General features: G+C 38.3%; 47 protein-coding genes (1 of these 47 running past the window's edge). 24 read left to right on the top strand and 23 right to left on the bottom strand.

Going from position 1 to position 57,671, the window contains the following annotated elements; genetic code table 11:
* The 9 genes from NF867_RS07270 to infB form a co-directional block, all read left to right on the top strand.
* On the top strand, nt 1–2,478 hold a 2,478-nt coding region (locus NF867_RS07270; RefSeq protein ID WP_252587151.1), incomplete at its 5' end, for an Ig-like domain-containing protein.
* A gap of 120 nt (nt 2,479–2,598) precedes the next feature.
* Nucleotides 2,599–2,949, top strand: coding sequence for an aspartate 1-decarboxylase (gene panD, locus NF867_RS07275; RefSeq protein WP_252587152.1), 351 nt, complete (start codon nt 2,599–2,601; stop codon nt 2,947–2,949).
* A 4-nt stretch (nt 2,950–2,953) separates the two neighbouring features.
* Nucleotides 2,954–3,976 carry a lysylphosphatidylglycerol synthase transmembrane domain-containing protein gene (locus NF867_RS07280; RefSeq protein ID WP_252587153.1) on the top strand — a complete coding sequence of 341 codons (1,023 nt, stop codon included), beginning with the start codon at nt 2,954–2,956 and terminating at the stop codon, nt 3,974–3,976.
* Between the two features lie 268 nt (nt 3,977–4,244).
* A complete protein-coding gene (locus tag NF867_RS07285) occupies nt 4,245–5,384 on the top strand; it encodes an acyl-CoA dehydrogenase (RefSeq protein ID WP_252587154.1) in 1,140 nt (379 codons plus the stop codon).
* A gap of 250 nt (nt 5,385–5,634) precedes the next feature.
* Nucleotides 5,635–6,885: a peroxiredoxin family protein gene (locus NF867_RS07290; RefSeq protein ID WP_252587155.1), complete on the top strand. Its 1,251-nt coding sequence runs from the start codon at nt 5,635–5,637 to the stop codon at nt 6,883–6,885.
* A 112-nt stretch (nt 6,886–6,997) separates the two neighbouring features.
* Nucleotides 6,998–9,151, top strand: coding sequence for a M1 family metallopeptidase (locus NF867_RS07295; RefSeq protein WP_252587156.1), 2,154 nt, complete (start codon nt 6,998–7,000; stop codon nt 9,149–9,151).
* Nucleotides 9,152–9,268: 117 nt separating this feature from the next.
* Nucleotides 9,269–9,733, top strand: a complete 465-nt coding sequence (locus tag NF867_RS07300; protein ID WP_252587157.1) for a ribosome maturation factor RimP — start codon at nt 9,269–9,271, stop codon at nt 9,731–9,733.
* A gap of 48 nt (nt 9,734–9,781) precedes the next feature.
* Nucleotides 9,782–11,020, top strand: coding sequence for a transcription termination factor NusA (gene nusA, locus NF867_RS07305; protein ID WP_252587158.1), 1,239 nt, complete (start codon nt 9,782–9,784; stop codon nt 11,018–11,020).
* Between the two features lie 211 nt (nt 11,021–11,231).
* Nucleotides 11,232–14,351 (top strand): translation initiation factor IF-2, encoded by a 3,120-nt coding sequence (gene infB / locus NF867_RS07310; protein WP_252587159.1) that lies wholly within the window; start codon nt 11,232–11,234, stop codon nt 14,349–14,351.
* A gap of 155 nt (nt 14,352–14,506) precedes the next feature.
* On the opposite strand, the gene NF867_RS07315 is transcribed toward infB, so the two are convergent.
* The gene (locus NF867_RS07315) at nt 14,507–16,339 is read right to left on the bottom strand and encodes an ABC transporter ATP-binding protein (protein WP_252587160.1); all 1,833 of its coding nucleotides are present in this window, start codon (nt 16,337–16,339) and stop codon (nt 14,507–14,509) included.
* Between the two features lie 204 nt (nt 16,340–16,543).
* Between NF867_RS07315 and meaB the strand changes: the two genes are divergently transcribed.
* A complete protein-coding gene (gene meaB, locus NF867_RS07320; protein ID WP_252587161.1) occupies nt 16,544–17,446 on the top strand; it encodes a methylmalonyl Co-A mutase-associated GTPase MeaB in 903 nt (300 codons plus the stop codon).
* A gap of 27 nt (nt 17,447–17,473) precedes the next feature.
* On the opposite strand, the gene NF867_RS07325 is transcribed toward meaB, so the two are convergent.
* A complete protein-coding gene (locus NF867_RS07325) occupies nt 17,474–18,766 on the bottom strand; it encodes an aminopeptidase P family protein (RefSeq protein ID WP_252587162.1) in 1,293 nt (430 codons plus the stop codon).
* Nucleotides 18,767–18,920: 154 nt separating this feature from the next.
* Here NF867_RS07325 and NF867_RS07330 point away from each other — a divergent pair, with 154 nt between their 5' ends.
* The 8 genes from NF867_RS07330 to NF867_RS07360 all read left to right on the top strand — a co-directional run bounded on the left by NF867_RS07330 (nt 18,921) and on the right by NF867_RS07360 (nt 27,260).
* Nucleotides 18,921–20,177 carry an OmpA family protein gene (locus NF867_RS07330; RefSeq protein ID WP_252587163.1) on the top strand — a complete coding sequence of 419 codons (1,257 nt, stop codon included), beginning with the start codon at nt 18,921–18,923 and terminating at the stop codon, nt 20,175–20,177.
* Between the two features lie 82 nt (nt 20,178–20,259).
* On the top strand, nt 20,260–20,400 hold the full coding sequence (locus NF867_RS18410) for a DUF6728 family protein (protein WP_341870034.1): 141 nt from the start codon (nt 20,260–20,262) through the stop codon (nt 20,398–20,400).
* A 60-nt stretch (nt 20,401–20,460) separates the two neighbouring features.
* Nucleotides 20,461–20,841, top strand: a complete 381-nt coding sequence (locus NF867_RS07335; protein ID WP_252587164.1) for a RidA family protein — start codon at nt 20,461–20,463, stop codon at nt 20,839–20,841.
* 6 nt (nt 20,842–20,847) lie between these two features.
* On the top strand, nt 20,848–21,759 hold the full coding sequence (locus NF867_RS07340) for an EamA family transporter (RefSeq protein WP_252587165.1): 912 nt from the start codon (nt 20,848–20,850) through the stop codon (nt 21,757–21,759).
* A 25-nt stretch (nt 21,760–21,784) separates the two neighbouring features.
* A complete protein-coding gene (gene recG, locus NF867_RS07345; RefSeq protein WP_252587166.1) occupies nt 21,785–23,896 on the top strand; it encodes an ATP-dependent DNA helicase RecG in 2,112 nt (703 codons plus the stop codon).
* 38 nt (nt 23,897–23,934) lie between these two features.
* Nucleotides 23,935–24,405, top strand: a complete 471-nt coding sequence (locus tag NF867_RS07350) for a hypothetical protein (protein ID WP_252587167.1) — start codon at nt 23,935–23,937, stop codon at nt 24,403–24,405.
* A gap of 125 nt (nt 24,406–24,530) precedes the next feature.
* A complete protein-coding gene (locus NF867_RS07355; protein WP_252587168.1) occupies nt 24,531–25,904 on the top strand; it encodes a M20/M25/M40 family metallo-hydrolase in 1,374 nt (457 codons plus the stop codon).
* Between the two features lie 78 nt (nt 25,905–25,982).
* Entirely contained in the window at nt 25,983–27,260 is a 1,278-nt protein-coding gene (locus NF867_RS07360) for an MFS transporter (RefSeq protein ID WP_380724722.1), read from the top strand.
* Nucleotides 27,261–27,279: 19 nt separating this feature from the next.
* On the opposite strand, the gene NF867_RS07365 is transcribed toward NF867_RS07360, so the two are convergent.
* From NF867_RS07365 to rplM, 21 genes are all read right to left on the bottom strand, one after another.
* On the bottom strand, nt 27,280–27,906 hold the full coding sequence (locus NF867_RS07365) for a DUF4136 domain-containing protein (protein WP_252587169.1): 627 nt from the start codon (nt 27,904–27,906) through the stop codon (nt 27,280–27,282).
* A gap of 343 nt (nt 27,907–28,249) precedes the next feature.
* On the bottom strand, nt 28,250–28,870 hold the full coding sequence (locus NF867_RS07370) for a response regulator (RefSeq protein ID WP_252587170.1): 621 nt from the start codon (nt 28,868–28,870) through the stop codon (nt 28,250–28,252).
* Between the two features lie 11 nt (nt 28,871–28,881).
* Complete coding sequence (locus NF867_RS07375; protein WP_252587171.1) at nt 28,882–31,776, bottom strand: sensor histidine kinase; 2,895 nt, start codon at nt 31,774–31,776, stop codon at nt 28,882–28,884.
* A 193-nt stretch (nt 31,777–31,969) separates the two neighbouring features.
* Nucleotides 31,970–33,724 carry an ABC transporter ATP-binding protein gene (locus tag NF867_RS07380; protein ID WP_252587172.1) on the bottom strand — a complete coding sequence of 585 codons (1,755 nt, stop codon included), beginning with the start codon at nt 33,722–33,724 and terminating at the stop codon, nt 31,970–31,972.
* A 142-nt stretch (nt 33,725–33,866) separates the two neighbouring features.
* A complete protein-coding gene (locus NF867_RS07385; protein WP_252587173.1) occupies nt 33,867–34,742 on the bottom strand; it encodes a helix-turn-helix domain-containing protein in 876 nt (291 codons plus the stop codon).
* A gap of 218 nt (nt 34,743–34,960) precedes the next feature.
* Nucleotides 34,961–35,467, bottom strand: a complete 507-nt coding sequence (locus tag NF867_RS07390) for a YeeE/YedE family protein (protein WP_252587174.1) — start codon at nt 35,465–35,467, stop codon at nt 34,961–34,963.
* Nucleotides 35,468–35,469: 2 nt separating this feature from the next.
* On the bottom strand, nt 35,470–36,045 hold the full coding sequence (locus tag NF867_RS07395) for a YeeE/YedE family protein (protein WP_252587175.1): 576 nt from the start codon (nt 36,043–36,045) through the stop codon (nt 35,470–35,472).
* A gap of 6 nt (nt 36,046–36,051) precedes the next feature.
* Nucleotides 36,052–36,678, bottom strand: coding sequence for a class I SAM-dependent methyltransferase (locus NF867_RS07400; RefSeq protein WP_252587176.1), 627 nt, complete (start codon nt 36,676–36,678; stop codon nt 36,052–36,054).
* A gap of 126 nt (nt 36,679–36,804) precedes the next feature.
* A complete protein-coding gene (locus NF867_RS07405) occupies nt 36,805–38,214 on the bottom strand; it encodes an MBL fold metallo-hydrolase (RefSeq protein WP_252587177.1) in 1,410 nt (469 codons plus the stop codon).
* A 68-nt stretch (nt 38,215–38,282) separates the two neighbouring features.
* The gene (locus NF867_RS07410; protein WP_252587178.1) at nt 38,283–38,915 is read right to left on the bottom strand and encodes a methyltransferase; all 633 of its coding nucleotides are present in this window, start codon (nt 38,913–38,915) and stop codon (nt 38,283–38,285) included.
* Nucleotides 38,916–38,917: 2 nt separating this feature from the next.
* A complete protein-coding gene (gene trxA / locus NF867_RS07415; RefSeq protein ID WP_252587179.1) occupies nt 38,918–39,214 on the bottom strand; it encodes a thioredoxin in 297 nt (98 codons plus the stop codon).
* A gap of 158 nt (nt 39,215–39,372) precedes the next feature.
* On the bottom strand, nt 39,373–40,170 hold the full coding sequence (locus NF867_RS07420; protein WP_252587180.1) for a sulfite exporter TauE/SafE family protein: 798 nt from the start codon (nt 40,168–40,170) through the stop codon (nt 39,373–39,375).
* A gap of 190 nt (nt 40,171–40,360) precedes the next feature.
* The gene (gene frr, locus NF867_RS07425) at nt 40,361–40,924 is read right to left on the bottom strand and encodes a ribosome recycling factor (protein ID WP_252587181.1); all 564 of its coding nucleotides are present in this window, start codon (nt 40,922–40,924) and stop codon (nt 40,361–40,363) included.
* Nucleotides 40,925–41,095: 171 nt separating this feature from the next.
* A complete protein-coding gene (gene pyrH, locus NF867_RS07430; RefSeq protein ID WP_252587182.1) occupies nt 41,096–41,803 on the bottom strand; it encodes a UMP kinase in 708 nt (235 codons plus the stop codon).
* A gap of 148 nt (nt 41,804–41,951) precedes the next feature.
* Entirely contained in the window at nt 41,952–42,206 is a 255-nt protein-coding gene (locus NF867_RS07435; RefSeq protein WP_252587183.1) for a Txe/YoeB family addiction module toxin, read from the bottom strand.
* Nucleotides 42,203–42,457 carry a type II toxin-antitoxin system Phd/YefM family antitoxin gene (locus NF867_RS07440; RefSeq protein WP_252587184.1) on the bottom strand — a complete coding sequence of 85 codons (255 nt, stop codon included), beginning with the start codon at nt 42,455–42,457 and terminating at the stop codon, nt 42,203–42,205. The genes NF867_RS07435 and NF867_RS07440 overlap by 4 nt, the downstream gene beginning before the upstream one ends.
* Before the next feature lie 228 nt (nt 42,458–42,685).
* A complete protein-coding gene (locus tag NF867_RS07445) occupies nt 42,686–43,846 on the bottom strand; it encodes a TlpA family protein disulfide reductase (RefSeq protein ID WP_252587185.1) in 1,161 nt (386 codons plus the stop codon).
* 241 nt (nt 43,847–44,087) lie between these two features.
* Nucleotides 44,088–44,930 carry a translation elongation factor Ts gene (tsf, locus tag NF867_RS07450; protein WP_252587186.1) on the bottom strand — a complete coding sequence of 281 codons (843 nt, stop codon included), beginning with the start codon at nt 44,928–44,930 and terminating at the stop codon, nt 44,088–44,090.
* Nucleotides 44,931–45,076: 146 nt separating this feature from the next.
* A complete protein-coding gene (gene rpsB, locus NF867_RS07455) occupies nt 45,077–45,889 on the bottom strand; it encodes a 30S ribosomal protein S2 (protein ID WP_252587187.1) in 813 nt (270 codons plus the stop codon).
* A 21-nt stretch (nt 45,890–45,910) separates the two neighbouring features.
* Nucleotides 45,911–46,297, bottom strand: a complete 387-nt coding sequence (gene rpsI, locus NF867_RS07460) for a 30S ribosomal protein S9 (protein WP_252587188.1) — start codon at nt 46,295–46,297, stop codon at nt 45,911–45,913.
* 11 nt (nt 46,298–46,308) lie between these two features.
* Complete coding sequence (gene rplM / locus NF867_RS07465; RefSeq protein ID WP_252587189.1) at nt 46,309–46,749, bottom strand: 50S ribosomal protein L13; 441 nt, start codon at nt 46,747–46,749, stop codon at nt 46,309–46,311.
* A gap of 626 nt (nt 46,750–47,375) precedes the next feature.
* Here rplM and NF867_RS07470 point away from each other — a divergent pair.
* From NF867_RS07470 to NF867_RS07495, 6 genes are all read left to right on the top strand, one after another.
* On the top strand, nt 47,376–47,936 hold the full coding sequence (locus NF867_RS07470; protein ID WP_341870035.1) for an RNA polymerase sigma-70 factor: 561 nt from the start codon (nt 47,376–47,378) through the stop codon (nt 47,934–47,936).
* A 67-nt stretch (nt 47,937–48,003) separates the two neighbouring features.
* Complete coding sequence (locus tag NF867_RS07475) at nt 48,004–48,915, top strand: FecR family protein (RefSeq protein WP_252587191.1); 912 nt, start codon at nt 48,004–48,006, stop codon at nt 48,913–48,915.
* Nucleotides 48,916–48,949: 34 nt separating this feature from the next.
* The gene (locus tag NF867_RS07480; RefSeq protein WP_252587192.1) at nt 48,950–52,309 is read left to right on the top strand and encodes a SusC/RagA family TonB-linked outer membrane protein; all 3,360 of its coding nucleotides are present in this window, start codon (nt 48,950–48,952) and stop codon (nt 52,307–52,309) included.
* A gap of 17 nt (nt 52,310–52,326) precedes the next feature.
* Nucleotides 52,327–53,907: a RagB/SusD family nutrient uptake outer membrane protein gene (locus tag NF867_RS07485; RefSeq protein ID WP_252587193.1), complete on the top strand. Its 1,581-nt coding sequence runs from the start codon at nt 52,327–52,329 to the stop codon at nt 53,905–53,907.
* 94 nt (nt 53,908–54,001) lie between these two features.
* Nucleotides 54,002–56,332: a beta-galactosidase gene (locus NF867_RS07490; protein WP_252587194.1), complete on the top strand. Its 2,331-nt coding sequence runs from the start codon at nt 54,002–54,004 to the stop codon at nt 56,330–56,332.
* A gap of 3 nt (nt 56,333–56,335) precedes the next feature.
* A protein-coding gene (locus tag NF867_RS07495) for a beta-galactosidase (protein ID WP_252587195.1) crosses the window boundary here: on the top strand, nt 56,336–57,671 show its start. The gene runs 2,615 nt beyond the window's last position; the window shows 1,336 of its 3,951 coding nt (coding positions 1–1,336); its start codon is at nt 56,336–56,338; its stop codon lies off the right edge, out of view.

A 57,671-nucleotide genomic window follows, 5' to 3' on the forward strand; every position in this document is an offset into this window, starting at 1 on the left:
ATCAGTGGCATGGTGCTGGGCACCAGCTATACAGTAACAGCGGATAATGGCAGCTGCACGTCATTGGCTTCAGCTTCGTTCAGCAATGCAGCGATGCTAGCGGCACCAGCGGTTCCGACCCTGGCCTCAACAGCAGCGACCTGCGCGGCCGACGGCAGCAGCTCGATCAGTAACTACAGTGCCTCGAACACCTATACCTTCACTCCGGCAGGTCCTTCAGTGGACGCTACGGGAGCGATCAGTGGTATGGTGCTGGGCACCAGCTATACGGTAACAGCGGATAATGGCAGCTGCACGTCATTGGCTTCAGCTTCGTTCAGCAATGCAGCGATGCTAGCGGCACCAGCGGTTCCGACCCTGGCCTCAACGGCAGCGACCTGCGCAGCCGACGGCAGCAGCTCGATCAGTAACTATAGTGCCTCGAACACCTATACCTTCACTCCGGCAGGTCCTTCAGTGGATGCTACGGGAGCGATCAGTGGTATGGTGCTGGGCACCAGCTATACGGTAACAGCGGATAATGGCAACTGCACGTCATTGGCTTCGGCTTCGTTCAGCAATGCAGCGATGCTAGCGGCACCAGCGGTTCCGACCCTGGCCTCAACGGCAGCGACCTGCGCGGCAGACGGCAGCAGCTCGATCAGTAACTACAGTGCCTCGAACACCTATACCTTCACTCCGGCAGGTCCTTCAGTGGACGCTACGGGAGCGATCAGTGGTATGGTGCTGGGCACCAGCTATACGGTAACAGCGGATAATGGCAGCTGCACGTCATTGGCTTCAGCTTCGTTCAGCAATGCAGCGATGCTAGCGGCACCAGCGGTTCCGACGCTGGCCTCAACAGCCGCCACCTGCGCAGCCGACTGCAGCAGCTCGATCAGTAACTACAGTGCCTCGAACACCTATACCTTCACTCCGGCAGGTCCAACCGTGGACGCTACGGGAGCGATCAGTGGCATGGTGCTGGGCACCAGCTATACGGTAACAGCGGATAATGGCAGCTGTACTTCGGTAGCTTCGGCTTCGTTCAGCAATGCAGCGATGCTAGCGGCACCAGCGGTATTATTCACCAAGACCAACGACGCTACCTGTTCGTCGGGTAATGATGGTAAGGCCGCTTTAACAATCACAGGAGGTTCTTCTCCAACTATCTCCTGGATAAAAGACGGTGCGACGATTGCCGCTCCTAATTTGAATGCATTAAAAGCTGGTGTTTATCAGGTAACTGTATCGAATGCTTGTGGTTCTATAATCCGTAGTATTACGATTAATACTATTAACCGCGCTCCACTTGCTTCAAATGATAATTTTACAGGGCAGTCGGGTGTGATAGTAAATGGTTCGGTTGCTACCAATGATTCTGATCCGGATGGGGATGCATTAACTTATACTGTACAGGCAAGTACGAATTCTGGCACGTTGGTTATGCAGCAGAATGGATCGTTTGCTTATACTCCAGCTGCAGGATTTAATGGAACAGTTGTTTATAACTATACGGTGTCTGATCCTTGCGGTTCAGTGGCAACAGCAAGTCTTACTATTGTTATCAATTCACCGACTGTTAATCGACCTCCGGTAGCAGTAAATGATAATTACAGTACAAGTGAAGGTGTTGCCTTGATAATTCAAGCTCCAGGAATTATGGTTAACGATACCGATTTGGATGGAAATAGCTTAACGGCTCAACTTGTTTCAACTACCACAAAAGGTACGTTAGTGTTAAATGCAGACGGTTCATTTACTTACACTCCAAATGCGGGCTTCTATGGTAATGATAGCTTTGCCTATAAAGTTTATGATGGTAGTTTAAGTAGCAATGTAGCAACTGTGGCAATTACAGTGAATCGTATTTCTACTGATCTGGCCATTACTAAGGTTTCAAAAGGAAATATGTTAAAACGTAATGATGTGTTTGATTATGAAATTAAGGTAATTAATAATGGTATTTACGATGGAACAGGAGTGATTGCAAGGGATATTTTGCCTTCGAGTCTTGAGTTTGTTAGTGCCTCAGCTACTACGGGGACTTATGACTTTAATGCTGATAACAGATCTTTAATCTGGAATATTGGAAACTTGAGCGTCGGTGCGAATCAGACCTTGCAATTAAAGGTTAAAGCACTTAGGGGTGGTTGGGTATTAAATACCGCCACAGTAACTGGTAATCAGTTTGACCCTATACCTGATAATAATAAGGCAACGGACAAACGTTTGATTTATGGGTTCATGATTCCGAACGTATTTACTCCAAATGGTGATGGAACGAATGATTTCTTCGAAATTGAGGGTATTACCGAATTTGAAACTGAGCTATATATTTATAACCGTTGGGGTAATGAAGTGTATAAAACTCGCAATTACCAAAACAACTGGGGTGGTTCAGATCTTCCTTCAGCCACTTATTATTATGCTTTAAAAGTGAAAAATCAAGAAGGCAAGTGGGAAAGTTATGCAGGATTTGTTGAGATTCTTAAATAGTTAAACGTATTAAAATAATAACAAAGGCTCCTCTTTCATGGAGCCTTTATTATTTTATCTACTGAACAATTGTTCATCCGTTTTATTCAACCAAATACATTTACTAATTTTGCCACCCTTATGTTGATCCAAGTATTAAAGTCTAAGATACACCGGGTTAAAGTAACCCAGGCCGAATTGCATTATGTTGGTAGCATTACAATCGATGAAGATTTGCTCGATGCTGCTAATATGATTGAAAATGAAAAGGTTCAAATTGTGAATATCAATAATGGTGAGCGATTTGAAACCTATATTATCAAAGGAGAGCGCGGTACCGGAACTGTTTGCTTAAATGGCCCTGCAGCCCGTAAAGTACAGGTGGGAGATATTGTGATTGTTATTTCATACGCCACTATGGACTTTGAAGAGGCCAAAAAATATAAACCAGCTGTTATTTTTCCTGACCAGCAAAATCGCTTAATTAAATAATCAATTGAGTAAACGTATTAAATCTGTTTTGCAATACTCGCTGTTTATAGGCTTGGGTGTTGCAATGCTCTACTTTGCATTTCGCGGGCAGAATATAGGTGAGATTGCTTCAAAGCTAAAGTCCGCTAATTTTTATTGGGTTGCAGTTGCTGCTGTAATTACAATGGTTTCACATTTGGTTCGTGCAGTACGTTGGAATATGCTGATTGAACCTTTAGGTTATCGGCCAAAAAACATCAATACTTTTTCAGCTGTGTTGATTGGTTATGTTGCCAATTTTGCCTTTCCTCGCTTGGGTGAAGTGGCCAGGTGTGGTACGTTAACCAAAACGGATAATGTTCCTATGGACAAGCTAATAGGAACTGTGATCCTTGAACGGGTTGTGGATCTCTTATCATTAGTGGTGATATTGGTGTTAACGGTTCTTTTTCAGTTTAACCGTATCAGCAGTTTTGTTTATGATAATTTACTCAAAGGAATTCTTCAAAAAATAACTGCTAATACACTTAATCTCGTAGTGTTTGCTGTTATTGTTATCGGTTTGATAGTTTTCGGGATAAAACTTTTTAATAAATACAAGCACACGATTTACGAATCAGCTATCGGTAAAAAAGTAATGAGTTTGCTTGAAGGTATTATTCACGGATTAACAAGTATCTCAAAACTTAGTAGCGTTGGAGGCTTTTTGTTTTATACTGTCCTGTTATGGACCTTATATTTACTTTCAACCTATTTCATGTTTTTTGCCTTGTCTTCAACCTCAAATCTTACGCTGCTTACCGCATTATTTGTATTAACTGTTGGAAGTTTAGGAATGGCGGCTCCAGTTCAGGGTGGTTTGGGAGCTTTTCACTGGATTGTTTCCAAAGGGTTAATTTTATATGGAATTGCCGAGCTCGATGGTTTAGCCTATGCTACCATTTCGCATGGCACCCAAACATTAATGGTAATTATTTTTGGAGGAATCTGCTTTTTATGGATGGTATTGAACCAAAGTAAGAAACCCAAAATGAGTGCAATACTCTAATCAGTAGTTAAAATACTAGATATGATCAATTAAAATAAGACCCGGTATTTCCACTATCGGGTTTTGTTTTTTATAAGCAGCGTTTTACCTCAATTGTTTAAACTATTGACTTGTTAAGCTTGTTTGCCTTTTATTTTAAAGTTTTCAAAGAAAATAGACCGTTTATTAAAATAGTATATTTTTTATGATTTTATTTTATAAACATTGTTTTTGTAATAGATTTGACAATCAATAACCTTATTTATAAACCTTTAACTGAGCAAGTATTATGCATTTTCAGCTTACTGAAGAACACTTGATGATACAAAAGGCTGCAAGAGATTTTGCACAGAATGAATTGAAACCTGGCGTCATCGAGCGTGATGAACATCAAAAATTTCCAGCCGAACAAATTAAGAAATTAGGAGAACTAGGCTTCTTAGGAATGATGGTGGATCCTAAGTACGGAGGTAGTGGTCTTGATGCCATTTCTTATGTATTGGTGATGGAAGAACTTTCAAAAGTTGATGCTTCAGCTTCGGTGGTGGTTTCGGTAAATAATTCATTGGTTTGCTACGGATTAGAGCAATATGGAACTGAGGAGCAAAAACAAAAATATCTTGTTCCTTTAGCCAAAGGCGAAGTAATTGGCGCTTTCTGCCTTTCAGAGCCTGAAGCAGGTTCAGATGCAACTTCACAGCATACTACTGCAATTGACATGGGTGACCATTATTTGTTAAACGGAACTAAAAACTGGATCACAAATGGTAATAGCGCTTCCACCTATTTGGTTATAGCACAAACTGATGCAGCAAAGGGCCATAAAGGTATTAATGCCTTTATTGTTGAAAAAGGCATGCCTGGTTTTACCGTAGGTCCTAAAGAAAATAAATTGGGTATTCGTGGTTCTGATACACACTCATTGATGTTTACTGATGTGAAGGTGCCGAAAGAAAACCGTATCGGTGAAGATGGTTTCGGGTTTAAGTTCGCTATGAAAACGCTTGAAGGCGGGCGTATTGGTATCGCTTCGCAAGCCTTGGGAATTGCTTCAGGTGCTTTTGAACTTGCGGTTCAGTATTCAAAGGAGCGTAAATCATTTGGTAAGCCAATTTCAGAACATCAGGCAATTCAGTTTAAACTGGCCGATATGGCCACGCAAATTGAAGCAGCCCGTATGCTGTGTTTAAAAGCGGCTTGGTTAAAAGATCAACACCAACCTTATGCACAGGCAAGTGCTATGGCTAAGCTTTTTGCATCAGAGGTTGCTATGAAAACCACTGTTGAAGCCGTGCAGGTACATGGTGGATATGGATACGTTAAAGAGTATCATGTTGAGCGCCTGATGCGTGATGCAAAGATCACACAGATCTATGAGGGAACTTCAGAGATTCAACGCATTGTAATTGGCAGAGAAGTATTGAAATAAGTATCAGCTTGCTTTAGGCTGATATACTCAATAAATTGGATAAGCGACAGGATAATACTTGTCGCTTTTTTCTTTTTAAGTTTTGAAACTTTTTAAATTTCATCAACGTTTTATAGTAAAATGATAGATTATGTAGATTCGGCTCTGTTTTATTGCGAATAATTTAAAAATTCAATTATTAATTACTTGTATCCCAGCGTTTTTTAGTTTTGGGCTTTTTTACGACGATTACTTTCATCAAATTACAACAATGAAATTTATAGGTTATTTACTTGCTTTAGGCACTTTAGTCAGTTCTTGTGTTAATAGCAATGTTTCCATGATGCAGGAAGGTGTTTGGAGAACGACCCTGCATACCGAATCAGGAAGAGAAATTCCATTTAACTTCAATTTTATCCATGATGCTAATGGCAAACCTGTTGCAGAAATAATTAATGGTGATGAGCGCTTACGAGTAGATGATATCAGCATTACCAATGACTCGGTGTTCATTAAAATGCCTTTTTTTGATTCGGAATTTAAAGGCCGTTTTGAAGGGGATCTTATTAAGGGTGAATGGGTAAAACATTTGGCGGATAAAGATGTCTCAATGAGATTCGTAGCTGAACCGGATACTTACTGGCGTTTTATCGAATCAAAAACTAAGGCTAAGGCTAATGTTTCTGGACGCTGGTCAACCACTTTTATTGCTGATAAGGATACTACCATTGCTGTAGGTGAATTTGTGCAACATGATAATAAGCTTACCGGGACATTCTTAACCACTACGGGCGACTACCGTTACCTGGAAGGAACAGTTGCGGGTGATGAATTTTATCTTTCTTGTTTTGACGGCGGTCATGCCTATTTGTTTACCGGTAAAATTGAAGGTAATAAAATTACTGACGGTAAGTTTTATTCGGGCTTGAGCCATGTTGAAAATTGGACTGCCTCTAAAAATGAAAAGGCGACACTTCCGGATGCATACACATTAGCTAAACTGAAAGAGGGGCAAAAAAGGCTGGATTTTGCTTATCCTGACCTTAATCATCAGATCGTTTCACTAAAAGATCCTAAGTTTAAAGATAAGGTGGTGATTGTTCAACTATTGGGCTCATGGTGTCCTAATTGTATGGACGAAACCAAATTCCTGGCTGATTTCTATAAACAAAATAAGACTAAAGGATTAGAAATTGTTGGTTTGGCTTTTGAACGTACTACTGATTTCGAGCGCTCCAAAAAATCGGTTTTGAAGTTTAAAGATCGGTTTAATGTTCAATATGATTTATTGATAACGAACAAAACCAGTGATTCAAAACAGCGAAATGAGGCGCTGCCTATGCTCGATCGGATCTTGGGCTTTCCTACCACTATTATTATCGGACGCGATGGTGAGGTTAGGAAGATTCATACAGGTTTTAGTGGACCTGGTACTGGCAAACATTATGATGATTTTGTAAAAGAATTTACACAATACATTAACGAACTTTTAGCCGAATCGGCCAAACCTCCGGTCGGATAAGTAACGATTTTATCCATTCCCATCATTTTTCAATTAAACAACTTATACTTGTTCTTTGAAAATGGTGGGATTTGTGTTTTTATTAACCCCCATTCAATAGTACCATACGAAAATGATCATAAAGAAAGTAATCCTTCTTACTGCTATAGCATTTATTTCCCTGACCGCCTGTTCGAGTACAAAGCCTATTCAACTGCCAGAACTTGTTATTAGTGCTAATTCTAATAAAACAATTGAGAACGCTGATTCCATCCATCGAAACAAACGATATTTTGCAACGTATTCCACTGTTAACGATTTGCTCAATACCAAATTGGATTTAAAGTTTAACTGGGATAGCGCTTTTGTAATGGGAAAGGCTACCTTAAAGTTTAAACCATATTTCTACCCAACAGATTCATTGAAATTAAGTGCAAAGGGGTTTAAGGTGAATGAAGTGGCCTTAGTGAAAGGCTCTACTAAACAAGCTCTCCAATTCACGTATGATGGCAAATCTATTTTCATCAAACTTGATAAAACCTATAACCGCGACGAAGAATATACGGTTGCGATTGATTACGTGGCGATGCCCAATAAACTGATTGTTAAAGGAAGTGATGCCATTACACAGGATAAAGGGCTCTATTTTATTAATAACAATGGAAAAGATCCAAATAAACCTAAACAAATCTGGAGTCAGGGTGAAACTGAAGCAAACTCATGCTGGTTTCCTACAATTGATGGGCCACAGGAAAAACATACCCAAGAAATAACATTAACAGTTGATAAGAAATATGTAACCCTGTCGAACGGTTTGATGGTAAGCTCGGTCAATAATGCTGATGGAACCAGAACTGATGTTTGGAAACAGGATAAAATGCACAGTACTTATCTTACTATGATTGCGGTGGGTGATTTTGCTATTACTAAAGATAAGTGGCGCAATATAGAAGTGAATTACTATGTTGAACCTGAATATGCAAAGTATGCTAAACTGATTTTTGGCAATACGCCCGAAATGATTGAGTTCTACTCCGAAAAATTAGGAGTTGATTATGCCTGGGATAAATATTCGCAAATAGTTGTTCGTGACTTTGTTTCGGGAGCAATGGAAAATACATCTGCAACGGTCCATTACGATAAACTGCAAATGACTGATCGCGAGCATTTGGATGAATCTCATGAGGATATCATTTGTCATGAATTGTTTCATCATTGGTTTGGTGACTTAGTAACTGCAGAGTCATGGCCAAATCTTCCATTAAATGAATCATTTGCCACCTATGGTGAATATTTATGGTATGAATATAAATACGGAAGAGCTGAGGCGGATATTAAAAGTCAAATGGATATGATGGCGTATTTAAGCTCGAAAGAGGATGCCGCAAAAGATCTTATCCGGTTTGATTTAGATGATCGCGAGAAAATGTTTGACCTTGTTTCATATCAGAAAGGTGGTCGGGTTTTGCACATGTTGCGAAAATATGTTGGTGATGATGCTTTTTTTGCTGCACTAAAATTGTACTTAACACAAAATCGTTTTTCAACAGCAGAGATTCATGATTTGCGTATAGCCTTTGAAAAAACTACCGGTCAGGATTTGAATTGGTTCTTTAATCAATGGTTCTTATCACCAGGCCATCCTGAACTTAGTATCGCTACTACTTACAATGAAACATTAAAGAAAGTGGAAATTAATGTTGCCCAGTTGCAAAATTTCGTTAATGCCCCTATTTATAAGCTTCCGATTGATGTTGATTTTTATAGTAATGGAAAAGTTGAACGTAAGCGTATTGTAATTGATAATGCATCGCAAAAATTCACTTTTAGTTATGATAAAAAGCCTGAACTTGTAAATTTTGATGCAGAAAAAATGCTGCTTGGTTTAAAACGTGAAACTAAAAGTCGGGAAGAGTGGGTAAATCAATTTAATATGGCTCCTCTATTTATGGATAAAGTGGAGGCTTTGTCGTATTTAGAGTATTACAGTTCGTATGCCGATGTTCAGGAAGTCTATAAAAATGCATTGTCGGATAAAATTTGGGGGATACGAATTTTTGCATTACAAAACCTTACTTCGGTACCAGTAACCGCTCGTGACCAATATTATCAAACGGTACTTAATATAGCCAAAACAGATGAAAAATCGTATGTAAGAGCATCAGCTCTGGCCACGTTGTCGGAACTTTACAAAGCAAAAGACAATAAAGCGGTTTATTCACAAATGTTAAAAGATCAATCGCCGATGGTTGAACAAATGGCTAAACAATTATTGGAGAGTAAATAGAAAATTGTGTAAACCATTGAATTTACAGCCTTTGCATGCGGAATAAATTTTATTATCTTTGCGGGGCAAACGAGAAAAGAGGGGACAGAGTCCCCTCTTTTGTTTATTATTAAGTAGATGAGTGCAGTAATAGACCGAGTAACTAGTCTGGTTGAAGAGAAAATTACCGGAACCGATTTGTTTATCGTTGATATCAAAATGTTGCCCAACAACAAATTAATGATTCTTGTCGACGGAGACAATGGTGTCGGAATTGAGAGTTGTATAGGTATAAGCAGGCATGTGGGTTATCATTTGGAAGAAGAAAATGTGATCGATCATGCGTATACACTAGAAGTTTCTTCTCCAGGATTAGATTATCCGTTAAAAATGCAACGGCAATTTGTAAAAAATACCGGCCGTACAGTTGTTGTAAAAATGAACGATGGTAGCAAACGAGAAGGCAAATTACTTTCTTCGAATGAAAAGGCAATCGTTATAGAAGAAGCCCTTAAAGAAAAGGGGAAGAAGGCACAGTTGGTTGAAAATGAAATAGGTTTTGATCAAATAGTTGAAGTTAAGGTAACAGTTAGTTTTAAATAAAGAAAAAGGTGCAAACCAAATTTGCACTGGAAATAATAAGGTTTAAAAATGAGCAATATCAATTTGATAGACTCCTTTTCGGAGTTTAAGCAATTCAAGAACATTGACAGACCAACCATGATGAGTGTGCTGGAAGACGTTTTCCGCAGCATGTTGCGTCGTAAATATGGAACAGATGAAAACTGTGACGTTATCTTAAATACTGAAAACGGTGACCTTGAGATTTGGCGCACACGTAAGGTAATGGAAGATGGTTTTTCTGAAGATGATGCTTTAGAGGTTGAACTTGCAGAAGCTAAATTGATTGATCCGGATTTGTCAGTAGGGGACGATGCTATTGAGCAAATTACCCTCGAAAGTTTTGGTCGTCGTGCTATTTTGGCTGCCCGCCAAACATTAGTATCGCGTATCATGGAGCTTGAGAAAGACGATATTTACAAGAAATATAAAGATCGTGTTGGCGAGATTGTGGTGGGTGAAGTGTACCAGGTATGGAAGAAAGAAATTTTGATATTGGATGAAGAAGGAAATGAACTTTTGCTTCCAAGAACGGAACAAATTCCTGCCGATTTCTATAAAAAAGGCGATAGCATTAGAGCAGTTGTTCTTAAAGTAGAGATGATCAATAATAATCCAAAAATCATCATTTCTCGTATTGCTCCTGCTTTCTTGCAACGTTTATTCGAACTGGAAGTGCCTGAAATATTTGATGGCCTGATCAGTATTAAGAAAATTGTTCGCGAGCCAGGAGAGCGCGCTAAAGTGGCTGTTGAGTCATTTGATGATCGTATTGACCCGGTTGGAGCCTGTGTGGGTATGAAGGGTTCTCGTATTCATGGTATTGTTCGTGAGTTACGCAATGAAAACATTGATGTAATAAACTATACTAATAACGCCTCGCTTTACATCACGCGAGCTTTAAGTCCGGCAAAAATTACATCCATTAAAATTAATGAGGATAAGAAACACGCTTCAGTGTTTTTAAAACCTGATCAAGTTTCACTTGCTATCGGTAAAGGCGGACACAATATTAAACTTGCCGGGAAGTTGACCGGTTATGATATTGATGTATTCCGCGATGTGGAAGAGTTGGATGAAGAGGATGTTGATTTAGAAGAATTCTCAGACGAAATTGACGGCTGGGTAATTGATGAGTTAAAAGCAATTGGCTGTGATAGCGCAAAGAGTGTTTTAGCTTTATCAGTAGATGAATTAGTAAAACGTACTGACCTTGAGGAGGAAACAATAAAAGAAGTTTTAAACGTCCTTCGCTCAGAGTTTGAATAAAATAATACATTGCAGCCTTTGCTAAACAGAGGCTGCATATTAAGATAATCGCTCATACGAGCACAGGTTGTTGTGACGATAACCATTTAAAGTTGCCTCTGCTACCATGTATGCAATGATTTTTATTAGTAAGAGCTCAGTTTAATTTAGCAGAATAGCGGTTAACTGATAACTTATAACTATTTTTACAGTCGAATTCTAAATATTAAGAATGTCAGAAGACAAACAATATCAATTATTTAAAGTTGCCAAGGAACTTAACATAGGATTAAATACAGCAGTTGAACACCTCAATAAAAAAGGGTATAAGGTGGATGGGAAACCAACCACTAAAATAAACGACGAGATGTATGATATCTTACAAAAAGAGTTTCATATAGGTAAAGTGATTAAAGAAGAAGCTAAGCATATTCATGTGGGAAAGGTGCGTCGTGATGAAGTATCGATTGATGAATCACTGCTTGAAAAGCCAAAAATGAAGGAGGAAGAGCCGGAAGAAATATTGATTAAAAATGTTTCAATAAATCATCCGATTTCTGAAAAGCCAAGAACTGAGATTAAAGAAGAATCTCACCCAGCTATAGAAACCGAATCGACAGGATCTGCGCCTGAAATTACACCTGTAAATGCAAATGAAGAGATTCCTGGTGTGAAGGTAATTGGTAAAATAGATTTGGATGCTTTAAATCCGAAGAAAAAGGCTCCAAGAGAAGAGCCAGTAGCTGAAAAAACACCTGAACCCATCCCTACAATAGAAGAGAAAAAGGTTGAACAAGTAAAAAGCGAACCGGTTCAGATTCAAAAAACAGCTGAAGAAAAGCCTGTTGAACAATTAAAGCCGGAACAGCCTTCTGTTCCTCAACCACCTGTGAAGGAAGAAAAGAAACACATAGAACCGTCAAAAGAGGAAGTAACACCTGTAAATGCTACTGAATCAGTAAGTGACACTGGAGATAAAGATGATGAGGTAATCAGAGCAAGGGCACAACGTCTTAGCGGACCAAACATCATTGGTAAAATTCAACTGCCGGTAGAACGTAAAAGCCAACCGGTGGCATCTTCGTCTGATAACGACCGCCATAAACGCAAACGCAAACGAAAAGAACAAGGGGGCAATCCTCCTACTCAGGGTAACCAGGGTGGACAAGGTCAAGCGGGAAATCAAGGTGGTCAGGGCCAGCATCAAGGAGGCCCTCGTCATGGTCAAGGACAAGGTCAAGGTCAAGGCGGTCCTCGTCATGGACAGGGTCAAGGACAAGGTGGACAACGCCATGGACAAGGACCTGGTCAAGGACAAGGACAAGGCGGACCACGTCATGGTCAAGGACAAGGACAAGGTGGCGATAGACGCTTCGATAACAGAGGCCCTCGTCATGATAACCGCGGTGCAGGTCATCAGAGACCAGAAAAAGAAGAGGTTGATGAGAAAAAAGTTCAGGAGCAAATCAAACAAACTCTTGCAAAATTAACGGGAGCCGGCAAGCACAATAAATTTGCCGCCGGACGTAAACACCGCCGTCAGAAACGCGATGATTATGCGCAATCGATGGAGGAAAAAATGATGCAAGACGAACTCGAATCGAAAGTATTAAAGGCTACCGAGTTCGTGACTGCTAATGAATTGGCAAACATGATGGATGTGCCAGTGACCAAAGTAATTGCTACTTGTATGTCATTAGGTATGTTCGTTTCAATTAATCAACGACTCGATGCTGAAACACTTTCAATTGTTGCTGATGAATTTGGCTATACTGTAGAGTTCGTTTCAGTTGATGTGCAGGAAGAAATTGAAGAGGAAGTAGATGATCCGGCAGATTTAGTTGACCGTTCGCCAATTGTGACGGTAATGGGTCACGTTGACCACGGTAAAACCTCATTGCTTGACTTTATCCGTAAAGCTAATGTAATTGCCGGTGAGGCTGGAGGTATTACTCAGCACATTGGTGCTTACGAGGTAAAATTAGAAAGCGGTAAAAAAATAACATTCTTAGATACACCAGGTCACGAAGCATTTACGGCTATGCGTGCCCGTGGTGCTCAAGTAACTGATATTGCAATTATTGTTATTGCAGCTGACGACGCGGTAATGCCTCAAACAAAAGAGGCGATTAACCATGCCATGGCAGCTAACGTTCCAATTGTATTTGCTTTCAATAAGATTGATAGAGAAGGTGCTAATTCGGACAGAATCCGTGAGCAATTATCGGCCATGAACATTCTGGTTGAAGAGTGGGGTGGTAAATACCAAACCCAGGAAATTTCTGCTAAAAAAGGTCTGAATATTGATTTATTACTTGAAAAAGTACTGCTTGAAGCAGAGATGCTTGAGTTGAAAGCTAATCCTGATCGTCGTGCTGTAGGTACAGTAATTGAAGCAGCTTTAGATAAAGGTAGAGGTATAGTTACTACCGTACTTATTCAAACAGGTACTCTTAACGTTGGTGATCCTATTTTAGCCGGATCTCATTACGGAAGGGTAAAAGCGATGTTCAATGAACGCGGTTCTAAGATCATCAAAGCAGGTCCTTCAACACCAGTTTTAGTTTTAGGTATGCAGGGAGCTCCTCAAGCTGGTGATAAATTTATAGAAGCCAAATCAGAACAAGAAGCTAAAGAAGTAGCTACTAAGCGTACACAGTTAATGCGTGAGCAAGGTTTGCGGACGCAGAAACATATTACCTTGGATGAGATCGGTCGTCGTTTGGCAATCGGTAACTTTAAAGAGCTTAATATCATCGTTAAAGGTGATGTGGATGGTTCTGTTGAGGCACTTTCGGATTCATTACTGAAACTTTCAACTGAAGAAATCCAGGTTAATATTATCCATAAATCGGTTGGTCAAATTTCAGATTCAGATGTGCTATTAGCCTCTGCTTCTGATGCGATCATTATCGGTTTCCAGGTTCGTCCATCAGCAAGTGCGCGTAAATTGGCTGAGCAAGAGCAGATCGATATCCGCATGTACTCAGTAATTTACAAAGCAATTGAGGAAATTAAACTAGCAATGGAAGGTATGCTTTCTCCTGAAATTGAAGAGAAAGTGGTTGCAAACGTTGAAATCCGTGAAACCTTCAAGATCAGCAAGGTCGGTACAATTGCCGGTTGTATGGTATTGGATGGAAAGATTAACCGCAATAGCAAAATCCGAATTGTTCGTGATGGTGTAGTTGTCCATAATGGTGTACTAGACTCGTTGAAACGCTTTAAAGATGATGTAAAAGAGGTGGCCGCTGGATATGAATGTGGTTTGAATATTAAAGGCTTCAATGAAATAAAAGAAGGTGACATTGTAGAAGCATACGAAGAAGTTGAAGTAAAACGTAAGTTGTAATTTCTATTTCTTACTACAAATAAAAAAACTGCCCGGCTGTTAAGTCGGGCAATTTTTTTAAGTAATAAATTGATGGATATAGTTAATTACTGTTAAGTTGGGCTAAAAGCTTTTCTGATAAAGGCTTGTTTGTTTGTTAGCTTTCGTGGATTAGGTTAGGCTTCAGCACCAAAGGACTGCATGTTAATTAGTTTATGATAAAGGCCTTCTTTTAATAAGAGTTCTTGATGTGAGCCTTGCTCAATCACTTTGCCTTTTTCCAATACAATAATTTTATCAGCATTCTGGATGGTGCTTAATCGGTGCGCAATTACTAAAGAAGTCCTATTTTGCATTAAACGATTCAAAGCATCCTGAACTAATTTTTCCGATTCAGTATCAAGGGCTGAGGTTGCTTCATCCAATAGCATAATCGGTGGATTGCCTAAAACTGCTCTGGCGATACACAATCGTTGACGCTGTCCGCCTGAAAGTTTAGCCCCGCGATCACCAATGTTTGTTTCATAGCCATTTTCTGTTTCCATGATAAAGTTGTGGGCGTTTGCAATTTTAGCTGCTTCGATCACCTCTTCCATTGTTGCATCAGGTATTCCAAAAGCAATATTGTTAAAGATGGAATCATTGAAAAGTATGGATTCCTGAGGTACCAAGCCTATTTGACCACGGATAGAATCTAGTTTTAAATCTCTAATATCAGTCCCGTCAAATAAAATGTTCCCTCCTTTGATGTCATAGAATCTAGGTAATAAATCGCAAATCGTTGTTTTTCCACTTCCAGAAGGTCCAACTAATGCAACGGTTTCGCCTTTGTTGATTTCAAAACTTACGTTATTTAATATCAGCTTTTCACTGTAGGCGAACTCAACGTTTTTAAGTTCAATTTTATTGTTGAATAAATTAGCTGTTGTTGCGGTTGGTTTATCTACAATTTGGGGCTTAGCATCAACCAATTCGAGTACTCGTTCGCCAGCAGCCAAGCCTTGATTAATATTTGTGAAAGCTTCCGAAATTGATTTTGCCGGACGAGTAACTTGTGAAAATATAGCCAGATAGGTTATAAATGCTTCTGGTGTTAAAGTACCCTCTCCTAAAAAGATCATGTGTCCCCCATACAATAATATTCCTCCAACAGTAGCAATTCCCAAAAATTCAGAAATAGGTGATGCTAATTGCTGACGACGAATCATTGAATAACTATATTTAGAGAAGGTTGCGTTTTCTTTTCTGAACTTTTCTTTCATAAAAGGAATGGCATTGAAGGCGTTGATAATTTTTATGCCTGACAATGACTCATCCAGAAAGCTGATCATATTGGCATAACTTTGCTGAGCGCTCCTTGCCTTCTTTTTCAGTTTCTTTACTAAAGTAGAAATGATTAATCCCGATACCGGAACCACTAAAATTGAAAATAAAGTGAGTTTGGTGGAAATGCTAAATAAAACAATGAAAAAAGCCGTGATTTGCAATGGGTCTCGGAAAATCACCTGTAAGGTACTAGTTACAGTGAATTGAACTACCTGAACATCTGAAGCAACTTTAGAAATTATATCGCCTTTACGCTCATTGTTAAAAAAGCCAATGTTCATATTCATCACATTGTTGAAAACCGTAGTTCGAAGGTTTTGCATTGTGTGAATACGCAATTCTTCCATAAACCGCTGTGAGAGATAACGGAATAGATTGCTCAAAAAAGCTGAACAAACAATAATTAAGGTTACAATTTTCAAAGCACCATATTTTCCATAAGTTATTATTGCTTCGTTAAAATAGTAATCGAATATTGAGACAAAGTATTTGCCGGAAAATACAAAGTCAGGTTTGGAAACTGCCTTAGCGGCTTCAGTTGAAAACAACGTTTTCAACAAAGGGATTAAAAGCGTAAAGTTGAGTGTGCCAAAAATGATAGCCAAAAGCGTAGTGAAGATATAGGGAATGGCAAATTTTCCTATCGGTTTAGCGAATGATAATAATCGGAAATAGGTCTTCATTCGAAGTAATTTTATTTAGAATTGGGTTTAATAGCCAGTTGAATATCAAATAGGAGTAATTAATATTCTGAATGTAAAGCTAACCTTCCCTTAGTTTTAATTATGGTTGCAAAGTTAGAAATTAAATACAATCTGAGGGTTGATATTAAAACAAGATGCTTAGCCATGATTATTATCTTTACTTTGATATATTATTCGATGTAGATGGAACAAACAAACCTTATGAATAAAATGCGTCAGGGTGATTTTAGAGCTCTTTCCAGAGTAATTAGCCTGGTCGAAAATGAAACCAGTTCTTCTGAACAGCTGTTGCTTCAGCTTGATCTATCACGCGCAGCGCCAGTTATCGGAATAACGGGCCCTCCAGGCGCCGGTAAAAGTACGTTGGTTAATATGCTTATTCGGTTGATAACAAATCAAGGCAAAAGGGTGGGGGTGGTGGCAATTGACCCAACATCGCCTTTTAATTATGGGTCGTTGTTAGGCGATCGTATACGTATGGTTGAGCATTTCAATAATGAAAATGTTTTTATTCGGTCACTGGCAACTCGTGGTTCTCTCGGCGGACTTTCAGCTAAAACCATAGAAATTGTAGATGTTATGAAAGCTGCTTCTTTTGATTATATTTTGGTGGAAACAGTTGGCGTTGGTCAGTCAGAAGTTGAAATAGTTGGATTGGCCGATACCACAATAGTTGTTTTGGTACCAGAAGCAGGTGATGAGATTCAAACCATAAAGTCGGGTTTAATGGAAATCGCTGATATCTTCGTGATTAACAAAGCCGATCATATAGGAGCTGATGAATTTGTTCGGAATATTCAAAAACTGCTTCATCAACGTCCACATAGTAATTGGAATGTTCCGGTCTTAAAAACAACGGCTGATAAAAACGAAGGAATCGGGGAGTTATTTGCCCGTATTGAGCAACATTATCCGATGACGGAAAACAAGAAAAAGCCTTTTTTGATGACCGAGAAGGCTATAAAGTTAATTCAGCAGTATAGGATGAAGGATATTAATCGGTTGGAGCTATTAAATGATATCACCTTTAAACTGAATGATAAGACGTTTAATCTTTATCGATATATCAAACAGCTAACGACTTAGTATGGTCGTTAGCTGTTTTGGTTTTGACTACTTCCTATTCATTATATCTTCTATTTCTTCAATTTCAATTGGAATTTTTTTCATTAAATCAATATTTCCGTCTTTAGTTATTAAAATGTCATTCTCCAATCGAATACCTAAGCCTTCTTCCGGAATGTATATTCCTGGTTCACAGGTTAAGATATTTCCAACCTGGAAAGGTGTAAAACGATTGCTGATATCATGAACATCTAGCCCCAAATGATGAGATGTGCCATGCATGAAGTATTTTTTATAAACTGGATTTTTTGGGTCCTGTTTATCTACTTCATGTTTATGCAATAAGCCGATATTAATTAATTCATAAGTCATCAATTTGCCTACCTCTTCATGGTATTCGTTCCATATTGTACCGGCAATAAGCATTTTTCGAGCTTCTTTAAATACATTTAAAACAGCACTATAAACGGCTTTTTGTCTATCTGAAAATCGTCCGTTTACAGGTATTGTTCGAGTTAGGTCTGCATTGTAATTTGCATAACAAGCTCCAAAATCCATTAAAATAACCTCTTCATCATTACACACTCTATTGTTTTCGTTGTAATGTAAACAACAGGCACTTTTTCCTGAGGCTATAATGGGGTTATATCCATGGCCGGTAGCTCTGTTTCGGATAAACTCATGAATGATCTCAGCTTCAATCTCATATTCAGTAACCCCTGGTTTTACAAAATCCAATACTCTTCGGAATGCCTTTTCTGTAATATCACATGCTACTTGTGTTAACTGAACCTCTATATCTGATTTCACCATCCGAAGTTGACACATGATGGGTGCGCTACGTTGATATGAAAAGTGAGGATATTTATTTTTCAGTTCAATTGCAAAGCGTAGGTCTCGGTAGGGGACCGTATGTACATATCGATCATTTTCATTCGTATTTAAATAAATGCTTTCCGCATGAAATATGATGGAAGGAAATATAGTTTCAAAGTCTTCAAGCCAGAATATTGATTTAATGCCTGATGTTTCTGTAGCCTCTTCTTTCGTGTATTTATGTCCTTCCCATATGGCAATATGCTCATTGGTTTTTCTTAAAAAGAGTACCTCCCTATAGATAGGGTTGGGGCAATCCGGGAAAATCAAGAGGATAGTTTGTTCCTGATCTATTCCACTTAAATAAAACAGGTCGGCGTTTTGCTTAAAAAGGAAGTTCTGATCCCCACTTTGAGGAAACTCATCATTTGCATTGAAAATTGCTAATGATTTTGGTCTTAAATGGGAGATAAACCTTTTTCGATTTCCTGCAAACAAACTATTGTTAATTTTTGTATATTTCATAATGTTTATTGTTGACCTGAGAAGTATAACTTAGAGTTAAAATTGGAATGATTTTTGGCTAAGTTATGTAATTAAGGAAAAAATTCTATATTTGCATAGCATTTACGCTTATTCAACAATAAGAACAATATATCTAACTAATATTTGATCGACTATGAACAAATCTACTTTTAAGAAGATAGCAGCTATGTCGCTGGTTGCAGCATTTAGCAGTCTATCGGCGTTTGCCCAAGACGGTGGCGCGAAAGTGTTTGGCGGGACCAAACAGTTCAGAACTTGGCAAATCGGAGTAAACGGCGGAGTGGCAGCACCTGTTGTTTTCTTAGGAGGCCATAATGACTACAACGAATGGGACGCTAACTTTGGTTACGGCGTTTACATTCAAAAACAATTAACCCATGCCTTTGGTTTAAAATTAGACTATCAAGGTGGTAAAGTAGCTGGAAGCTATAATGGGTCCACCAATGGACAAGGTTACCCTGGTTTTGATTCGTTCTCAACTACCATTAACTATGCAATTTCATTACAAGGTCAGGTTGATTTAACCAGCTTGTTATGGAAACGCGATAGCAAAGTTGCCTTGTATCTACAAGGAGGTTACGGTTTAACCGGTTACAAACCAGATGGCGACACCCGTACCGAGCAGTTCATTCCTGTTGGAGGTGGTTTGAAATTCAAATTGTCAGAAGGCATTGGTTTGGATTTAGGTTACACCATGAACTTTTTGGATGCTGACAACTTGGACAGAACCTGGTTCGGCCCAAGCAATGACAAATGGTCATACGGTTACGCAGGTTTAAACTTTGCCCTAGGAGCCAAAGAGAAGAAAAACCTGGACTGGGCTAATCCATATGCCTTGATGTATGATGAGTTGAAAGACAATCAATTACGTCAGGAAGTGGAAGCATTGAAATCACGTGTTGCAGCTAACGAAGGTGAGATTGCCAACGTGAAGAAAGATTCAGACGGTGATGGCGTATCAGACATCTTTGATAAAGAGCCAAACACTCCAGCTGGTAACGTGGTAGACGGAGCAGGTCGTACGATTGTATTCCCAACTCCAGCACCGGTAGCAGCTCCAGTTGAGCAAAGCAACACCATTCAGTTCGACTTCAACTCAGACAAATTACGTCCAGAGTCAGCAGGTGCAATTGAAAGCATGGCTAGCGAGTTAAAAGCATCAGGTGGTAAAATGTTGTTAGAAGGTCACGCTTCAGAAGAAGGTACTGAGAAATACAACATGGATCTATCAAAACGTCGTGCTGCTTCAGTGAAAAAAGCGTTGGTAAAAGCTGGTGTAAAATCAGGTAATATCACCACTAAAGGTTACGGCGAAACTCGTCCGGTAGCATCTAACGACACTGAAGAAGGTCGTCAGAAAAACCGTCGCGTTGAATTCAAAGTTCAATAATCGCAGGTAACGATAAAAGTTAACTAAAAAGGGAGTTCTGATGATTATCAGGACTCCCTTTTTGTTTATTTTTGTACCTCATATGTTATATTTCTTTCGCAAAAAAGACCCAAACCGTCCAACAAACTTTAATATTAAAGTGATGCATTGGATAAACCGAATAGCTATTATTGTTTTTTTAGCCGGGGTAATCTATAAGTTAATAGAAGTATTCTTGAAATAAAGAACCGGCTAGTTAGCTACAGAAGCTTAACTCATATTAACCTAAATAATCTCAATTTAAATGAAATCAATTGTAAAAACAGAAAATGCTCCGTCACCAATCGGTCCATATAATCAAGCTGTGTGGGCTGGAAATATGCTTTTTGTTTCTGGCCAGATAGCTATAAACCCAGTGACGAATGAAATAATAATACATGATATTTCCTTAGAAGCTCATCAGGTGATGAAAAACCTTGCAGCAATTTTAACAGAAGCAGGATTAACATTTGATAATGTAGTAAAGACGGGCATATTTTTAAAGAATATGAGTGATTTTGCTATTGTTAATGAAATTTATGGAAGTTATTTCTCAGGAAATTATCCAGCGCGTGAAACTGTTGAGGTTGCCAGTCTGCCTAAAAATGTGAATGTAGAAATTTCAGTTATTGCTGTTAAATTTTAAGACAGATTGGAGCAGAATCAATCCTTAAAATATTTTCTTGCCGGAATGGCTTCTCCTGCTATCTGGGGTTTCTTTGCAATAGCGCTTAGAAACCTTAAATTTTTTCCGGCTATGCAAATACTTGACTACCGAGTATTTACTTCATTGGTAATTCTTCTCGTAGTAATACTTTTGTTTAGAAAGAAAAGGATTAAGGCAGATTTGAACTATTATCAGTTTGCTGTTAAGAATAAGCGACGATTTTGGAAGCTTTTGATATGTTCCAGTATTTTACTTACGGGTAACTGGTTGTCATTCATATATGTTATTAATAGCGTAAGTATTCAATCAGGGGCATTTGCTTATATGGTTTGTCCATTGTTAACTGCAATTGGAGGCTTTTTGATCTTGGGTGAACAATTGAATAAATTGAAATGGATAGCTATAGGAATTAGTTTAATCAGTGCTGCAATTTTAGGTTGGGGGCATCTCAGTGATGTATTATGGTCCTTCTTCATTGCAATACTGTTTGCAGGATATTTAATTACTCAACGAAGTATTCAAGGTTTTGATAAATTAAATCTGTTGTCAATTCAGTTGTTTATAGCCTGTTTGTTTATTATTCCATTGGAGATAATTCAACCGCATCCCATACCTCAAAGCATTAGCTTTTGGAGTAATATCGTTGTAGTTGCAGTGGTATTTACCATAATTCCATTGTATTTGAGTTTATATTCCATGATACGCATACCTGCTTCTACGGCTGGAATTTTAATTTATATTAACCCCATTATTGCCTTTGCAGTTGCGTTTTTTTATTTCCATGAAGGGTTTACATTTCAGAAACTAGTATCTTATGGCTTACTTACTGCTGCTGTTATACTTTTCAATTGGGATTATATTAAAAAATTACTACCCCAAGTAGCATCAAGCAAATGAAGTAACCTAATGCATTTTTGTCTTTGTGGAAAGAAAAGGCTTTTTTGATACACCGATAGAATATTTAAAAGGCGTTGGCCCTTCTAAGGCCGCTGTGCTTAATAAGGAATTCGGCATTCTTACTTATAGTGACCTGATTCAGCATTACCCTTTTAGATATATTGATAGAACCAGATTCTATTTAATTAGCGAGATAGGTCCTGAATTACAGTATATTCAATTGAAAGGGCATATTGTTGATAAGCAATTAATTGGAGATGCCCGAAAGAAGCGATTGGTAGCTACCTTAAAAGATGAACGAGGTGGGCATTTGGAACTTGTTTGGTTTCAGGGTATTAAATTTATTGATAAGAACCTGCAAATAGGCAAAGAATACATCGCTTTTGGCAAGCCGCATTTTTTTAATTCAAAGCCAAATTTGCCACATCCTGAATTGGAACTTGTTTCAGAAGTGCGGAAAGAATTTCAAACTGCTTTACAGCCTGTTTATTCTTCGACAGAAAAGCTCAAATTATTTTTCCTAGATAGTAAGGGGTTCATGCGTCTTATCTATTCCATTTTGCAGCAGGGTTTTTCTTTGATTCAAGAAACATTACCTTATAATGTAATAAGTCATTATAAGCTGATGTCGAGGAAGGAAGCTTTAGTGCAGATTCACTTTCCCACCGATTCAAAATCATTGCAAAGAGCTCAGCTTCGGCTAAAGTTTGAAGAGCTTTTCTTTATTCAACTTCGATTACTTTTTAATAAACAGATAAAAAAACGGCTTCATAATGGCAGTACATTTAGTATAGTTGGGGACCTGTTTAATTCATTTTATAAGAATCATTTACCTTTTGAGTTAACGAATGCTCAGAAACGCGTCGTTAAAGAGATAAGACAGGATACTTATTCCGGCCTGCAAATGAACAGGCTATTGCAGGGTGATGTTGGAAGCGGCAAAACGGTTGTTGCCTTAATGTCAATGTTATTGGCCGCTGATAATGGGTTTCAGTCGTGTATGATGGCCCCAACAGAAATTTTGGCAACTCAGCATTATAATTCAATTAGTTCGCTATTGCAACCCATGGGAATAGCAGTGGGACTTTTAACCGGATCAACTCGCAAAAAGGAAAGAGACAAATTACATGAAGCACTTAAAAATGGCGAACTGAAATTGCTTGTTGGAACCCACGCTTTAATTGAAGACAAAGTTCAGTTTGAAAATTTGGGTTTGGTGATTATTGATGAGCAGCACCGTTTTGGCGTGGAGCAACGTGCAAAATTATGGCGCAAAAACTCGAATCCACCTCATATTCTAGTGATGACTGCAACTCCAATTCCTCGGACATTGGCAATGACTCTATACGGCGACTTAGATGTTTCTGTAATTGACGAATTGCCTGCAGGTAGAAAGCCGATCTCAACTATACATAAATATGAAAATAACAGATTACGTTTATTTGGGTTTCTAAAAGAGGAAATAGCGAAGGGGCGTCAGGTCTATATCGTGTATCCTTTGATTGAAGAATCTGAAAAGATGGATTATTTGGATTTGATGAATGGTTTCGAACATATTTCCAATGTATTTCCGACTCCTCAGTATAGGGTTAGCATCGTTCATGGTAAAATGAAAGCAGCTGAGAAAGATATGGAGATGGAGCGCTTTAAAAGGGGAGAAACGCATATAATGGTAGCCACAACAGTTATAGAGGTGGGGGTGAATGTGCCTAATGCTTCCGTTATGGTTATAGAGAACGCTGAACGATTTGGTCTTTCACAGCTGCATCAATTGAGAGGACGAGTAGGACGTGGTGCCGAGCAGTCTTATTGTGTTTTAATGACGAGTCACAAGCTGTCATCGGAAGCAAAAATCAGAATTGATACGATGGTTAGAACAAATGACGGCTTTGAAATCTCAGAGATGGATCTTAAGTTGAGAGGTCCTGGAGATATTGAAGGTACCCAACAAAGCGGGGTTTTAGATCTTAAACTAGCCGACCTGGCGAAAGATCAGCAACTTTTGATAGAAGCAAGGAAAGTTGTTGAAGAAATTTTAACAGAAGATCCATCGTTAATTCAAGAAAAAAATTTAAACTTACGTTTATATTTTCAAAAAAAGGGTTTGTCTGAAATTACTTGGGAAAAGATTTCGTAACTATTTATATATTTATCGCCTAATCGAACCAATTTATTATGAAGAAGTTTTTAGTTATTTTATCGCTGTTATTTATTGCTAAATCGGGTTTTTCACAAAATGCTTCACCTATTATACAACAAACCGAACATTGGTTTAGAGATCAAAATGCGTCTTTTGTGAAAAAACTAACTCCCGAAAATTATGAGAAAATTGATGTTATTTGGGATAAAGCTGAACAGGTTTATACCGAAGGCAAAGAATATGTTAGAGTACCAGTTGACGGAGTGTATAAAGTTGCTCCCAAGCCAGGTAAAGTAGCTCCACCGGCACCGCAAAATAATTTATATTTTGTAAAAACCGACAGCACATTTGATTGTCTCTTAGTAAGAGTTGAATCAAATCCTGCTAAGCACCAAAACATGTTAACAATTCGCGATGGTGTAAAAGGAGAGGTTTTAGTTAAACCTTTTGATGATATATTGCCATTACCTAAGGTTAATTGGTATTTTGAGCAACCAAGAGATTAGTCTGATCTTTAAGAGAAAGTACTATAAATACCCGGGAATTATTAATTTCCGGGTATTTATATTTTGAAACGATTAAAAGGTTGAAATATTAAATATGCTGTAACCACACTATTGAATAAAATTATATGAAGAAAAGAAGTTTATTGTTTGCAATTATTTGTTTCGCCTTAAATGTAAATGCATCAAACCCCGATTCAGCAGTTGTTAGCAAGATTTATGATGAAATACTCGAAAAGGGTAAGGTATATGAAAACTTACATTATTTATGTAAGAATATTGGCCCAAGATTAAGTGGCTCGGCAAATGCTCAAAAGGCAGTTGATTGGACCAAATCATTAATGGAGACCTACGGTTTTGATAGGGTTTATCTCCAAGAAGTAATGGTGCCACATTGGGATCGAGGAGTAAAGGAAACGGCTTACTTTAAAGTAAATAATAAAAAACAAACTGTTGCAGTTGCAGCATTGGGAGGCTCGGTAGCTACAATTGAAAAAGGTATTGAGGCTGGGATCATTGAGGTTTATAATTTTGATCAGTTAAAAGAATTGGGGGAGGCGAAGATAAAAGGCAAAATAGTTTTCTTTAATCGCCCCATGAATTCAAAAGCAATCAGAACATTTAATGCTTACAGAGATGCCGTGAATCAACGTTCCCAAGGAGCAACAGAAGCTGCTAAATATGGTGCCATTGGAGTAATTGTAAGATCGATGACTACACGTGTAGACGAATTCCCCCATACCGGATCTTTGCATTACGATGAAAATGTATTGAAGATCCCCGCCGTTGCAATTGCAACTAAGGATGCTAATCAGTTAAGCGAAGCTTTAAAATTACAGCCTTCAATTACATTTTTCATGAAACTTAACTGTAAAACTTTACCTGAAACTCTTTCTTATAATGTGATTGGTGAAATAAAAGGCTCTGAGTTTCCAAACCAAATTATTACCGTTGGAGGGCATCTTGATTCATGGGATTTAGCGGAAGGAGCTCAGGATGATGGAGCAGGTACAATGCAATCTGTGGAGGTATTAAGAACACTGAAATCATTAGGTGTTAAACCGAAACATACTATCCGGACTGTTTTATTTATGAATGAAGAGAATGGGTTAAGAGGAGGATTGAAGTACGCAGAAAATGCAAAACAAAACGGAGAGCAGCACCTCGCTGCGATTGAGTCTGATTCTGGAGGTTTTACTCCCAGAGGTTTTTCTGTTGATGCATCCACTGCTGTGGTAGATAAGATCTTGTCTTGGAAATCGATTTTTGATGGATTTGATTTGAATGAAATTGGAGGAGGAGGAGGTACCGGGTCTGATATCGGACCTTTAAAACCACTAGGAACCGCTTTGTTTGGTTTCCGTCCCGATTCTCAACGTTATTTCGATTTTCATCATGCTGCCAATGATGTTTTCGAAAATGTGAATGAACGGGAGCTAAAACTTGGAGCAGCTGCAATGACAGCCCTTGTTTACCTCATCGATCAAAACGGATTAAATTAGACTATTAAGTAGGTTGAAAGGATTGAATGGCTTAGATTTGCAGCACTCTTCAATCCTTTCAATTTTTAACTTAATATTTTGTCTACAGAAAACTTAACCCCACCTGTAAAACACGATGCGTTCGCATCGTTGCGTTTCCCCGAATTTCGATCTTACCTAGGCATGCGTTTTTTTCTAACGTTTGCGCTTCAAATGAAAGCTGTTATTGTAGGATGGTTTATTTATAGCGTAACGAAAGATCCTTTGTCATTAGGTATGGTAGGATTAGCAGAGGCAATACCAGCCCTTTCTGTTGCCTTATTTGGCGGATATGTAGCTGATCGATCTGATAAACGAAAGCTTTTATTAGGGGTGTTATTTACAGTTCTTTCGGCGGCTTCTATATTATTCCTGGTTACGTTGCCTTCCATGCATCAATCAATAGATGATAAATTGTTAGAAATCATCATCTACTTATTAGTGTTTGTTGATGGATTAGCACGTGGTTTTTTTGCTCCGGCAGCTTTCTCATTAATGGCTTCCCTTGTACCTAAAGAGTTATACCCAAATTCATCGTCATGGAACAGCTCGTGCTGGCAGTTAGCAGCTGTCGCAGGCCCAGCTGCAGGTGGATTGATTTATGGATTCTACGGTATTTCAGTAACCATGGCAATTGTACTGGTTCTTATGCTAAGTTCAATAGGCTGTACATTAATGTTAAATAGCAAACCTGTTGGATTAATTGAAAAGAAAGAATCGATATGGAGTAGCTTGACTGAGGGTGTAAGGTTTGTATTTGGCACTAAAATGATGCTAGGAGCAATGACATTGGATATGTTCTCTGTTTTTTTTGGAGGAGCTGTTGCCTTACTTCCGGTATTTGCAAATGATATTTTAAAGATAGGTGCCGAAGGATTAGGTATATTAAGAGCAGCTCCATCTGCGGGTGCAGTTATTACAATGCTAATCATGACTCGTTATACACCGGCTGTTCGTCCGTGGCGAAATTTGATTATTGCTGTGTCGGGTTTTGGTTTAGCAACTATAATGTTCGGTCTTTCCCGTAATTTTTATCTATCGATATTCTTTTTGTTTTTAATAGGTGCATTCGATAGCGTGAGTGTTATAGTTCGGTCTACGATTTTTCAACTATTAACACCTGATCATATGCGTGGCCGTGTTTCGGCGGTAAACACCATGTTTATTGGTTCGTCTAATGAAATTGGAGCCTTTGAGTCAGGGGTGACGGCCAAACTTATGGGAACAACTTTGGCTGTGGTTTTTGGTGGAAGTATGACGATGATTATTGTTTTAGGAACATTTCTTAAAACAAAAAATTTATTACCATTAAAACTGGTAGGGAAAGAGTTTAAGTAGCCAGTTCCACAATGTTGTGCTAATGTTTAGCTATTGTTTTCTTTTTTGTAGTTTTTACCGGCGAAGTTTTCTTTTTATAGTAACTGGCAGGGATAGATTGCCCTTTGTTAGGAAAATCAGTGAACGCCTCTTTAAACATAGCGTCAATAACCCGTTGAGAGTCGCGGGTGAAAAATCGGTCATAACCTATAGCAGCCCATACAAGTCGGTTTGTTATTGGATTGATTAACCCAAGAACCAAAACTCCCTCAGGACGGTCATCATCAAGCCATTCTTCACTTGAGCTTTCTACAATTCCTTTTGGGAGACGAAGTTGTGGCCCGTAACGGGCAAGGCTTGCCTGGGTTTGAATACCTCCTATAAAAGTAAAAATCAGCTGTCCTTTAGTCGCGTCAAAAGTTAAATGATGCTGATAAAAGTTTGCCTCAAAAACAGCCTGCATGTTGCTATTCGCGCTTTCACGATTTACAGTGTCTCTATTGACAAGTACTTTTCCGGGTTTAAACCGATAAGTTTTGATTATTGAAAAATTGAAGGATGAATCGCGGAATACTTTTACTGTTTGAGCATTTGAAGTTCCGAAGTAAAAGAAAATTAGAAGAAAAGAAAGGAAAGTGATTGGTTTAATCTTATACTGAAGAGTCATAGAGCCGTAAATTAGTTTCAATTTAAGATATTCAAAAAATAGGTACTTTCAAACAATTGATAAATGGAAGATTTCTGTCTTTCGATAATTTGGTAGAATGGGTAAGGAATATCAGTAGATTCTAATAAACCCTAACCCTGCATTGCAGGTTTAGGGCTATTAATCATAGGTAGATGCAGGTTAAGCTATTTCACTATAAACTAACCGAAAGAGCAAATTTAAATTCCCAATTGTTTTAGATAACCATCAACGTCTTTAATAAGTAGATATTCCCAACAGGGTCAAAGATAGATGTTGGCTTTGGGGTTGGAAATACTTATTATGGAGTATTTTGAGGAGTAGATTATAAAATTCGGCTTTTTTTAAGTGCCTCAATCTTATTTTGGACCTCTAGCTTGGTATAGATATTCCGCATGTGTTTTTTAACAGTTAAATTACTTAAGTGCAATTTATCAGCAATCTCTTTATAAGATAATCCAGTTGCCGTAAACTCCAGAATCTCTTTTTCTCTTTGCGTTAGCAATTGTTCAGGAGGTGAGGGTTTTTTGGTTTGGTGAAATGAACCAATCACTTTCCGTGCTATATAAGGGCTCATTGGGGCTCCTCCTGACACTAAATCCGTCAGAGCACTTAGTATGTCATCAATGTTACTATCTTTTAAAATATACCCGTCTGCACCGTTTTTAAGAGCAGAGAAAATGCTGTCGTCGTCATCATGAATGCTGCAAACCAAAAAACGAATATCCTTATACTGCTTCTTTAATTCCGGAATTAGTTCAATTCCGGTAATTCCGGGTAACGAAATATCTACAATTAAGATATCTGGCACATTCTGATTGATATTTTGAAGGGCTTCTTCGGCTGATCGATATGTATATTTCCAGGTGAATTTCTCACTTTGACTTATTACCTGACGTAATACTTCTGCATAAGTTTTATTGTCCTCTACTATTGAAATAATCATGTTCACTAAACTTAAATTGGTATCTCAATTGACACGTAAGTGCCGTTTTTATTTTTAATCTTTATTTTGCCGTCTAATGTTGCAACTCGTTTTTGCATGTTTTTAAGCCCGTTTCCGTCAATAATTTCGGATGGTATAAAACCGATGCCATCATCGTGTATTTGAATTATAAGCATATCACCAATAATTGATATATTCAATTTTATAGCGGTACATTGAGCGTGTTTTAAAGCATTATGAAGCGCTTCCTTTGTAATTAAGTAGATATGCCTTCTTTTCTCACCATTTAAAATGATATGAGGTATTATTTCTGGTAAGGAAGATCTAAAATGAATAGAGCCATCTGCGAAAAGTTCTATTCCTCGGCGATGCAGGTATCCCAAAAGATTCTCAAGTGTATCATTCTCACTATTCAAACTCCAGATCACCTCTCTCATTTTTTGTGAAAGCAAGCTTACATTGCTATGAATATCTTGAAGATCAGAAGAAACTTTTTCTTGTCGTTCATTTTTACGTTTGGCCATTTCAGCCATCATTCGTATACCTGATAAGCTTGCTCCTAAGTCGTCGTGAATATCAGCGCTGATACGTTGTCGCTCTTGCTGAATTGCAAGTTCCTTTTCAAAGAATGATTTCTGTTGCCTTAAACGATTTATAAAATACCTTCTGATCGATAAAGAAATAAGTATTAAAAGGGTAGTTATTTCAAGGATTAAATAGGGAGTTTTCAGCCACCAAGGCTTCTCAATTGTAAATGAATAGCTTTGGATTGGACTTTCGATGTTTTCGGCCGTATTAATGGCTTTAGCATCTAATGTATACACTCCAGGCTTTAAGGCAATAAAGCTAATTGGTTGATCGGTATTGGCGGTATATTGCCAACTGGTATCAGAACTGCCTAATAATCGATAAGCTATATGCATCGATTCGGAGTTGCTATACCATGGAACCTGATAGTAGAAACGAATACTAGATTGATTGTGTTGCAATGGAAGGGAGTCGTTGGTTAAGGTGTCCGATCCGTTTACAATAGTGTATTGAAGGTTAATATTTGGAAGTACTTTCCGTTGTCGAACTTTCGGCAACTCAAATATTCCATCAATAGTTGTCATCCAAACATGTCCATTAACTTCATCTATATCCAACACATTTCCCGGGTTAATATCAGGTAAAGAATACGATGCTATTACGTTTTCAGTTTCAGGATCGAAAAGCTGGATTCCGTTTGAGCCTAGAATACACAGTTTATCATTAAGGTTTTTTAAACGAAGTATTGGTCCTGGAAAAAGGAGTTCATTGTTCTTTGTGTTTCTAATACCGTTCTTGTCATAAACAAGCAAGCCTTTTGAAAGAGTCCCAATAAATATTTTAGAAGGATAGGTAAGTAGAGAGTTGCTGTTTACTACCTCACCGTTAAACAAAACAGACTCACAGCCCTTTTTAGTAAACCTGAATAACCCATCTTTAAATGAACAAAGTAGGGAGTTATTGAATTGAGCATAACTTACTGATTTGCAACGTTTCATTAATAAGGGGAACAGCCCTTCAGTTGAAGTCATCTGGTATAAACCAGGAAGCTTTTTTCGCAGTGTTGGATAATAACTTCGATCTAATTTCTGTAAGATATCAGAGGGAGAGATGAGTAAAGCCGTTGCAGTGGCTATTGCAATAAAATCTTTATTAACATCAATATCCTTTACTACACAATAGGCCGATAACTGTGTTAATTTGAAGGAATTGAAGTTAAATAAGAAAAGACCTACAGATGTGCAGATTAAAATATTGCTTTTATCATAATGGAATATAAGTTCAACAGCTCCAAAACCATTAGGTAATTCAATTTTACGTACTGCACCATTTTGCAGGTCTTTTGTAAAAATTCTGCCAGCATGTGTTCCTAAAACCAGTTTTTTATTATCGGTAAAAACTGTTTTTATATAGTCTCCTGTTGGTAAAGATAATGCAGGGTTAACTTTTTTGAACTCATCTGTATATTTTACCATAAGTCCATGCTTTAAACTACTATACCACTGGTTTCCTTCGCGGTCTTTTACAATATCAGTTAAATCATAGCCTGATATGGAATCTCTTTTGTCAATGTGTAAGCTTGTGATTTTTGAATGAATCCACTGCTCGTTATTAACAATACTGATAGTGTTTACAAAGTCGGGAACTTTAATTTCATCAATAACGTTTATTTTTTTGTCTTCTACTTTAAGTCGAACACATTTTGCATCTGGGTTTACCAAGACATATACTGTGTCGCCTTTACTTTGCGGGCTTATACTGATTACATTGTATGCTCTGCTTGTTAGTTCGGGAGTGAAATGAACTTTATAAAACCTATTCCCTCCTGAGTATAAGTACCAGTAATCACGACCGCCAATAATAACACCATTTTTTGTGGCAGCCAGTGAACCAAAGGTATTGGGGTAAATAATATACTTTGCCTTTTTCTTTTTGATATCATAGATAAACAATCCTCTGCTCGAAGTGGCTAAAAGCTGATTCTTCCAAATTACAATTCGCGGAAACGAGGTCTCCTTTTTGTAGTCAAACTGGGTTAAAAGGTTCATTCTTCCTCTTTCAATATAAAAAATCTGACCACTAAAGTTATGGCACCATATTTTTCCTTCACTATCTTCGACCAGATCACTAACCGCCAGAGAAGCCTGTTTATTATTGGAATAATGTTTAAACGTTTTGCCATCGAAGGAGCTTAGTCCATAATCATGGCCAATCCATAGAAGTCCTTGCCTGTCAACCAGTAAGTCATAGACTTCATTTGTTGGCAAGCCGGGAATTTTGCGAAGGGTGAATGACTGAGCACTTACCTCATAGCCCATCAACCCCACCAGGCAGGTTAAAGTAAAAAAGATAGCCTTTCGGCATAATAAATTGGTCATTCAATTGAGAGTAACGAGAGCAAAAGTTAGAATGGACTGCAATTAACTACATTTTAAGCAAAGAATAAATAGAAATTAGCTATCCTTTTGCTTTTGGGAAGATTATACATCTTGCCCTGAATCATCTCTATAATGGCTAACTAAAAAGCCCATGTTTTAAACACGGGCTCTCATTGATTTATACTTTTTAAAGTTAATCGAGAACTTCCTCTCTTTCACCAATTTGTTGACGCCACATGGCATAATACAACCCTTTTTGGTCTAATAAATCATGATGTCTGCCTGCTTCCGTTATTCTTCCTTTTTCGAGTACATAAATCTGATCTGCGTGCATAATGGTACTTAAGCGATGTGCAATCAGGATGGTAATGTGCTCTGCTTTGTTAGATACTTCCCTGATAGTTCTACCTATCTCTTCTTCAGTTAACGAATCAAGTGAGGATGTTGCTTCGTCAAAAACTAATAAATCAGGTTGGCGTAATAATGCACGGGCAATCGATAAGCGTTGTTTTTCTCCTCCAGAGACTTTTACTCCTCCTTCGCCGATCAATGTATCCAAACCGTTATCGGCACGGGCTAATAAGGTATGGCACGCCGCTTTCTGAAGAACTTCCATACATTCTTCGTCTGTTGCCTTTGGACGAACAAACTTTAAGTTTTCTCGGATGGTTCCAGCAAAAAGTTGTGTTTCCTGAGTTACAAAACCAATTCTTTCACGAAGTTCATCTAAGTCAATTTTATCGCTGTCGATACCGTTGTAAAGAATTCTTCCATCCTGTGGACGATATAACCCCACCAAAAGTTTAACCAAAGTTGACTTTCCTGCACCCGAAGGGCCTACAAATGCAATGGTATCTCCTTGTTCAGCACTAAATGAAATGTCCGTAATAGCGTTTCTGGTGGCCGACTGATGCTTAAAGCTCACCTCATCAAACTCCAAATGCTGAATCTTAGCTAATTGAGCAGGGTTAGAAGGTTTAATGTCTTTTGGTGTATTTAATATGGATTCAAAATTATTTAAAGAGACTTCAGCTTCACGATAAATGTTAATGATGTTGCCGAGCTCCTGTAACGGGCCAAAAATGAAAAACGAATAGAACATTAATGAAAAGAACTCTCCAAGCGTAATCTGATCTTTGAAGATCAAGTACATCATTAAAAAGATAATGCTTGTGCGCAATAAGTTCACAGTGGTTCCTTGAACAAAGCTTAAACTGCGAATGTATTTTACCTTTTTTAGTTCAAGTCCTAATATCTTAATGGTCGTACCGTTTAAACGATCTATTTCCTGGTTGGCCAATCCCAGAGATTTTACCAACTCAATGTTGCGTAAAGATTCGGTAGTTGACCCTGCCAATGCCGTTGTTTCCGCAACAATGGTTTTTTGCATTTTCTTAATGCGCTTGCTCAAAATCGAACTTAAAAAACCCAGTAGAGGAATGGTGATGATGAACATTGGGGCGATGACCCAATGTACTCTTATGGCATATATGGTTACGAAGATGATACCAATTATGGAAGTGAAAAGCGTGTTAATGAACGTTGTGATTAAACGCTCCACATCTGTACGTACTTTCTGAAGCTTTCCAAGAGTTTCTCCGCTGCGTTGATCCTCAAAAACCTGATAAGGTAACTCAAGTGAGTGGGCTAAACCATCTGAATACATCTGCGCTCCAACTTTCTGAATAATTACATTGGCAAAGTAATCCTGAAAGTTCTTAGCTACCCTCGAAACAAAGGCAACTCCAACAATGGCAAGTAAATAAAATCCGACCCCATTAAAAAACTGAGAGAAATTCCAATCTTTAAAATGTGGAACGCATTTATCCAGCAGTTTTCCAAAGAAATAGGGATCGAGCATGGAGAACCCTTGGTTAATACTGGCTAGTACCAAGGCCAACAATAATAGTTTCTTATAATTTTTGAGGTATGAATAGAGTATCTTCATTTTTATAATAGCAGGTGATAGTTAAACAAAACACTAAACCATAAAATAAATTATAGGCACAAAATGTTTTGATTTTCTTTAAATCGAAGATACAAAAGTAGAAAATTACCCGATTTGGATAACAGTAATTATACTTAATTGATTAAGACTGCTGTTTTCTGAATTCGTCGGGACTAACGCCAGTGTATTTTTTAAAAAAGCGGCTGAAATAAGCGTTGTCCTCAAAATTCAGATCCCAGGCAATTTCACTGATTGTTTGTCCTGAGTTAACCAACATACGTTTAGCTTCCAATAGAATTCGGTCGCGAATAATTTCCCCGGATGATTTTCCGGTTACACTGGCTACCACTGCATTTAAATGATTGGGTGTGATAAACAGCAACTCAGCATATTCTTTGGGCAATTTCTTTGATTTGAAATGGCCCTCAATCAATTTTTCAAAGTTTCGGAGTAAGGTATAGTTGTATTTGGTAGCCTCGGTTTGTTTTTCGGGCTGACAGGCTCTTGCCAAAACCACTAAGAGTTGTAATAGTAATGCTCTCAGATAATCATTCTTAAAATCACCATCACTTTCATGCTCTTGTTTTATATGGGCAAAAAGAGAGAGAATGGTGGGTTTAATTTCCTCTTTAGCCATGGTTGTTGAGCGTTGTGTCATGGAGTTGAAAAAAGGAAACTCATTTAAGAAATAAGGGTTGTAACAAACCGCTGTAAAAAAGCTCTCATCAAAGTTGATGATAAAGCCATCTGCATCGGCATTAAAGTTCCATGAGTGTATTTGTCCGGGAGATAGGAAAAACAATTGACCCGGTTGTGCATCATAGGTTTTAAAGTCGACTGTATATTTACCTGAACCTGCTGAAACGTACATTAACTGATAAAAGCTATGGCGGTGAGGCATAACCAGTGTAGCGTGGTGATTCAAAAAAGTACTCAGGCTGCAAGCCATAAAATCCTTAGTACAATTCTCTATTCCAAAGAAATTACAAATACTGTAGGTGGGAATTCTGGTCGACACGGATTAAAATTATTTATACACGAATTAGAGCTAATGTACACTAATTACACTAATTGAGTTGAATAAGATTTGTTCAATTCGTGGTATTAGTGTTTAATTGATTGGTTCAGAGCGCAAGTCATAATTCTTAAGTGTAGTTCTCCTTAAACACGAATTTGGACTAATGTACACTAATTGGATTTAGGGTACATTAGTTCAAATTCGTAGGGTTATTGAATTTAATGAGGAAGCTTATCCCTAAGTAGCCCATAAACCCAGGTTCCGGCAATGGCACTCAGTAGGGTGATGATAATAACCAAAAAGCCACTACCAATTTGAGCGAACAAAGGTCCCGGACAAGCACCCGTTAAAGCCCAGCCTAACCCAAATAGTAATCCACCTATAATTTGTCCTTTGTTAAAGGTTTTTGAGTGGAAGATCACGTTTTCGCCAGTTATTGTTTTAATATTAAAACGCTTGATCAACCAAACAGAAATAACACCCACAATTACCGCTGAACCAATTACGCCATACATATGGAATGATTGTAAACGGAACATCTCCTGAATGCGAAACCATGAAACAATTTCAGCCTTTACGAATACTATTCCGAATAATACACCAATAATCAAGTACTTTATGTTGGCTTTAAAACTTTCGCCGGAATGTTGCTCGTTTTGTGGTTCAAATTCAATTGCCTCCAGCTCAGCCTTGAATTCTTCTTGCTCTAAAATATCGTTCGTCATGATTAGAATAAGCTAAAAATTAAAGGTAAAAGAAACCAGGTCATGATAAACCCACCCAACATAAATGAGATCGTTGCCACTAATGAAGGCCATTGTAAATTAGAAAGACCCATAATAGCATGCCCGGAAGTACAACCGCCTGCGTAGCGTGTTCCAAAGCCCACCAAAAAACCTCCGATTACGAAAAAGAAAAGTCCTTTTAAACTCAGCAGATTTTCGAAACTGAAGATATCCTGCGGCAGAAAATGGCTGAAGTCTTTAACTCCTAATTGTTGTAAATCGGCAACCGTTTGCGGGTTAAGATTAATAGGCAGTGGGTTTGCTAACAAAAAACTAGCAATAAATCCACCCACTGTTATTCCTGCAACAAAGAATAAATTCCATGTTTCCTTTTTCCAGTTGTATTGAAAAAAAGGAATTTTAGCAGGCATACACGCCGCACAAATGTGGCGTAAAGAGGAACTGATACCAAATGACTTATTGCCAATTAATAAAAGTACCGGTACGGTAAGCCCTATTAATGGCCCGGCTATATACCAGGGCCAAGGTTGTTTTATGAAATTTAATATTGCATCCATTACTAATTATTTCTTTTTAAAACTACAGAAAACAAAGTTCTGTAATGTGTTGAAAGGAGTCGGGTGATCAATTGTAATACTATCAACCAGCTCAAACTCTGCATTAAACACTTCTGTTAATGAATCTTTACTGTACTGTTTAATTGCTATTCCGCTGCATTTAGTTGGCCCTTGTTCCGAAAAAGTTCCGATTATCAGGTACCCTCCTGATTTTACTGCCTTCGATACTGTTGTAACATACTTATCTATTTCAACATTTTCCGTAAGGAAATGAAACGCGGCCCTATCATGCCAAATATCATACTGTTCTACAGGAGTAAAATCAGAAATATCGGATACGATCCAGGTAATATTTTCAGAATTAACCCTAAAGCGATTTTTTGCTCTTTCAATCGCATGATTAGAAATATCCAGAACAGAGATATCTTTATAATTCTTGCTAAGAAGATGGTCCACTAAAAAGCTGTCACCTCCACCAATATCAATAATCTTGGCATTCAGAGGAAGATTAGTCGCTTCGATAAGGTTTAACGAAGTCTGGGGTGTTGGTTGATACCAACTAACCTCTTTCAGGCTTTTAGTTTGATAAATAGTGTCCCAATGCTTCTTTCTATTAAACTCAGCGTTATCCATAATTGTTTTAACACTAATTTCACGTATCAGACGAACTATAATAAGAGTGTTTTTGATAACACTAATTCCACAAATTGATCGAATTACACGAATTCCGTTTGTGAAATTCGTGTAATTCGTAATTATCTATTTTTGCAGTTTGCTCTGGCAAACAAAGTCTGTCTTAGGTGTTGAAGTCTTTGCAATTGCAGCAAAACCTCCAGCCACTTCAGTAAAGTTATTGAACCCACGGGCCTTTAAAATGGAAGCAGTAATCATTGAACGATAACCACCGGCACAGTGAATGTAATAGTGGGTCTTGTGATCCAATGTTGGCATCCATTCGTTTATACTGTCAAGAGGTTTGTTAAACGCTTCATCAACATGTTCAGCACGGTATTCACTTTCCTTGCGCACATCGAACACAACCGTTTCATCTTTTTTAAATCGAGTTGAAAACTCTTCTGCCGAGATGCTGTCAATTTTTTCAATATCCTTTCCGGCCTTTTTCCAAGCATCAAAGCCTCCAGCCAAATGACCAATGGTATTGTCGTAGCCTACGCGAGCTAAACGCGTTACCGCCTCTTCTTCACGGCCAATATCAGTGATTAATAGAATTGGGTGTTTAAGGTCAGTTATTAGCGCACCAACCCATGCCGCAAACTGGCCATCCAAACCTATGTTTATTGAGTTTGGAATAAAACCCTGGCCAAATTCAACTGGTTTACGTGTATCTAAAATAAGTGCTTCTTCGCCTTCGGCCGCGGCTTCAAACTCTGCAGGAGAAAATGCTTTAGCGCCCTGGCTTAAAACTTCATCAATACTTTCGTAGCCCTTCTTGTTCAAAAGAGCATTTTTAGGGAAATATTGCGGAGGAGGAGCAATGCCGTCTAAAACTTCTTTAACAAACTGCTCCTTGGTAAGGTCTCTTAGTGCATAATTCACTTCTTTTTGATGACCAAGTGTATCCCAGGTTTCTTTGCTCATGTTTTTGCCACATGCAGAGCCCGCACCATGCGCAGGGTAAATGATCAGATCGTCAGGTAAGGTCATCACCTTGTTGCGAAGTGAATCATAAAGTAAACCGGCGAGGTCTTCTTTCGTTAAGTCTGATTTAACAGCCAAATCAGGGCGACCAACATCTCCAATAAATAAGGTATCGCCGCTAAACAGACTGTAATATTTACCGTTTTCATCAATCAGTAAAAAACAGCTCGACTCTAGCGTATGACCAGGAGTATGTAAAACTTTGATCCTTACATCGCCAATTTTAAACTCTTCGTTATCTTTTGCAATATGGGATTCAAAACCTGTTTCGGCGGTAGGGCCGTATACAATGGTTGCTCCTGTTTTTTTAGCCAAATCAACGTGCCCTGAAACAAAGTCGGCGTGAAAATGGGTTTCAAAAACATACTTTATTTTAGCACCTTCTTTTTCGGCTTTTGCAATGTAAGGAGCAACTTCTCTTAACGGGTCAATAATAGCAGCTTCTCCGTTTGATTGTATATAATAAGCGCCTTGCGCCAAGCATCCTGTATAAATTTGTTCTACTTTCATGATACCCCCTATCCCCCTAAAAGGAGGAAATTTTTGATGGTTATTGATTTAATTATTATAGCATTGTCCTAAAAGTCTCCAAGAGAGGATTTAGGGCTTAAGTTTATAAATAATTCCGATCCGGCCCGAGGCTTTACAGAGTTATAACATTCATTGATGGTCTTTAGTTCGAAGTTTGCTTCAAACAGTGTTTTGTATTCTTCTTTCGTTCCTCCAAATGGTGGACCTTGTTGCTCGAAGTTTCGGTTAAATAAAACTCCTACAAGCTTACCATTGGGGTTCAATAGGTCATGAACCTTTTTTACGTACTTTTCTCTAAGCAAAGGATCCAATGCGCAAAAGAAGGTCTGTTCAAGTATTAAATCATAACTTCCTGATAATTCAAAAAAATCACCGGTTATAATGGTTAATCCATTGTCCAGCCAGTTCGAAAGTTTCTCTTTTATCTGTTTAGTTATGGTTTCAGATATATCAACTAAGGTGATTGCCGAAAAGCCCTGTTCCAATAAATACTCGGCTTCATAGGCGTTGCCACAGCCGGGTATTAAAATCGAGATCGACTTATTAGTTAACTGATCGATATACGCCTTTAATGGAGGTGAAACAGTTCCTAAATCCCAGCCAGTCTGCGCTGTTTGATAGCGATTGTTCCAAAAATCAGCATCAAGCGATAAGTCAGTAATTGAAACTTCTTTTTTCATCGCTATACATGAGATTTTAAAACATTTTCAAGTTGAACTGCAGGAACGATGCCTGATTGTCGCCATTTAACCTCGCCACCTTTGAAAAGAATAAGTGTTGGAACGCCCATAACGTTAAATGCAGATGCCGCTGAAGGGTTTTTATCCACATCAACCTTAATAATAGTTACCGATTCTCCCACTTTTCCTTTAACCTCATCTAAAATTGGCGACATCATTTTACATGGTCCGCACCAGGTTGCAAAAAAATCAACCAAAACTGGTGTGTTTGATTTAATGATTTCGGAGAACGTAGCCATATTGTTTTAGAATTTATGAATAGAGTTTAATTTATTAGTTAACTATCGTGTAATTACCTGTTTTTTAAACGAATGTTCCTCTTTTTTATGAAGGGTAAACATGGTAAACCAGAATAATATGTTTGCTAGTAAAAAGAATACAAGTGATTTTTTGTTTTTCATTTAATTAATAACTCTTTAATAATGATGAATGAACCCATAACTAATACAAACCAGCCAAAAGCAGGTTTTAGCTTCTCGTTGCTAACCTTTTTGGATAAAGTACTCCCAATTAAAATACCCACAGCAGCTATTCCGAAGAATTTTAACATAAAGCTCCAGTCAGATGCCTGTATACCTACGTGATTACTTAAAAAGCCAACTAATGAATTGAGCACAATGATTACCAATGAAGTTCCTATCGCTTTTTTGATCGGTAAGTTGGCCATTAGAACTAGCGCAGGAATGATCAGAAATCCTCCACCTGCACCAACCAGCCCGGTTAACTCTCCTACAAACAAGCCTTGCGCAATAAGTAAAATATTGTCGGGTGTAACTTTTGAGTTTATTGACTCCGTGTACTTCGGCTTCTTAATCATTGAGTAAGCTGCAAACAACATGACCACAGCAAAAAGGAGTAACAAGAACATTGATTTATCAATGGTAATTTCTCCAAATGAAACCACCGTTTCCGGAATAAACTTTACCAGGAAACTTCGGGTAATAAACACCGAAAAAACTGAGGGCAAGCCAAATAATAAAACACTTCGCCAGTCGATATTTCCCTGTTTAAAATGGCTAACAGAGCCAACAGCACTCGTTAATCCCACAATAAACAATGAATAGGCCGTAGCTTGTACGGTATTTACATTAAATAAGTATACCAGTATGGGTACGGTTAAAATTGAGCCGCCTCCTCCAATTAACCCAAGTGTGAGCCCCATTAAAATTGCTCCTGCATATCCTATTAACTCCATTTTGTATTTGTTGATTTAGGTAAGGCAAAGGTGGGTATTAATATCTTCGGAAGTCTTGACCATAAAAGCTCTTTTGTTGCACTTTTTACTGATGGACTTTATTCCCGAGAGGGTTAGTAGATTTTGGCCAAATAAAAAAGGATCTCCTTTTTTGGGAGATCCTTTAATGCTTATGTAGCAGACGTTTGTCTTAAACTGTTAAAATGTCTTTTTCTTTAATTTCAACAAGTTTATCGATTTTAATGATGTATGCATCAGTTAATTTCTGAACTTCAGCCTCGCCGCCTTTAATTTCATCTTCAGAAACACCGTCTTTTGATAATTTTTTGATCTTTTCGTTAGCATCTTTACGGATGTTACGAACAGTAACTTTACCTTGTTCAGCTTCTGCTTTCACCTTTTTAACCAGGTCTTTACGGCGTTCTTCAGTTAAAGGAGGTACGTTAATACGCACTACGATTCCATCATTCTGAGGATTAAAACCAAGGTTGGCTTCCATGATTGCTTTCTCAATAGGAGAGATCATGGTTTTTTCCCAGGGCTGAATAACAATTGTACGCGCATCAGGAGTGTTGATATTAGCAACCTGGCTAATAGGCACCATGCTTCCGTAATAATCTACATGTACACCATCAACCATAGTAGGCATTGCTTTGCCGGCACGAATTTTTAATAACTCACTATCAGTGTGCTCAACAGTTTTCTCCATGTGCTCTTTAGCATCGTCCAACTGTTTTTTTATTAAGTCGTTCATATATTTTTAAGATATGTGATTTGAGATATGCGTATTGAGATTACTCAATGCAATTCAATCTAAATTGACTATTTATTCTCAATAATTAATCGATTTGAAATAGTTTAAATGAGGGAAATAAATTTTGATATTCTGTCCCACATCTAATATCTCAAATCTAAAGTCTATTTCTTATCCCTCTACCAACGTACCAATTTGCTCACCTAAGGCAATTTTCATAAAGTTGCCTGGCTTGTTCATGTCAAACACAATAATTGGTAATTTATTTTCCTGACAAAGGGTAAATGCTGTCATGTCCATTACGTTCAGACTCTTCTCATAAACCTCACTGAAAGTAATTTTATCATAACGTACAGCAGCTGGATCTTTCTCCGGGTCGGCAGTGTAAATACCGTCAACACGAGTTCCTTTTAATACCACATCGGCTTCAATTTCAATAGCACGTAATGATGCAGCAGTATCAGTTGTAAAATAAGGGTTACCGGTTCCGGCTCCGAAAATCACTACACGGCCTTTTTCTAGGTGACGAACAGCACGGCGACGGATAAATGGCTCACAGATTTGTTCCATTTTAATGGCAGAAAGTAAACGGGTTTTCATGCCGTTTTTTTCAAGGGCATCTTGTAAGGCCATGCTGTTGATAACAGTAGCCAGCATGCCCATATAATCAGCTTGTACACGGTCCATACCGCCTTTTTCGGCGTCAAGGCCTCGGTGAATATTACCGCCACCAATAACTATGGCCACTTCTACGCCCTTTTCGGCTACCTCTTTAATATCTTTTGCATATTGATTAACACGCTCTGGGTCAATACCGAAAGGTTTGTTGCCCATTAGAGACTCTCCGCTAAGTTTAAGTAGGATTCTTTTATAGTTCATTGGATGCGATAAAAACTGCGCAAAAATAGGAAAATTGTTTTAATGATGGGATAAGCAGATGTGTTTAGGTGATAAAAAGATATACTTGAATTGTACATGGTTATACAAGATAATGTTGGATGTGACCGACAGGGTCATTATGGTATGGTTAATAATGATACCTACACTCAATTATTTTTATAACATTGTTTTCAACCCTGTAAACCAATCTGTGTTCTAAGGTTATTCTTCTCGACCACCAGCCGGAAAGATCATATTTTAGGGGTTCGGGGTTGCCTGTTCCTTCGTACGGGGTTCGACTAATTTCTTTAATAAGGTCATTTATTTTTTTGAGAATCTTTTTATCAGTGCCTTGCCAATAAATATAATCTTCCCAGGCCTCATCAGAGAACTCCTTATTCATTCTTCGATTAACACCCTTTCATTGCCCCTGCCTTGATTAAATTGTTCAATTCCTCTCAACAGACGCGCCGCATTTTTGGGGCTTTTCATTAAATAGAATGTTTCTTCCATACTCTCATAATCTGCTTTTGACATAACCACCATGTCTTCTCCGTTGGCGCGCTTTATAAAAAGTGGAGAACGAGATGTAAATACCCTATCTAAGTATGATTTTAAACTTCGCCTAAAGTCGGAATATGTTGTAACGTCCATTTTGTTAACTTATTTATTGGTAAATACAAATATAAGGGCTATAAATTAATTGTACAATAAGTGGTACATTTTTAAGACTGATCATAAAAAGCAAGATCTGCATTGCGCCTGCATTATATCCCAAAGTTAATTGTGCTATGATTGGGAGGGCTTAGAACAAAAAAGAGATGCTTCTTTATCAGAAACAGCTCTTTTTATATTTAGTGGTGTAGAATACTGAAACTTCTTCTAAAATCGTTTTACATCATAAAATAACTCAGGGCTTGAATGTATGGCTAAGAATTTCTTCAATTCTGCTGGTTTAATGTTCTTCATTATAATTCTTCCGGTGCTATCTAAAAGAACATTGGTTGGAAAGGCCTGGATAAATAATTTATTAGCTTCTTGTCCATCTATATCCCAGTACTGGGGCCATGGAAGGCTATACTTTTCAATAACTTCAAGCCAGTTTTGTTTATCTTTTTGCTTATCTGTTGAAATGCTTATTATTTCAAATCCATTGTATTTATATTTTTCGTAGATAATTTTCAGATCATTGAATTGTTCTCTACATGGACCGCAGTGACTATACCAGAAATCAACTAAAGTATATTTATGGTTAAAAAAACCAGTATCTAAATGCTCATTTTTATTATTTATAGCCATGATACCAGGAAAGCGCTTTCCAATGCTTAACAAGCTTGCCTTTTTTATTTTTTGAGCAAGAACTTTACCCGTGTACGTATTCTTTATCGAATCTGAGAATTGATCATAAATAGAGTCGAAAATATCCTCGTACCCAAAACTAAGAAGATGAGCAAGTTTCCAAAGTGAAACGTAAGAATCAGGATGCGCTTTTACATATCTTAACAGTGTAGTATCATTCTCCTTATAATAATTATTCAATTTGCTTTCCAGATTTAATTTAATGCTGTCTGGCAAATTGCCTTTATGTACAGTGCTAAGGCTGTCCCACTTTTCATCAAGTCGATTCCGTTTGGTAGTTATAAGTTTGAAGGCATCGGTATAGGCTCCAAAATATTCTTTCATTGAACGGTTATTCATCGGAGGGATTTCACGGTGAAGAGTGAAATCGCATTTTATTGACTGAGAACCTGGTTCTATAATACAAAAGTCACCTACATATTCACCTGAATTGTAAATAAGCCGAACTGGCTGCGGGTATGCAATGGTGCCTTCGAAGTAAAATTTTTTATTGACAACGTTAGTTCTCAAATTTATCTTTTGAGGATAAAAACACGAGTCAGCAAGCATTTGTAGTTCAATAATTCCACTATCAGCATTTATATCTCCAATTACTTTAAAAGGAAGTGGCTTTTGTTGAGCGGATAAAATAATAGATGAAAATAGAAGGATCGAAATTAAATAAAAGAAACGTCTTGTTAACATAGCAGATATAGATATATAGGTAGCAGCAAATAAAGTGAATTTTAAATAAATAACCTATTTGTTCAGCTTAAAGCGTTAACCATTAGTTAAATGTTATAATTTTTGGTCCTTAAAAGTATTTAATGGAGAAGAATTAGGAGTTGTGAAAATCTAATTGTGGTGGGGTGCTAAATAGTCACTAACAAAAAAACGGCTACTTCTTTATCAGAAGCAGCCGTTTTTATATTGTTTAAAAGGTTAATTAACCAATAACAATGCGTTTGAAAGCAGTTACAGTTAAGCCTTTTTTAACACCGTCTAACATTTGAGCGATGGTTTTAGAACTATCTTTAACGAATTCTTGGTTCAATAAAGTAGATTCTTTGTAGAATTTGTTCAATTTACCTTGAGCAATTTTCTCAACCATTTCTTCAGGTTTACCTTCAGCACGGATTTGATCTTTAGCGATCTCTAATTCACGCTCGATTGTAGAAGCATCAACGCCATCTTTATCAACTGCGATAGGGCTCATAGCTGCAATTTGCATTGCAACATCTTTACCAGCTTCAGTGATATCAGCACCAGCAGCACCAGCAAATACTACTAATACACCCATTTTACCGTTTGAGTGAATGTATGAAGTAACCGCTTCACCAGATACGTTTTCGTAGCTAGCAATAACGATTTTCTCACCAATTTTACCGGTTAATTCAGTAATGGTTTCAGCAACAGTACGGCCATCAGCCAATTTAATTTGCTCTAATTCTTCGGTAGAAGCAGGATTGTTAGCAACTGCGGCAGCAATGATTGCTTCGCCTAAGTTACGGAAGTCTTCTACTTTAGAAACCGGCTCAGTTTCACAAGCTAAAGCAACTAATTTACCGTTAGTACCATCGGCTGATAGGTTAACTAAAACGATACCTTCAGCAGTAGTGTTACCTGAACGGGCTGCAGAAACTTTTTGGCCTTTTTTACGTAACAAGTCGATGGCAGCTTCAAAATCACCGTTAGCTTCAGTTAAAGCTTTTTTGCAATCCATCATACCTGCGCCTGTTTGTAAACGTAATTTGTTTACGTCAGCAGCGCTAATTTGTACAGTTGACATATTTTTTTAATTTGAAAATTTGAAAATGAGGGAATTTGAAAATGAATCAAACTCGTTTTAACTAAATAATTACGGGTTACGAATTACGGATTACCAGATTTAACAACCTGTAACTCGTAATCCGTAACCCGATAACTCAAAGAATATTATTCTGCAGATTCAGCAGCTTCTTCGCTCTTCTCAGCTTTTTTAGCTTTAGGAGCAGCGCCTTCAGCTTTTTCAGCTTTAGCAGCAGCGATAGCTTCTTTATCTGATTCTTCTTCTTTTTCGCGTTTACGCTCTTCTAAACCTTCTTCAATTGCTTTGCAGATAATGCCGGTAATCAATGAAATTGATTTAGTAGCATCATCATTCGCAGGAATAGGGAAGTCGATACTAGTAGGGTCAGAGTTGGTATCAACCATTGCGAAAGTTGGGATGTTCAATTTCAACGATTCAGCAACAGCGATGTGTTCCTTTTTAACGTCGATTAAGAACAATGCAGCAGGAAGACGATTTAGGTCAGCAATACCACCTAAAACTCTTTCTAACTTAACGCGATCACGGCTGATCATTAACTTCTCTTTCTTCGACAAGTTGTCGTAAGTACCGTCTTTAGTCAATTTATCGATGTTAGTCATCTTCTTAATTGATTTACGAACAGTAGTGAAGTTAGTTAACATACCACCTAACCAACGCTCGGTTACGAAAGGCATGTTTACGCTCTGCGCTTGTGCAGCTACGATATCTTTTGCTTGTTTTTTAGTAGCTACGAATAATACTTTACGACCTGACTTAACAATTTGTTTGATCGCTGAAGCAGCTTCTTCAACTTTAACTAAAGTTTTGTTCAAATCGATGATGTGGATACCGTTTTTCTCCATGAAAATGTAAGGAGCCATTTTCGGATTCCACTTGCGGGTAAGGTGACCAAAATGTACACCTGCGTCCAACAATTCGTTATATGAAGTTCTTGCCATGTTAGTGTTCCTCCGAAAATATTAACGTTTACTAAACTGGAATCTACGACGAGCTTTTCTGCGTCCTGGTTTCTTACGCTCAACCATACGTGAGTCGCGAGTCATTAAACCTTTAGCACGTAATGCTGGTTTAACTTCAGGATCAAGCTCAACTAACGCTTTTGCAATAGCTAAACGAGTTGCTTCTGCTTGGCCAGTAATACCACCACCTTTAACATTTACTAAAATATCGAATTTACCAGCTTGGTTCGAAGTTTCGATCGCTTGGTTAACGATATATTGTAAAGGCAAAGTAGGGAAGTATACTTTGTAATCTTTGTCATTTACGGTAATGTTACCACTACCTTCTTTTAAGTAGATACGCGCAATAGCGGTCTTTCTTCTACCTGAGGTGTTTGTAGTTGCCATTCTCCTTGAAATTATTTAATGGTTTTTGGGTTTTGCGCTGCATGCGGATGCTCATTGCCAGCATATACATGCAAATTCTTAATTAACGCATTTCCTAATTTGTTTTTAGGAAGCATACCGCGTACTGCTTTTTCGATAACGGCAGTAGGGTGTTTAGCCATCAGATCTCTTGGAGAAATAAAGCGTTGACCACCTGGATAACCAGTGTAACGTACGTACTGTTTTTCAGTAAATTTGTTACCGGTCAATTTAACTTTGTCTGCATTGATAACAATTACGTTATCTCCACAGTCTACGTGCGGGGTGAAATCAGGCTTGTTTTTACCACGGATGATCATTGCGATCTTCGTTGACAAGCGCCCCAGGATCTCTGCGTTGGCGTCAATTACGACCCACTCCTTTTTAACAGTTTTACTGTTGGCAGAGACAGTTTTGTAACTTAACGTATTCACTTGTGAATAATTAATTGATTAATAATGATTTAATACTCTTTTCCCAAAATTTGGGACTGCAAAGATAGATCTTTATTTCTAACTACCAAAGCATTAGGAGATTATTTTAGGATAAGAACAAAACTTGTGGATGTGAGGAGTAGTTAAAAGTACAAAGTTTACGATATGGGTATTCTGTACTCTTTTGGCTTTGCGCTGTTATAGATACAAAATTCCCGACTAAATAATTTTCGAATTTTAAAATTGAAGGAGCAGTGGCTGGTTGTGGCATTTCTTTTATCCGGTTTCACATAATTGGATAAATTATACCATTACAGCAACCTTATTGATTGATTATCCATTTGTTTAACAGTGATTTAAGGATTTTAAAATTGTGCTGAAACAGGTAAAAACTGCGATTTTGAATAGTCTGACATAATTTTACCATCTCTACCTTAATGAAAGAAATACCTACCTAAATGAGTCAAGGATAAACTGGCGTTGTTCCAATCGCAAGTTTCTTAACTAAAAATTACGCAATCGGTTGCATAGCGGATTTAAGGGATTTTTTGTCTTTTATTGATTGGTAACAAATTGAAACTCATTCAATTTTTCTTTTTTTGCCCCAAACTTCGAAAAAGAACAGGGTGAAATTGCTCGATGACATAGCGCTAATTTACTTATTAAAATGCGACGATATGGCCGCATTTGATGAGCTCTATCATCGATATTGGGAAGTACTTTATGATATTGCCTGTAAGAAACTGAATGATAAAGAGGATGCTAAAGACATTGTGCATGATCTTTTCCTTCAGATTTGGAATAGCCGTACCACGCTGAATATTTATAAATCAGTATCAGGCCTTCTTTTCGTTTCTTTAAAAAATAAGATCATCGATAAGCAACGTCTTACATTAAGTCATGCACGGAAAAATGCCGACATAGGTAAGGCCCAGCAAGAAGGTTATAACTCCATTTATGATCAGGTTTTTTATAACGATCTCAATTCGTTTGTAAACCGACAAGTAGACCAGCTTCCTGAGAAGATGAAGGAGATTTATCGACTTAGCCGTGAAGAAAATTTATCGATAAATGAAATTGCAGACCGATTGACAATTTCTCCGCAAACGGTTAAAAATCAAATAACTACAGCGTTGAAGCACTTGCGTAAAAAGGTAAGCCAGCACCTGACCACTATTTTATTCTAAAAAGATTAATATTCCCTTAGTACTAAGTTAACACTTGCTCGTCTTTAGGCTATTAGTTCAAAAAATAATGGCTTATAGGAAAAAACTTTACAAAGACTTTGATGTGCCGGAATATCCCTTATCATTTGAGAACGAGCAAGAGCGGGAGCAAATAAAACGGGAGATTCATGAACGATTGCATCGTAGTATTGCTGAGCAACAGCCAATAGAGCGGAAAGGGTTATTCAAGTTTTTAACTTCTTACTATAGCATTGCGGCAGTAGTTGTTACTTTAATTAGCGTTCTCCTGATCGCATACAATTATTATTTCGCTACCGAAAGTGTAAAGTACATTACGCTTAGAACGCACAAAGGAAAGATCCTGGAAATCCATCTTCCCGATAGCAGTAAAGTAATTCTGAATGCTGCTAGTACCTTAAGATACCCTGTTGAATTTACAGATACACGAGACGTGTACCTGGATGAAGGTGAAGCTTATTTTGATGTGGCTCACGATAAATCTAAACCGTTTATTGTGCATTCAGGAGCGGTTAATACAAAGGTATTGGGAACAGCCTTCAACGTAAAATCATACAAAACTTTACCAACCATTACTGTTACGGTTGCCCGTGGGAAAGTTCGTGTGGATGATAAAGACCGAAACCTTGGAATTCTTACACCTGAGCAGCAGTTAATAGTTGATAAAACTAACCTGACAGTGGTTAATAAATCGATACGATCCGCTGATGCAATTTGTTGGATGAGCGGAAAGTTTGTGATGAAAGACGCTTATTTCAATGAAATAATGCTGGCAATAAGCAACCGCTTCAATGTAGAGATGGAGTATGATTCGATAAAGTTTAAAAATTGTCAGAACAGTATTGAGTTCACCCCGAAGCAAACCCTTGTTGACGTGTTAAAGGTGTTGAAAGACATACAAGGGATCAAAAGTGTAATTAAGAAAAACAAGGTTTTCATACTCGGAGAGCCTTGTGAGTAATAAACAAGATTAATTTATAACCTAATTAGTAAACATGAAGCAAAATTTACAAAAATCAGTTAAGCATCGTATTGCTCAACTTGGTATGTTGGCCATGCTTTCTGCGCTTTCGCTAAATGCCTGGGCGGCTACTTTCTTGCGTGATATTCGGCAAGTGAAAGTAACCATCAGCTTTCAAGGTGAAACGCTCGAGCAGGCATTTATGCGATTAAGTGAAGTTTCTAATGTGTCATTTAATTATAACCACAACGAGCTTCGCAAGATTACAACCAAACAGCTCACCTTTAAGAATGAGTCTTTACCACAAGTATTAAGTGCAGTACTTAAGGAGACCAACTTTAAGTATAAAGAAGAAGAGAATGGGGTAATTATTTACCAGGTAAATTCGGTACAGGAAAAGAATCTTGCAAGCAGCGTAAATCAAGCCGCTGATAAGATTACCGTAAAAGGTACTGTTTCAGATAAATTCGGGCCATTGGCTGGTGTTTCGATAAGTGTTAAGCAGTCATCAAACGGTACAAGCACTGATGCTGACGGTGCTTACTCAATTGTTGTAAACAAGGGAGAAACGCTGATTTTTAGCATGATTGGGTATAGAACCCAAGAGGTGACCATCGGCTCACAAACGGCAGTAAACATAACCCTTGAAAGCGAAGTTACTCAACTGGAAGAAGTTGTTGCCGTTGGTTATGGAACCCAAAAGAAAGTTAATCTAACAGGCGCAATTGCCACGGTTTCTGCCAAGGATTTTGAAAACAGACCGATTACCAATGTTTCTACTGCTATTCAGGGAAAAATGTCTGGTGTTACTGTATTGCAGCGTTCTGGACAGCCGGGTAGAGATAATGGAACAATTCGCATCAGAGGTATTGGAACATTAAACGACTCAAGTCCATTGGTACTTATTGACGGCCTGCAAGGCGACATGAATACGCTTGACCCGAATGACATTGAAAGTGTTTCAGTGTTAAAGGATGCCGCTTCGGCAGCAATTTACGGCTCACGCGCGGCTAACGGTGTAATTTTAATTACCACCAAGAAAGGTAAGAAGAATTCACCGGCTCAATTGACCTACAGTGCTTATTCAGGTTGGCAGAATCCTACCCGATTGCCACAGTTCCTTAATTCGGCAGATTACGCCAGTTTGTATAACGAGGCATTGCAAAATGAAGGAAAACCTAAAAAATATACTGATGAAGAAATTGCAAAATTTGCATCAGGTGTTGATCCGGATAAATATCCAAATACCGATTGGTTAGGCTTATTCTTCACTGAAAAAGGCTATCAGCAAAATCATTATTTAGGATTATCAGGAGGTTCTGATAAAACCACTTATTCAATTTCGTTAGGTTATTTTGATCAACAGGGCTTAATCAAGAATTCGTTTTCTAAACGCTATAACCTTAAAACCAATGTTGAAAGCCAGGTATATGACCGCTTAAAGGTTGGTTTAGACTTAAACCTTAACCGTAAGAATATTACCGAGCCAACCAATCCGTATACAGGTGATATGAGCCAAATCTTTAGGCAGGTAATCAAACTATCACCAACTATTCCGTATAAATATTCAAACGGACAGTACGGTTATGGGCAAGATGGTAACCCAATTGCCTGGATGGATTTAGATGCTACCAATGCATCTAACTATAATGATGCTTTTGGAAATGTTCATGCTGAACTAACAATTCTTAAGGGGCTTACCGCTTCAGGAATGTTAGGAGCTAGAACGTTTGCTGATATGGGTAGTCGTTTCATTAAGGACATTCAGTTCTATGATCCAAACACTGGTAACCCTACCAAATATCAGGGTCCAAATTCCCAAAGAGATTATAATGCAAATTCGCTAAACATTACTTCTCAAGCTTTATTAAACTATAACGGCAGCTTCGGTAAGCATGATATTAAAGGATTGGCGGGTTTCTCTCGTGAATCGTACCGAAATGATTGGTCTCAAGGCGAAAGAAAAAATTTCCCTAATAATGAATTAACAGAATTAAATCCAGGCTCAACAGATGGGCAGGAAGCTACCGGTTCTGCTTATGAATGGGCATTACAATCATACTTTGGCCGTTTGGGTTATACTTATAACAATCGTTACATGTTTGAAGCGAATGCCAGATACGATGGGTCTTCGCGATTTGCTAATGGAAATCGTTATGGTTTATTTCCGTCATTTTCAGCAGGTTGGAGAGTTTCAGAGGAGGAATTTCTTAAATCACTAAACTGGTTGTCAAATCTGAAATTAAGAGCTTCTTGGGGAAAATTGGGTAATCAGTTAGTAACTGATGCAAGTGGTAATCAATTATATTACCCTACAGTATCAACTATTTCTCTTGGTAAAGATGTTGATTACAATTTTAATGATGCAGTAGCTTCTGGAGGTATTGTAACAAAAGGGGTAAATCCTGAATTGACTTGGGAAACATCAACCAATACCGATTTAGGTGTTGATATATCTTTCTTTAATTCTAAACTTTCATTCACTGCTGATTATTTCAGCAGAGCAACAAAAGACATCCTTCTTGATTTTCCGGCGCCGGTTACTTACGGATTATCAGCTCCTGCTCGTAATGCGGGATCGATGACGAACAAGGGATTTGAGTTTGAGTTAAGCCATAATAATCAATTCGGGCAGGTAGCCTTTAATGCTTCAACCAATTTTACCATCGTAAATAACGAGGTGACAGACCTTAAAGGAAAAGGCGATATATTTTATTCGAGCAACGCTCAAATTGCTCGTGTAGGGGTTCCATATAAGGCGTTTTATGGGTATGAGGTAGAAGGTATTTTCAAAACACAAGAAGAAGTAGCCGCGCATGCAACTCAAAGCGGGGTTACAAAAGCAGGGGATTTAATATACAAAGATCAGAATAACGATCACAAAATTGACGCTGGTGACCGTGTTATAATTGGCAACAGCATTCCTAAATATATCTACGGATTAAATCTTGGGGCAAACTATAAAGGTTTCGATGTAAGTGTATTCATGCAAGGAGCAGCAGGTCATAAAGGCTTGTTAAACAACGAAGCGATAGGTGGATTTGGTGATCGTAAGCCACTTGAGTATCAATTGGGCCGTTGGACACCTGAAAATCCTAATGCAGAATTTCCTCGGGTATTGGCTACTCAAAAGCAAAATGAGCAGGTTTCATCATTCTGGGTGAGGGATGCATCGTATCTACGTCTTAAAAATCTGCAGTTGGGTTACAGTTTCCCTAAATCGATCACTGAGAAGATGAGAATTAACGCATTGAAGCTATACCTAAGCGGACAAAACCTGTTTACCATTACTAAATATCCTGATGGGTACGATCCGGAGTTACCGGAAGTAAGCCGTGGAGCAAATTATCCTCAGGTAAAGGTGTACACATTAGGGTTAGATGTTAAATTTTAATTAAAGAAGACAATCAGATGAAAAAAACATACATATTGGCAGGAGCGCTTTTTTTGACTCTAAGCTTTACTGCCTGTAAAGAAGATTTTTTGGACAAAGCTCCTTTAGATGAGCTTTCTGATCAAACCTTTTGGAAGAGTGAAAAAGATGCACAAATGGCGCTAAACTCTTGCTATCGTAATGGTTTATACGGCTTTTGGGAGGTGTTGTATTTAGATGCTATGGCCGACAATGCTTATTCGCAGTTTGCGTGGGATGGTTTCCAAAAGCTTGGTAATGGAACTATGGATGCAGGCTATGTTGATCAGAATAACTTTTTTACGTTTAAAGATATTAGAAGTTGTAATGAGTTTTTAGCAGGGGTTGAAAAAATACAATTTGCGGATCCGGCTAAAAAAGAGGCCATGAAGGCTGAAGCACGCTTTATAAGAGCAATGGCTTATTTCTATAAAGTCCAGTTTTTTGGTGATGTGCCTTTAATGACTACTCCACTTAGTTTGCAAGAGTCAAATATTCCTAGAACACCAAAGGCAGAAGTCGTAAAGTTCATTTTAGATGAATTGGGAGCAATTGCCAATGCTTTGCCTAATAAAGCTTCATCAAGTGGTAAGGTATCGAAAGCAGCTGTTCTTGCTTTAAAGGCCCGTGTTGAACTGTCTGAAGGTAAGTTTGCGGAGGCTGCTGCATCATCACAGCAGGTAATAAGTATGGGCAATTACAATCTCTTCCCTAATTACGAGTCGATGTTTTGGATGGCTAACCAGGGAAATAATGAGGTGATCTTTGATCGTCAATACATGGCTAATGCAGGGGATAATACAATGTGGGATATGGGTGCACATTTGCCAAACAGTGAAGGTGGCTGGTCATCGATAGATCCTACTCAAAGTTTGGTAGATGAATATGAGTGTACAGATGGAAAAGTGAAGGAATTGTCATCGTTGTATAATCCACAAAATCCATACGTAAACAGAGATCCTCGCATGAGCGCAACTATTATTTATCCGGGGGCAGATTGGAGAGGTAGCTTGTTTAATTCATTAGATAAAAACAGTGCCGATTATTACAACAACAGTGATAACGCTTCAGAAACAGGTTATAATTTGCGTAAATACATGGATCCAGCAGCTACCGGTGATGATGTGTGGAACTGGGGTACCAATGCTATTCTCATTCGTTACGCTGAAGTGTTGTTAACCTATGCTGAGGCTAAAATTGAGCAAAACCAAATTGATGCGAGTGTTTACAACGCGATTGACGCAGTAAGACAACGCGCAGGAATGCCTGTGGTAGATAGAACAGTTTATAGTAATCAGGATAAACTAAGAGAACTTATCAGAAGAGAGAGAAGGGTAGAGTTCGCTATGGAAGGGTTTCGATGGTTTGATTTAAAACGTTGGAATCAATTAGAAAAGATCGGAACTCCTGTTTATGGAGTACGCGATGGAGTTGTGAATGCAGATGGTTCTGTTACCTTGTCTGGATCAAATCGATTGGTGGAAGAACGCATTTTTGCAACTAAAAATTACTTGCTTCCAATTCCTCAGGCAGCAATTGATATTTCTAAAGGAGTACTCAAACAAAATAAAGATTACTAAGGGTAATTTTTTAAAAACTAAAAAGTTAAAAAGCGGCCCAAAGGCCGCTTTTTTTACACAAGATTGCTAAGCACACCTAGAAATAAATGAAGATATGTTAAAAAGAAATGGCTTAATCCTGCTTTTTGTCCTGCTGATGGCAGGCTCTTCAAATGCTCAAACAAAAGGCACCTTTGCTATTGGTGATCAAAGCTTTTTGCTGAACGGAAAAGACTTTGTGATTCGTTGTGGAGAGATGCATTTTGCCCGGGTGCCGGAGCCGTATTGGCGCCATCGTTTAAAAATGGCAAAGGCAATGGGACTGAATACTGTTTGTGCCTATTTGTTTTGGAATATGCATGAAAAAACACCGGGACAATTTACCTGGACGGATCAGTCGGATGCTGTAAAGTTTTGCAAGATCGCGCAGGAAGAAGGTTTGTATGTCATACTTCGACCGGGGCCTTATGCCTGTGCCGAATGGGAATTTGGTGGCTTCCCTTGGTGGTTGCTGAAAGATAAAAGTATGCAGCTGCGCACAACACATCCTTATTACCTTGAACGTTGCCGCAATTACCTGTTAGAAGTTGGAAAACAATTAGCTCCCCTGCAAATCAATAAAGGTGGAAATATTATTATGGTGCAGGTGGAGAATGAATACGGCAGTTACGGCAGTGATAAAGAGTACATGGGTAAAGTGCGTGATTATTTAGTGGAAGCCGGTTTTTCGGTTCCTTTGTTTCATTGCGACGGCCCTTCGCAGTTAATAGAAGATCATCGTGATGACATTTTTGCGGTGGTAAACTTTGGCAGTAATCCTGAAAGTAGTTTTAAAGCTTTACGCAAAGTGCAGTCTAAAGGACCGCTGATGTGTGGTGAGTATTATCCGGGATGGTTCGACAGTTGGGGACGACCTCATCATAATGGTAGCAGTGAACGGGTGGTGAAGGAGCTAGCCTATATGCTAGATCATAAGGCTTCATTTAGTATTTATATGGTGCATGGTGGCACTACGTTTGGCCTTAATTCAGGAGCCAATTGTCCGCCATTTTTACCGCAAACCACTAGTTATGATTATGATGCGCCTATTAATGAGGCGGGTCAGGTAACTGATAAATATTTTGCGCTTAGGAAATTGTTTTCGGGCTATTTGCAGGCCGGAGAAAGCTTGCCGGAAGTTCCTGAAGCAATGCCGATGCAAGCAATTAGTAATTTTAAATTCGATGCGTTTGCTTCCGTTTGGTCCAACTTGCCGGCTCCCATAAAAGCCGATAGTACAATGACCATGGAAGACCTGAACCAGGGATTTGGCTGTGTTCTATATGAAACAGTTGTGCCTGCTGGGCCTGCATCAACCCTCTCTTTTAATGAAGTCCATGATTTCGCGCTTATTTACCTTAACAAAACGTTTCTTGGCGTAATTGACCGGCGAAAAAATAAATTCTCTATTCAATTGCCTGCCAGGGCAAAAGCTGAAAATTTAAAGGTATTTGTTGAAGCGATGGGAAGAGTGAATTATGGCGGCTACATGCATGATCGCAAGGGGATCATTGGGCAAGCAGTGTTAAAAGATCAGCAAAACAATGTCATTAAAACCTTAAAAGGCTGGAAGCATTATTCGATTAAATTGGGTGATGAAAATCCTCCTGTAAAATATTCTGCAGCAAATTATATTGAAAAAAACACTCCGGGGTTTTATAAAGGCCGGTTTCAAGTTCAGAACCTTGCCGATACTTATCTCGATTTAAGTAATTGGAACAAAGGTGTTGTATGGGTGAATGGCCGTTGCTTAGGTCGTTTTTGGAATGTTGGTCCTACACAAACCATGTTTTTGCCAGGTTGCTGGCTGAAAAAGGGGATGAATGAAGTAGTGGTCTTTGATTTATTTGGAGTTGCCAAGCCTGCCATGCGTAGTTTGGAGAAACCCATTTTAGATGTATTAAATGAACCTCAGGCAAAACCACACCGTACGGCTTCTCAACAATGGACCTTACCTGCATCTGCAGCTTATGCAACCGGCAGTTTTGAAAATAAGGCCGAATGGCAGACTGTTAATTTTAAACCAACGAATGCACGCTATTTCTGTTTGGAAGCGCTGAACTCTCACAAGGATAATGAACCTTACGCTACCGTTGCTGAATTGTACCTGATCGACAGTCATGGTAAGGAAATCCCACGGAATAAATGGAAAGTTATTTATTCCGATAGTGAGGAAATTCAAGCGGAAGATGGAAAGGCTGATAATGTATTCGACTTGCAAAGCACTTCTATTTGGCATACGCAGTGGGAAGACGCTTCTCCTAAATACCCGCATCAACTGGTAATTGATTTAGGAGCTATGCAAAATGTTAGTGGTTTTAAATATTTGCCACGTCAGGATTCGCCTAACGGACGGATAAAAGATTATAGAATATTCCTAAGCAATACAGTTTTTAAAGATTTGTAAGTGATGATTAAGAAGGTATTACTGCTAGTGCAGATTGTTCTTTTTGTACAAATTCAGCTTTTTTCACAAACACTTGCCCCTAAGGTATGGACTCCTGATAATGGGAATGGAACGTTTAAAAACCCATTTTTATGGGGCGACTGGCCCGATCCGGATATCGTCAGGGTCGGTGATGAATTTTATTTTGTTTCTACCAGTATGCATTATGTGCCTGGCTGTCCCATCCTAAAATCTAAGGATTTAGTGAACTGGGAGATGGTAGGTTACGCGGTAGATAAATATGACGAAGATCCAAGGTATAACTTGCAGGGAGGCAACATGTACCTGCGTGGTTCATGGGCGTCAACTATCAAACATCACAACGGGTTGTTTTACGTAGGCTTTTGTACCCCGAAGTGGGATAATGAAAAGGGCCAGTTTTCCATCTGTACTGCAAAAAATATTAATGGTCCATGGACAAGAACCATTTTCCCGGAGTACTTATATGATCCGGGGTTGTTTTTTGATGATGATGGGAAAGTGTATGTGGCTCATGGACAGCAAAAGCTCTTTATAACTGAATTAAATGCGGATGCTAAGTCGGTAAAAACACCTCAAAAGGAGATATACGACAATAGGGCTTATCCTTATTTGGAGGGATCTCATTTATACAAGGTTAAGGGTAAGTATTACATTTTAGGATCTACAGGAGGGACAACGGGAAGACAGGTTTGTTTGAGGTCGGATAATATATATGGACCGTATGAATCCAAGGTTGTTATCAACGACGACCATACTTATCCAGGCAATGGTTTGCACCAAGGTGGAATGGTACAATTAAAAGACGGTTCCTGGTGGTTTATCATCATGCAGGATCGTGGAGCGATAGGCAGAACCCCTAATTTGGAACCTGTTACCTGGGTAGATGGATGGCCAATGTTAGGTGTAAATGGAAAAGGAGTGGACGTTCATAAAAAACCTAATGTTGGTAAAAGTTACCCTGTAAAGGTTCCAGCAACATCGGATGAGTTTAACTCTCCAAAGCTTGGTTTGCAATGGCAATGGAACCACAATCCCGACAATGCAAAATGGTCGTTGAACGAGAGAAAAGGATATATGCGTTTGCATGCTTCTTTGGCTACTGATTTAACTACGGCTCGAAATACGCTTACACAACGTGTTCAAGGACCGGCTTCAGAAGGAATGGTAGAAATGGATGTTAAGGGTTTGAAAACAGGTAATATAGCAGGCTACGGAATTTTTCAGTCGCCTTATGCATATATAGCTGTTAGAAAAAATGGTAAAGCCAACAGTCTGATCATGGTCAATAATGGGGTGGTTGTTGATAGTATCAATGACT

This window comes from Solitalea agri, assembly GCF_023914155.1.
In the GTDB taxonomy this organism is placed as follows: domain Bacteria; phylum Bacteroidota; class Bacteroidia; order Sphingobacteriales; family Sphingobacteriaceae; genus Solitalea; species Solitalea agri.

What these genes read in the sequence shown, in the direction of transcription:
- NF867_RS07475 (WP_252587191.1), top strand. Translation starts at nt 48,004, where the DNA reads ATGGCTTATAGGAAAAAACTTTACAAAGACTTTGATGTGCCGGAATAT.
- NF867_RS07370 (WP_252587170.1), bottom strand. Translation starts at nt 28,870, where the DNA reads ATGATTATTTCAATAGTAGAGGACAATAAAACTTATGCAGAAGTATTA.
- NF867_RS07480 (WP_252587192.1), top strand. Translation starts at nt 48,950, where the DNA reads ATGAAGCAAAATTTACAAAAATCAGTTAAGCATCGTATTGCTCAACTT.
- NF867_RS07435 (WP_252587183.1), bottom strand. Translation starts at nt 42,206, where the DNA reads ATGAATAAGGAGTTCTCTGATGAGGCCTGGGAAGATTATATTTATTGG.
- NF867_RS07390 (WP_252587174.1), bottom strand. Translation starts at nt 35,467, where the DNA reads ATGACGAACGATATTTTAGAGCAAGAAGAATTCAAGGCTGAGCTGGAG.
- tsf (WP_252587186.1), bottom strand. Translation starts at nt 44,930, where the DNA reads ATGTCAACTGTACAAATTAGCGCTGCTGACGTAAACAAATTACGTTTA.
- NF867_RS07405 (WP_252587177.1), bottom strand. Translation starts at nt 38,214, where the DNA reads ATGAAAGTAGAACAAATTTATACAGGATGCTTGGCGCAAGGCGCTTAT.
- NF867_RS18410 (WP_341870034.1), top strand. Translation starts at nt 20,260, where the DNA reads ATGTTATATTTCTTTCGCAAAAAAGACCCAAACCGTCCAACAAACTTT.
- NF867_RS07365 (WP_252587169.1), bottom strand. Translation starts at nt 27,906, where the DNA reads ATGACTCTTCAGTATAAGATTAAACCAATCACTTTCCTTTCTTTTCTT.
- infB (WP_252587159.1), top strand. Translation starts at nt 11,232, where the DNA reads ATGTCAGAAGACAAACAATATCAATTATTTAAAGTTGCCAAGGAACTT.
- NF867_RS07400 (WP_252587176.1), bottom strand. Translation starts at nt 36,678, where the DNA reads ATGGATAACGCTGAGTTTAATAGAAAGAAGCATTGGGACACTATTTAT.
- NF867_RS07290 (WP_252587155.1), top strand. Translation starts at nt 5,635, where the DNA reads ATGAAATTTATAGGTTATTTACTTGCTTTAGGCACTTTAGTCAGTTCT.
- NF867_RS07315 (WP_252587160.1), bottom strand. Translation starts at nt 16,339, where the DNA reads ATGAAGACCTATTTCCGATTATTATCATTCGCTAAACCGATAGGAAAA.
- nusA (WP_252587158.1), top strand. Translation starts at nt 9,782, where the DNA reads ATGAGCAATATCAATTTGATAGACTCCTTTTCGGAGTTTAAGCAATTC.
- NF867_RS07350 (WP_252587167.1), top strand. Translation starts at nt 23,935, where the DNA reads ATGAAGAAGTTTTTAGTTATTTTATCGCTGTTATTTATTGCTAAATCG.
- NF867_RS07355 (WP_252587168.1), top strand. Translation starts at nt 24,531, where the DNA reads ATGAAGAAAAGAAGTTTATTGTTTGCAATTATTTGTTTCGCCTTAAAT.
- trxA (WP_252587179.1), bottom strand. Translation starts at nt 39,214, where the DNA reads ATGGCTACGTTCTCCGAAATCATTAAATCAAACACACCAGTTTTGGTT.
- NF867_RS07445 (WP_252587185.1), bottom strand. Translation starts at nt 43,846, where the DNA reads ATGTTAACAAGACGTTTCTTTTATTTAATTTCGATCCTTCTATTTTCA.
- NF867_RS07395 (WP_252587175.1), bottom strand. Translation starts at nt 36,045, where the DNA reads ATGGATGCAATATTAAATTTCATAAAACAACCTTGGCCCTGGTATATA.
- NF867_RS07300 (WP_252587157.1), top strand. Translation starts at nt 9,269, where the DNA reads ATGAGTGCAGTAATAGACCGAGTAACTAGTCTGGTTGAAGAGAAAATT.
- panD (WP_252587152.1), top strand. Translation starts at nt 2,599, where the DNA reads ATGTTGATCCAAGTATTAAAGTCTAAGATACACCGGGTTAAAGTAACC.
- meaB (WP_252587161.1), top strand. Translation starts at nt 16,544, where the DNA reads ATGGAACAAACAAACCTTATGAATAAAATGCGTCAGGGTGATTTTAGA.
- NF867_RS07490 (WP_252587194.1), top strand. Translation starts at nt 54,002, where the DNA reads ATGTTAAAAAGAAATGGCTTAATCCTGCTTTTTGTCCTGCTGATGGCA.
- pyrH (WP_252587182.1), bottom strand. Translation starts at nt 41,803, where the DNA reads ATGAACTATAAAAGAATCCTACTTAAACTTAGCGGAGAGTCTCTAATG.
- NF867_RS07295 (WP_252587156.1), top strand. Translation starts at nt 6,998, where the DNA reads ATGATCATAAAGAAAGTAATCCTTCTTACTGCTATAGCATTTATTTCC.
- rpsI (WP_252587188.1), bottom strand. Translation starts at nt 46,297, where the DNA reads ATGGCAACTACAAACACCTCAGGTAGAAGAAAGACCGCTATTGCGCGT.
- NF867_RS07420 (WP_252587180.1), bottom strand. Translation starts at nt 40,170, where the DNA reads ATGGAGTTAATAGGATATGCAGGAGCAATTTTAATGGGGCTCACACTT.
- NF867_RS07380 (WP_252587172.1), bottom strand. Translation starts at nt 33,724, where the DNA reads ATGAAGATACTCTATTCATACCTCAAAAATTATAAGAAACTATTATTG.
- NF867_RS07375 (WP_252587171.1), bottom strand. Translation starts at nt 31,776, where the DNA reads ATGACCAATTTATTATGCCGAAAGGCTATCTTTTTTACTTTAACCTGC.
- NF867_RS07285 (WP_252587154.1), top strand. Translation starts at nt 4,245, where the DNA reads ATGCATTTTCAGCTTACTGAAGAACACTTGATGATACAAAAGGCTGCA.
- NF867_RS07330 (WP_252587163.1), top strand. Translation starts at nt 18,921, where the DNA reads ATGAACAAATCTACTTTTAAGAAGATAGCAGCTATGTCGCTGGTTGCA.
- NF867_RS07485 (WP_252587193.1), top strand. Translation starts at nt 52,327, where the DNA reads ATGAAAAAAACATACATATTGGCAGGAGCGCTTTTTTTGACTCTAAGC.
- NF867_RS07335 (WP_252587164.1), top strand. Translation starts at nt 20,461, where the DNA reads ATGAAATCAATTGTAAAAACAGAAAATGCTCCGTCACCAATCGGTCCA.
- NF867_RS07410 (WP_252587178.1), bottom strand. Translation starts at nt 38,915, where the DNA reads ATGAAAAAAGAAGTTTCAATTACTGACTTATCGCTTGATGCTGATTTT.
- frr (WP_252587181.1), bottom strand. Translation starts at nt 40,924, where the DNA reads ATGAACGACTTAATAAAAAAACAGTTGGACGATGCTAAAGAGCACATG.
- NF867_RS07325 (WP_252587162.1), bottom strand. Translation starts at nt 18,766, where the DNA reads ATGAAATATACAAAAATTAACAATAGTTTGTTTGCAGGAAATCGAAAA.
- NF867_RS07440 (WP_252587184.1), bottom strand. Translation starts at nt 42,457, where the DNA reads ATGGACGTTACAACATATTCCGACTTTAGGCGAAGTTTAAAATCATAC.
- rpsB (WP_252587187.1), bottom strand. Translation starts at nt 45,889, where the DNA reads ATGGCAAGAACTTCATATAACGAATTGTTGGACGCAGGTGTACATTTT.